The organism is Tepidanaerobacter sp. GT38, assembly GCF_021991635.1.
GTDB lineage: Bacteria > Bacillota > Thermosediminibacteria > Thermosediminibacterales > Tepidanaerobacteraceae > DTU063.
Map to the genome: position 1 here is coordinate 1 of NZ_JAFFJA010000011.1, position 40,819 is coordinate 40,819.

The window sequence follows — 40,819 nt, forward strand, 5'->3', positions numbered from 1 at the left end:
AACCAGCCGCCAAAAATGCCATACGCTTCTGCAAAAGCCCCCCATACTGACATTACGAAAATACCAGCAATAGCAAATCCAATAATTGACCCTATGTTTTTCACAAAATGTCACCTCCAAATTGTTTTGGTCCTAAAGTTATACTGATAATATTCTATTTTTTTATTTGCACCTCCTTTTTTGGGCAAATTAAAAATCCTTCCAAGGCAAATAAACACAATAATAGCTTATTTATTTACCCAGGAAGGACTTTCTCCAAATCTCCAAGTCCTCAAACGGTATATCCCATATATCTTCTTTTGAAACTGAAATGGCCCTAGCTCCTTCTTTAAGAGCTGATTCAACCTCACTTTTTTCCTCGATGAGCCCTCCTGCAATAACCGGGTGGGATACTCTTTGGCAAATCCTCCTTATTATTTTAGGTATAACCGCAGGTAAAATCTCTATTGCATCAGGGTTTACATTTTTTATTGCCTTGGCAGCTGTATCTATAGCAAGGCTGTCAAGCACGAAAATCCTCTGGATAGTGAAAAGGCCTTCATCTTTTGCACAGCTTATGAGATTTGCTCGGGTAGTAATAACTCCATCTGGTTTGATCTCCTGTGCAATATATTTTATGCCCATTCGGTTCTTACTTATGCCTTCCAATAAGTCAATATGTAGGAAAATTCGTTTGCCTGCGCGTTTTACGTAATTTACTATATCCCTAATGTTGAGTATATCACCAGCTAGAAGGAATATGCATCGTGGCTGCTTTGATAAGGCCATATCGATTTTGCTGACATCTCGTATGGCCGGTATTACCGGGAACATTAGCAAATCTTTCATTATTCCGTCCAAAAAATCACCTCTAGAATACTCGGTAATACCTGCAAAAACATTTACTGCTGTCTCTATTTTATATATATTGCAAAAAATATGCCAAGTTTATAAAAATTGATTATTGGGCATTGCAGGTTATTTGCCTGGTAAAAAGTATCAATATCTGCATGATCTTTTTAACTCTGTTGATACTTTTTGCCAGCTTCTTTATGAGAATTATTTATCTACGTACCTTTTGGCCTAATTTATTTTCTTTGCCAGCCAACAGTCTCTCTATATTGTCCCTGTGTCGACATACAGCTATTATACCTAAAATCAGGCCCACTATAATGTGCTTTGCAGGGTATTTAAATAATAACAGAAGAATAGGTAACGCTATTGCGGCACTTATTGAACCTAGTGAAACATACCGCCATATGTATATAACCGAAATGCCAATTATTAAAACTATAGGGGCCAATTTTGGAAAAAGGCCTATGATAACTCCAAAACTGGTAGCAATACCCTTGCCCCCTTTGAAGTTTAGAAAAATTGACCAATCATGTCCGACTACTACCGCTATACCAGAAAGCAGTGCTATATTTTCACCACCTAAAAGCCTGCCAAGGGTCACCATTATTAAGCCTTTTAACAAATCTGCCGTAAAGACTATAAGGGCAGGTTTTGTTCCAAGTACGCGAAGCACGTTAGTTGAACCTGGATTTCCACTACCGTATCGGCGAATATCAATAGAATAGAATTTGCGACAAATATAATATGCAAATGAAATAGAACCCACAAGATAACTTGCTAGGATAAATACGATAGATTTTACCAAGAGATTCTTCACCTTTCTAAAGAATGTTTTTACAATTTGTAATTCACTTAATATTATACACTCCATTTTTCTATATGTCAATGGTTAAAATTGACACTGATAAAGCAAAAGCCGCTTCTATGCGGCTCATACAATCTCTGCATTTTACAGTAGCTCTTTTATTTTTTCAATGGCATCTTTTATAGCTAAGAACAACGGCTTTTTTTCAATTCCTAAGAGGGTAATATCCTCGTTATCTATAATGGGTATGAGAATCTTCTTGGCATTACATGAAGCTATAGCTGTTGCAATACCTGGAGTTATCTCTCCCAGCATTGAGTTTGGAATAATAATCCCAAGGGAGCCTACTATTACATCCACTTTGTTCACAACAAAAGTAATTGCACTTTCTCCAGTAGCACCCTTGTTGGCTTTTTCCTTCATCATATTTGAGGTTGCAGCTGAATTTGTACCCAAGGCATAAATTTTGACATCACTGGGTAAATCCTGTCTCAAAAGTGATATGATCTGACTGCCAATACCTCCTCCCATGCCGTCTATCACTGCTATATTCATTTTGCTTTCTCTCTTTCTAAGATTATTTTATGCTCAAGCAGTTTCACTTCTTTAATTGCGGCATCTACAATCATTTGTTCACCCAAAAGGTCATACATAAATAATTTTCCATCTTGAGGTTCTATGTGGATAACATTGTCCATCAATATTTTTTCCTGTCCGTTTTCTAAAATATATACCTTAGACTCGCACATTTTATGCACCCCCGCTCTGCTAAATATGTTTTTTGGCTTCAAGCAGGTAATCGCTGGCGGCTTTGAGAGAGTCAGCAGCTTTGGATATGAATTCATATGCTTTAGCTTTTCCAAGTTTCTCTGCCTTTTCAGCCCATTCTCTAAAACCCTGTTCATGGGAGTTGTTGTGCTCGATCCAGTGGGCTAAAAGTATTCTCAAGGTCTCAACATCTTTTTCCTTACTTGCCCTGCTTCCGCAACCTCTGCAGCAATTGTGTTCGCTCATGATACGCCTCCTTTTTTTATGATATCGCATAAATACCATGTGTAAAGATACTTTTGTCTAGATGACGGCACCAATCATCCTTTAATTTTGTGATTCTTTATTACTATCGTTAGAATCGCACTTGGACACTTGTGGCTGTAAAACCTATAAATTCATCGCCTTTTTTAAGCTGGGGAATAGACTGGTATCCGTATGAGGCAGAAAACAGGCGCTAATAAATTCTTCCATGTAAGCCGGGTCTGCGCTCAGTTCGATGTAAGTCATACTGTCGGCAATCTCCTTTACCTTTTCCCGAGCATCGTCACTTACAAGACATGCATATGCCCCGGTGAGGGAGCTGTTGCCGATAAACTCAAATTTTTCATGGGGTAAATCGGGCAACAGGCCGATAGTAATTGAATTGTTTATATCAAGGTTTTGCCCTATGCCTCCAGCGATGATGACCCTGTCAATATCGGAAACATCCATTCCTATGTTGTTCAGAAGGGTTTTTGCGCCGGAATAGACGGCACCTTTGGCCCGGAGGAAATTGTCGATATCAATCTCATTTATTGTTATGTCTAGACCGTCCTTGGTTTCACTGCCAAAGGCTACTACGTATTCAAAACAGCCGAAATGCTGGTTATACCTTATTCTGTCAGATTTTATGTTTTGATTTATTTTCCCCTTCATATCTATTATACCCTTTAAAAACATTTCGGCAATAAGGTCAATTATTCCAGAGCCGCATATGCCTTTGGGTTTTGTGTCTCCGATGACCCTGATAATGGGTTTTAAATTTTGCCTATCAATTCTTACCTCATCAATGGCACCGCTGGCTGCCCTCATGCCGCAGCTGATTTCGCCACCCTCAAAGGCCGGTCCTGCCGAACAAGCACAGGTCAACATCCATTCCTTATTTCCCAGCACTATTTCTCCGTTGGTGCCCAAATCTATAAAGAGCACGGTCTCGTCACCGTTCCACAGGCCCGATGCCAAAACTCCCGCAACTATATCGCCGCCCACATAGCTTGCCACATTGGGGAGAATAAATACCGGGGCATTTTTATTTATACCAAGTGAAATATCGCCAGCCTTTAATGCAGGTGCGTTTCTAAATGCCGGTATATAAGGTTCCAGCCTGATATTTTCCGCATAAACCCCCAGCAGCAGATGGGCCATGGTTGTATTGCCTGCAAAGACCGAGAAAACTATTTCGTCTTGTGTAATTTCAAGCTCTTTTATCATTTCCCTGATCAGCTGATTTACGGTGCCTTCAACTATGGCATGGTTGAGTTTCTCCAGTCCATTTTCCTTCGTGGAATAGATAATGCGGTTAATTATGTCTCCACCGTACTGCATCTGAAGGTTACCGCTGTTGGCAGATGATTTTATTTCTCCGGTCTCAATATCCACCAAGCAGGCTGCCACAGTAGTGGTCCCCACATCAACACAAAGTCCATAAGAAGAGGTCTTGCTTTCGGCAGACACATTAATGACATCATATCCGCGCCCATTTTTCAAAAGTGTTAGGGTTATTCCGTAATCGGAATCCCTTAACAGCACAGGCAGCTTTCTCAGTGCATCTATGGTCCAATTTACCATTGTACATCCCAAAACGCTTTTCAGCTCTCGCTGTACCCTTTCCAGGTCGGGGATATTGTCATCTATTGTAGGCTCGGGGAGCTTGACGGGGACAATCTTAAAACTAGTTCCAACTTTAATACCTGAATCTTTTAGAATATCAATAGCCCTATTGACTAATTTTGTGCTTGCTCTAGACGTTATATTTTCCACCATTATGTCGTTGACAACATCCACTTCCATAAGCTTAACGGTCATGTCTTCTTGGACCCAGGTAAGACAGGCAAGCCTTGTCCCTTGCTGAATTTCTTCTTCAGTGAGAATGGGAGTGTATTCATGCTTGTGTTGGCCTGATTTGACCGTAACCCGACATTTGCCGCAATGGCCCTTGCCACCGCAAGGTGCATCTAAAAATACACCGGCTTTTCGTGCTGCTTCCATTAAATTTGTGCCCCTGGCAACCTCTACGGTCTTGCCTATGGGCAAGAAAGTAACTCTGCATTTATCCATATAAGCTATCACCCTATCTTTTGACTCCCTAATTTGAACAATTCAAGCCCTTTTTTATTAAAGGTACAAGCCACTTGTTAAAAGTGGCTTGTAGGGACGATTATTCAAGGGATTTTTCGTAGTCACTGCTAGAAAGGAGGTTTCCCTCTTCAGCAGGATCGCTTACTTTCACTTTAATTATCCAACCATCTTCATAAGGCGAATTATTGACCAGCTCAGGCTCATCATCCAGTGCTTCATTAACTTCGATGATTTCTCCGCTAACAGGCGCATAAAGGTCTGAGGACACTTTAGCAGATTCAATGCTGCCAAAGGGCTCGCCTTGAGTTATGGTATCGCCTACTTCCGGCAAATCCACAAACAAGACTTCACCCAGCTGATCTTGGGCATAGTCAGTTATGCCTATAATAGCAACCTCACCTTCAATTTTTGCCCATGTATGCTCTTTATGATATTTTAAATCAGATGGAAATTCCATATTAAAACCCCTCCCCACTTTTATTAAAACATGGGATCCATGGTAAGGGCAGGATGGCCTACCTTTGTCAAAAATTCCACCACTGTATCAGGATCCGTTCCAACGTCTTCATCTGCAATCATATCATAGAAATTATCAATTCCTATTTCCTTGCCTCTCTCAATTAATTTTTCCTTAAGGGCTTCCTTCAATTCTTTTGGCATCCAGACAACTCGCTGTAAACCGCCATCGCCGTATAAGAATTTTTTGCTGGTGATAAACTGTCTTCCATGGCCCATAAAACCAGGTGTCTGCACACCGCCACCGGTAGTTGAAGCCAACTCTCCAAATGTCATTCCCAGCGGTGTCATGCCGTGGTATTCGCGGTTGACTATGATGACTCCATTGGCTTCAGGCATAATTCCGCAGATACATTCGAAGCAGCCGCAGGAAGTCATGGGATTTTCCATAATTGTGTAAATATATACAGACGTCGTTGCTCCATTAGATTTTTCCGCAACTGCCTGGTCTACAGATGCCCAATGGCCTTTTACTTCATCAAGGCACTCGCCTTTAACGATAGGCTGGCAGGGACCTGTGGGATCCAGTTCTTTTGTAGCTTTTGCGTCAAGCCAGCTGACGGCACCGCAAAGACCTAACCGCTCCGGTGTAACTATGCACACGTGAGCAGGCGCGAAGGATTGACACAGCAAGCAGGAGTAGAAAGTATCCACACTTTCATCGGTAAGGCCCGCAAGTCTTGCATCTCTCGCATTATACCTTGGACGTGCAATTTCTTCAAGTAGCTGTTCCACTTTTGCCTTATCGGTGATAATAGTGACCTGCACTTTGTCTACTATACTGCCAAACTCATCTAGCATCTTGGCATACATTACTTCACCTATATGTTTGAGCCTAAAACCAGCTTCATATGAGGATTTACTGATTCTAACCCAGGCTATATCTCGCTGGCCAATATGCATAACGCCTTCAATGTAATTCATGAAGTAGTGGATTCGGCGCTCCATAACAGGTTCAAAGTCCTCTTGCATGTTCTTGCCTGCCACATCAATCAGCACTGCCAAAGGCAACTTGCCGCCTTCTGGCCCAAGGCTGTCTATATCAGGGCCGATGAGTTCAATTTTATGGTCTTCTACTTCTGAAAGTTCCCGTTTTCTGACTAATTCCCATGCAGTTGTGCGGCCGCCACCAAATTCTGCAAACATATCGTCCTTGCGCACTCTTTCACCTTCAAAAGCAGGGGCAAATCCAACCGGAATGGGAATTTCAGTTATTTTTATCTTAATGCCGCGAGCCTCAAGGGATGTTTGAACAAGCTTATCATAATCCTTTTGAACAATTAAGTTCATGGGCACTTCCTGTACATCCTGGTCTGTAAGCACCGGGAATCCTAAGGCTATAGCACCGGCTCCGGCAGATACTACAAGTTCACTGAGAGGCCCTAATGCATTGACGAATGCGGGTACCCTTTCTTTGGTATACTTTAACAGCTCCGGCAAATCTCCAGGCTTTACGTTGCCGAAAATAAGGGCAGCTCTTATAGCAAAGGATACGATGTGAATTACGGAAGTCACGTCATAGCCAAGGGGAACTACTCTGAAATCAAGCCCCATCTTGACTTTTGCCTCGACCGCCTGGTCGATGATTTTGCCAACCAGAGTTACCAGTATACCTTTAGACTGATAATCCTTAATGATCTTGGCTGCCACTTCTGCAGATGGCGCTTCACCGATTACAACAGCCACACCGGGAATATCACCGGTTACCAGAGGTACACCTAGGGATCGGATCACTGTATCAGGGATAAACCCAACACAGGGCTCCTCATAGGGATTCTTTCCTCCTACGTATTTACAAGCCTCGATGACTTCTGCTGCCACTGCTGTTGCAAGACCTGCATTTAAGGCCTTTTCAAGATTTTGTTCTTTTACAATGAGGCTCTCAATGACTCCCAGGGCACCTTTTAAATCCGCCAATGTCCCGATTTTTTGTCCTGTAGCTGCGTATATTACCGGAAGGCTGTAAGCGGTATTCGGAAAAACTACCTTTTCGTCTTCGCCGTATTCCTTAATTGTCTGCTCTACTAATGCCTTGCAAGCCTCAAGTGCCTGTTCAGAGCCTGTGAAAATAATGTCAAATAATGTCATACATATCCCTCCAAGGACATTTATTTTAGCCTTCAAGCTAATTAAAGATCTAAATAAGAATCAGCATACAGGTATCTCTCTTTTATCAAATCGGCGGTTTTTATAACATCCATTACCAGCTTATCCAATGGGTTTATTATAGCAGAGGTTAGACCGCACTGGATAGCCATGGCACAGAATGTAGCTTCAATTAAACCTCTAAGTTCTCTTGGGCATCCGTTGGAAACATTGCTAAGGCCGCCGGTTGTATAAAGGCCCATCTCTGAAATTTGTCTTACAGCTTCCAGCACTTCCTGCTGTTTGTCCTGCATGCCTTTTATCACGACAAATAGAGGATCAAAGAGAATGTTTTCCTGGCTGAGGCCGGCTTCCATGGCCCGTTCCAGAATTTCCGTACAGTACATGATTCTCTCGTCATTATCTCTGGGAATCCCGTCTTTGGCACAAAGGCCTATAACCATGGCATCGTATTCAGCTGCTAAGTTTATCATATCGATCCTCGCACCCGCATCAGCTGAGTTGATGATGGGTTTGCCCGGTTTCCGATCATATACTTTAATGCCGGCTTCTAAGGCTTTCATGTTGGCTGTGTCAAGGCACAGGGGTGTATCGGGAAACTCTTCCTGCAAAACTTTAACCACCCAGGGCATCAGTTCTTCGCCGTCCCTGTCAGCAGGCCCAATGTTCACATCCAGGTAGTGGGCTCCTGCTTCGACCTGTTCCCTGGCCCGCTTTATTATGGGCTCCGGATTTCTTTCTTCAAGTGCTTTCCTAATAGTTGGTGAAATAACGTGAATTCTTTCACCAATAGTTAAAAACCTCGCCATTTGCTCTCCTCCTAGCTAATTTTGATTCACTTAAAAGCTTTTGATTAGGAAGCTGCCTGTTTATAGTTCCTCAAGAAGTTTGTCAAGGTAGCAGCCTCTTCTGTGCCTACAACAACTTTCCATCCGGGCAGCTCATCTTCAATATCGGCTTTCAGTACCGCTACTTTGCCGGGGATAATGAGTTCCCTCGTCTTTAACTTGTTTTCCACCTCAAATTCTTTTACGGCTTTAGCTATTGATTTGCCATTGAACTTGCCTGCAGCCCAGGCAGTAAGGACTGAGTATCCTCCCGCATCGGGTATTAAAATCCACGCTGGCACTTTCGACCTTTCAACTTCGCCGGAGACAATGAAATAGGTCAGTGCAAAGTCAACTGTTACTAAAAGGGGCGACTCCTCATCGGCGGCACCGATCTTATATATGCCCTGTTCTATGCGCATGGGCCTTTGAGGGTCTGTGAAGATATTTTGTCTCAGGGCAAACAAAGGCAGTGCTATGGAGTAATCGATATCACTCAGAACGATAATTGAGGCGTATTTTTCAACAAAAAGGGTTGCACATGCAAGCTGCATCATCTTGTCCTGAGCCATGTCGCAGACAAAGGCCACTGTGGGATATCCAAAGGTTCTGTCACCGGACAGTAACGCCGTCCTTCTTATGTTTATCATATCATCAAAGGTACCTTTTAAATTGCGGCTGCCAGCATCCAGCAACAGTTCCTTATAGCCGGCCTTTTGAATCTTTTCCACCAGTTCGTATAGTTTTTCCTTGCCTGCGGCAGTGACTCCAAGCAGCAGTTTGTGGTCTTTTGCAAGGTTTACCATTGCTTCATAGTTTTGATCATTGGCTCCAAAAAGTATGGGACCCTTATCTCCAAACTGGCGCACGGCTTCTTCAGCAATCTCAGTATTTTCAGTCATGATCATGGGGACTACTTTAGGACAGCTGTCAGTTACCTTCTTAATGAGGCTTATGAAAGCGTCCTTGTCTTCTCTTTCACACTTGAAAGCAGCTATTTCTACGTGCATTTCTTCACTAATTCGGGTATAATTTACCTCGTTTACATTCTTTATCTTTCTATCAACTTCGTCAGAGCTCATGGCATCTGAGAACATTACTGCAAATCTTGGACGATTTACAAAGGTTTTTTCATGTCTAAACAAGACCGTCTCTCCACCTAAGGCATATTCAAAATCCCCTGCACCAAATTTAACAGTTCTCATAGGAGGTGCTGTTGCTTCAGACAGCTTTGCCTTAGCATCATCTGACATGTAAGGGCATTTTTCTGCTTCCACATTACCTTGGGCCAGCTTCATGGCAAAGGCAAGACACGTAGGAAATCCGCACTCCTTGCAGTTTTTTTGCGGCAGTAATTTATATATTTGCATACCATTGAGGGCCATAATACATCTCTCCTTTTACTTATTCGGTCATCTGGTTGATAAAATTGCGAACCACTTCAACTGAACGGGGATGCCTTAATATCACAGCATTGGCTCCAGCACCGAGCACCCCTACCGCAGTGGATATTTCCATACCGACAGCCCTTTCTTCCTGACTGCCCCACTCAGGCGCATCATCTTCTGTAGCAACAGATTCTTTAACTTTCCATGTTTCGAAGGATACGGGCAGAATCATCGGCACCTGAAGGGTGGTGTCATTCTGCTGCAATGCTGCGAGCCTTATCCTGTCCATAGTTGTAACTACATACTCAAATCCGTATCCCACCGCAGAACATCCGGGATCCATGACCATTCTGTCCGGCTTAATGCCCAGCTGAGTGATTAGTATGTTTAGCTGTTTAGCCAGGTTGAGGTCAACAGAAGACTCAGCAGCTACAATGTTGCCATATGCCATGCCAACTGCTGCTCCCACTTCTTTATAATTGGATTCTACAGCCGATAGAAATACAAAGTTTTTGTCGGCTAAAGCTTCTGCAACCTTTGTAAATACCTTGGCGTTTTTTTCGTTACTTTGGCACCCGGCTATAACCAGGGGCACGCTGACACTTTCGGCTACTTTTTTTGCAATTTCAGCACATTCTTCCGGTGACCTGTCAAGCCCATCCGGACTTGCACCTTCAAACTTTAAACATATAAAATCTGGACTATAGTTGTATATACAGAAATTTGCCCATTTTGCAGGGTCATCGGCTACATCTTTAAAAATCTCCTGGAGGCATTTGGGCCAGGATTCAGGATATATATCCCATATTTCCATACCGATGGCCGGTTTGTTGCCAATGTCGCCGTCAAAGCTGTAAAAGGGCAAAACCGATTCCCCGCCTAATTTTAAACCGTTTCCAATTGTAACTTCATTGATTTTGCCAGAATACTTTTGTACAGGCATTTTATAAGCCATAGTATCTCCTCCATTAATATTTTGCCATGTAGGTATTAAGCCTTTATCTGAGAGAGCAATATCTTATCAAAAATTTCCCTTATGGATTTGACTGCCTTACAGTCCTTCGGGAGCTTGACAAGAGGTATGCCTTTGTTGTCATATTCGAAGACCATCTCATCCAGAGGAACTGTTCCAGCCAGTTTCAGACCTGAGCTTTCAATAGCTGCTTTTATGTCTTCGGACAGCCCTTCCTCAGGAACTCGATTTACTATGAGATAAAGCTCTTTAACATCAAGATTTAATTCTTCTATGAGCTGCTTAACTCTAGCCGCCGCCTGGATTCCACGCTTTGAACATTCGCTTACGGCAAACATCATGTCCACATTTTTGGTGGTTCGCCGGCTAAGATGCTCAAGGCCTGCTTCATTATCTATGACCAGAACTTTGTAGTTGTCAGAAAGTCTATCGGTGGCTTCTCTCAGAATGCCGTTAGCAAAGCAGTAACACCCCGGTCCTTCCGGCCTGCCCATTACCAATAGGTCAAAGCCTTTGCCTTCTATGATGGCCTGTTGAAGCTTATAGTTGATGTAGTCAGTTTTGGTCATGCCACTGGGCAAATTGCCGTCACGATTTTTTATGCTCACATCTTCCCTTATGTCGCTTAAAGTTATTTCAACGTCTTCACCTAATACCTCATTTAGATTGGCATTGGGATCGGCATCTACCGCCAAGACCGGCGACAATCTTTTTTCTGCCAAATAATCGATTAAAAAACCTGCCAGTGTGGTCTTGCCGGTTCCGCCTTTTCCGGCTACGGCTACAGTGTAAGCCATGTCATCATCTCCTTATACTTTGTGGGCTGATAATCCGTTTACATCTTGAAGGGCTTCCATTACCGCTTCACTTAATGTAGGATGTGAATGAATAACTCTGCCAAGCTGCTCTGCAGTAAGCCCGTATCTTACGCCTACCGCAAGCTCATGAATAAGATCCGTTGCATGAGGACCTATGATTGATGCTCCAAGTAATTTGTCCGTTTTTTCATCCACTATGACTTTAACTTTACCGACAAATTGTCCCATAGCCTGAGCTTTTCCAAGGCCCTTAAAGGCAAAGTCTCCTTTTTTGACAGTATAGCCCCTGGCTATTGCTTCTTCTTCTGTAAGACCTACGCCTGATACCTCAGGGTCAGTGAACACTCCTCGAGGCACAGCCTGATAATTCATTTCGCATTTATGGCCCATGATGTTTTCTACAGCACATTCGGCCTCAGCAGAAGCCAGGTGGGCAAGTTGGGCTCCGGGCACCACATCTCCAATCGCATATATGTTTTCTACATTTGTCTGCATGTAATCATCGACCAGTATTCTGCCTCTTTCTACGGCCACTCCCAATTCTTCAAGACCTAAACCAGCGATATTTGCCTGCCGGCCGATAGCCACCAGCATCATATCTGCTTCAATCTCTTTTCCATCTCCAAAAATCGCCTTCACTCCGGAATCTGTCTTTTCTACCCTTTCAATTTTTGCCTTTAACATCAGCTTTATCTTTTTGCGCTTCATTACTTTCTCCATTTCCTGGCCGATCTCTCTATCTTCCAGAGGCAGCACATGGTCCATCATTTCAACCATGGTAATGGAAGTGCCAAGGGTGTTGAAGAACATCGCAAACTCACATCCTATGACACCGGCTCCTACAATTATCATGCTCTTTGGAATTTGCCTCAAATTCAGCGCCTCATCGCTGGTTATAACTTTTTCCCCATCATACGGGAAAATGGGAATTCTTGCCGGCAGTGAGCCAGTGGCAATAATTATGGCATCTGCCTCTATGTCCTCTGTAGTGCCATCATCTTTTGTCACAGTAACTTTATTCTTATCTGTAATTTTGCCCGTGCCTTTCACAAGTCTTACATTATTTTTGTTGAGCAAAAACTCTATACCGCTGACCAGTCGCTCTACGATTTTATCTTTCCGATCGACAATAAAATTGATATCCGGTTTTACGTCACCTACCACTATAATTCCGAAATCCTTAGCTTGCCTAATATTTGTCAAAACATCGCTTGAGGCAAGGAGCGCCTTTGTTGGAATGCAGCCCCTATTAAGACAGGTCCCTCCTACCGTGTCTTTTTCTACAAGTGTTACCTCAGCTCCCATTTTTGCCGCTTTGATAGCCCCAACGTATCCACCGGGACCGGCACCTAAAACTACTATTCTTTTTGTCATCACCAACCCTCCAGTTCTTTAGAATCCACACATGTCAAGCAGTGTGGCTACATTTTCTTCGGCCCCAATAGCCATGACATGGACTCCGTCACATATTTTTTCTTCTCGTATCTGTTGAATAAATTCAGCCGCAATAGTTAAACCTTCTTTTGTCTTGTCCTGAGCCTTTTGCATTCTGTCGATTATCTCATCTGGAACGCAAATACCGGGAACATTATTGTTCATATATTTAGCCATACCGGCAGATTTTAAAGGTATGACTCCAACTAGTACTTTAATATTTAAATTCTCCACTCTTTTCATAAAATCCTTTATTATTTTTATATCAAAGACCGCTTGTGTCTGAAAAAATTTCGCACCAGCTTGTATTTTTTTCTTTATTTTTATAATCTGCAGTTCTAAGGGATCATAAAGAGGTGTGACACTTGCTCCCAAAAAAAACTGAGGTGCTCCTGAAAGTTCATGTCCGTTCATATCATACCCGTTCATGAGCTTTGTAGCCGCCTGGAGAATATTTACCGAATCCATATCAAAGACTCCGCGGGCTTCGGGATGATCGCCTATGCTGGGATGGTCTCCGGTCAGTGCCAACACATTTTGAATGCCCAGAGCTGCCGCTGACAGCAATTCGCCTTGGATAGCGATGCGGTTTCTATCTCTTCCGGTTATCTGCATTATTGGCTCAAGACCTTCATCCAGCAATATCTTGGCTCCTCCAAGAGAAGATGCCCTAACTACTGCACTCTGAAAATCAGTGACATTAACTGCATCAACCCTGCCTTTTAGTGCTCTGGCACACTCTTTTATATGATTAAAATCGATCCCTTTGGGTGGGGCCATTTCTGCAGTGATGACAAAGTCTCCTCTTTCCAGCTTCTCCTTAAAATTCATTCTGACTTCCTCCTATCTGCCAACGACGAGCTTTCTGGGATTTGCCGCTTTGCTGTAATCCTTTGGATCTTTTATCTCCAGCAATGTATCCAGCAAGTCTTGCTCCTTTAGCTTGTTGTAAATTAATATCCAGGCACAGTCATTTTCTACATTTACCTCACATTTGCCGTTCTTAGCTCCACCGCAGGGGCCGTTCAGCAGGCTCTTTGCACATTTTGTTATGGGACACACACCGGCAGTCCAGCCAAGCTCGCACTGGCCGCAGGCTTTGCATGCTTCATAAAATTGGCCTATTCTTTCTATTTCGCCTATAAACAAAGTATCATTGGCAGGATAAACGGGAATTTTTACGACACTTGCCACCGTCTGTGCGCCATCACCGCAGGCCATACACAAGACCGCATCGGCATCTTCAAGTTCTGCCTTGCATTTTTTAAGTGATGCCCTTACCTGCAGTTTGTGACAGGATGGGTCTAATACTGTAGAACCGGTCACCGTCTTGCCTGATTGTTCAAGCCTTTCCTTCATTTCATCAATCTGCTGCTTGCCACCTGTCATACACGATGTGGCACACAAACTACAGCCTGTTATGAATATATTTTGTTTATCCTCTAAAAAATTCAGGATTTCTTCAAAAGGTTTTTGCTTGGATATGATCATGAAAAAATTCCCCCTATAGCCCCTGTTGATGCTTAAAAGCCTCGATTACGTGCTTGGCAAGTACCGTTGATGTCACCGAACCGACTCCGCCAGGAACAGGGGTAATTTGCCCGGCAATTTCGCTCACACTATCAAAGTCCACATCGCCGCACATCTTTCCGTTTTCATCAAAGTTAATTCCAACGTCAATAACTACTGCACCATCATTTACCATATCTTTTGTAACCATACGAGCTTTGCCTGCTGCTGCAATGAGGATTTCGGCTCTCTTTGCTTCCCCGGCCAGGTCCTTTGTCCTGGTATGACAGATGGTAACCGTAGCATTTCGCTTGAGGAGCATCATTGCCAAAGGCCTGCCTACTACCATGCTCCTTCCGATAACTACTGTCCTTTTGCCGCTGATTTCAATGCCGTAATGGTCTAAAATCTCAATTACTGCCTGAGGCGTGCATGGAGCAAATCCATCACCGTCACCGCTCATTACCTTGCTTACATTGATGGGATTAAAACAGTCAACATCCTTTTCAGGTGCAATTTTATATTTGACTACATCTTCCGATATTTGCTCTGGAAGGGGCCTCATGATAAGAATGCCGTTTACATTTGTATCCCCGTTCAATCTTTCAATGACTTTCAAAAATTCATCCTGGCTTATTTCTTCCGGCAATTTTTCCACCAGGCAATCGATGCCTATATCGGTGCACCGCTTCACAGCACCTTTGATATAAGCGGCAGAATCGGGCCTGTCTCCAGCCATAACTATACAAAGCACCGGTGTCTTTCCCTTTTGCTTGAATTGTTCTACCTCTGCTGCAAGCTTTTCTTTTAATGCTGCTGCAACTTCCTTGCCGCTGAGTATTTTAGTCATTTACTAAACCCCCTTGTTCATAAGCCTTTGTTCCACTTTAACATATGTTTCATCGGCAATTCTGATGCCTTCTTCAACTAATGCATCCATTTCTTCACTGATTTTAGACACAAAGCTTTCATCTTTGATGCCGTTTAAGTTGATAATTACATTCAGCTTTCCGCTAATTAAAGCAGCCTTTAAGCACAATACTCCTACGCCCACATCGCTTAAAGCCAGTATTGATCCTATCTCTCCAAGCCTGGCCTGAAGCTTTATCGCTTCCACGGCAGTTCTGATAATGTCCATAGGCACGCTGCATGCGTGTTTTAATGCCTTTTCCATGGCTTCTTCTCTAGCTGCTTTTTCTTCAGGCGTATCCTTCGGCATGCTGTAGACCTTTGCCACTTCTCCAAAAACTTCAGCATCTCCGTCTACCATCGCCAGCAAGGCCTGCTGAAGCTCAGTTGCCTTCTCCATAATCTCATATACTTCCTGTTCTACATCCTTGTATTTCTTTTTGCCTACAGTCAGATTGCCAACCATGTTCCCCAAGGCCATACCTATGGCCCCCACCAAAGCTGCCGCTCCGCCTCCTCCGGGAACCGGTTCCTTTGAAGCCAGCACCTCTACAAAATCCTTACAACTCTTTTCAATTAACATCATCTGTCCTCCTCAGAGTTTTTTTGAGCATCCTTTGCCGCATATAGGTTGATATAAGCTGCCAAGTGCATGGGTGAATCATTTATATCAGGATCCATGTGACTGCTTGAAAGGCAAGGATAGGTATGCCACAATTTGTTGGCAGTATCAACTACATTTTCCCTATTAACACCTATTAGCCCTGCGGCTACATGGTATGTAGCACCACAGGGCGAAGAATATTTGACATTAACGTCTATTACATTGCCTTTTTCATCAACTACAAGGCTGTACTTGGGCTTTCCGATTTTAAATTGGTCAATAAAGTCGTTTATATATTTAAAGTTGCCTTTTGAAAGGGAACAAAAAGGCCTTGGAAAGGCCCATTCAAGGCCTTTGTCTTCACACAGGCCCTTTATTTTATTTACGAGGGATGTAGTAAGCCAATCCGGGTCTTCCCGAGGAACTATAATCGCTTTGCAGCCAGCATCGGCAACCTGCTTAATCAGCTCTATCAATATATCCGGATGAACTCCTACTGCTATGCAAATATCATGAACGGGAATCGGCTCTTTTATATACAAATTGGCATCATCGATAAGTTCAGGCAATACCGAGGGAAAAAGCATGATGCCGACAATGTCCTCTGAAAAATCTAAATCTAGCTTATGTCTGAAATCGTAGCAGGACTTCGTGCACAGATTGGGACTGTGCTTAAAATTAGTAAGATGTGGCAGAAACTTTCGCGCAGCAAATTCTCCGCCGTATTTTATCTGAAAAAAACCCGGCGTGTCTGATGTGTCTTTACTTGCTGCTATGAAAAGTTTTAGGCGTTTCATGGGAAGACCACCTTTGGCAAGATTGTTGTTCTTTAAAGAGCTTAATGAGATATAAAGTAGCTCTATGGCGTCATGTAATACCAGCGAGCTATTATATATAGCAATGGTTCTTGCCGGCGGTATTACATGACGACCATATATTGATACAGTATTATCTTTATGGCCAAATTGTCCAGTTTTGATTTTTAACTAAAACTTTAGAATAACCCTGTTATCCTTCCGTTTGCATCTACATCGATGTTTTCTGCGGCAGGCCGTTTGGGCAGACCAGGCATTGTCATAATATCACCGGTAAGTACTACTGCAAAGCCTGCACCGGCAGAAACCTTCACGTTTCTCACATTTATCTTAAATCCGGTTGGGCGGCCCAAGAGTTTGGGGTTATCAGATAAGGAATACTGAGTCTTTGCTATACAGACAGGCACATTCCTGAAGCCCAGCTCTTCCAGTGTGCTTATTTCCTTTAAGGCTGCAGGTGCAAACTCTACTCCGTCGGCACCGTAGATTTCCCGGGCAATAGTCGTGATTTTATCGGCAAGACCCATATCCAGGTCGTAGATGGGTTTGAAGTTATTTTCACCTTCTTCAATAATTCTCACCACTTCTTTTGCAAGCTCAACGCCGCCTTCTCCGCCCTTTGCCCAGACTTCTGAAAGAACGGCATTTACACCTAAGCGCTTGCACTCTTCCTGAACCAGGGCAAGTTCTCTCTCGGTATCGGTCGGGAATTTGTTAATGGCCACAACCGATGGAATGCCGTATTTTACCGTAATGTTTTCTACATGTTTTAGGAGGTTTGGCAGGCCTTTCTTTAAAGCATCCAGATTTTCCTGATTCAGGTCCTCTTTTTTGACTCCTCCATTGTATTTTAACGCGCGAATGGTGGCAACAATTACAACTGCATCAGGCTTAATTCCTGCGACGCGACATTTTATATCCAAAAATTTCTCCGCACCTAAATCTGCACCGAATCCTGCTTCAGTTACTACATAATCGGCGAACTTCATTGCCATTTTTGTTGCGATAACACTGTTGCAGCCGTGGGCTATATTGGCAAAAGGCCCTCCGTGAACGAAAGCTGGTGTGCCCTCTAAGGTTTGTACCAGGTTGGGCTTGAACGCATCCTTTAACAGTGCCGTCATGGCGCCATGAGCTTTAAGCTGGCCTGCTGTAACGGGTTTGCCGTCATATGTGTAACCAACAATTATTCGAGCAAGGCGATTTTTCAAGTCTTCCAAATCTCTTGCCAGGCAGAATATAGCCATAATTTCCGAAGCTACAGTTATGTCATAACCATCTTCTCTGGGAACTCCGTTGGCCTTTCCGCCAAGGCCGTCCACTACAAACCTGAGCTGCCGGTCATTCATATCTACGCATCTTCTCCATGTGATGCGGCGTGGGTCTATGTTAAGTTCATTCCCTTGATAAATATGGTTGTCAATCATGGCAGCTAAAAGATTGTTGGCTGCACCTATAGCATGAAAATCGCCAGTGAAGTGAAGGTTTATATCTTCCATAGGAACTACCTGAGCGTATCCGCCGCCTGCAGCACCGCCTTTCACTCCAAAGACAGGGCCAAGAGAGGGTTCTCTAAGGGCAATCATGGCATTTTTCCCAATCTTTCTCAGTGCATCCCCTAATCCAACGGTAGTGGTGGTTTTACCTTCGCCGGCAGGTGTGGGATTTATGGCCGTTGTGAGTATTAGTTTGGCGTCTTTTTTGTCTTTATATCTTTCTAAGAGATTGTAATCAATTTTTGCCTTGTACTTACCATAATATTCTAAATCGTCTTCGGTAAGACCAATTTTTGCGGCTACGTCTTTAATGTGCTCCAGCTTTGCCTCTTGTGCAATTTCAATATCGCTTTTGTAAGTCATGCTTATTTCCCCCTTATATTTGTTAGCTTTAGATTTGGTTGTGTAATTTAGATAAAGGCGCCTTTATCAAAGGATCCCTTTTATTAATATCAGTTGTCAATCAACCTTAATAAATGATTTTTAATAGCCTCCACCTGGCGAGTATAAAGTATACACTTGTTAAAAGGTGTCTCCCCACATCTGTCTGCTTCTATTAAATCGGGATCATAAGAGAGAAAACCCAATACAGGCACATCGCCACACGCATTTTGTATAAATTCCTCTTCCTCTCGGGTTCTAACTTTATTCCCTACGGCAAAGATTTTTTTTACACCTATGTCTTCCGCCAATTTTTTTATAGTCTTCAGAGTCTGAATACTCCTTTGCCCTGGCTCAACTACTACTATGAAAGCATCAACACAGTCCGCCGTAGCTCTTCCCATGTGTTCTATTCCAGCTTCCATATCCAGTATCAGGGCTTCTTGAGAATCTAATAGCAGATGCTGCATAAGTGCGCGCAAAAAAGCATGCTCGGGACAAATACAACCTGAACCTCCTGCTTTTACTGTACCCATGACCAAAAGCTTTACTCCATCATGCTCAATGCAATACTTTTCCGGAATATCATCTACTTTGGGGTTCAGCTTAAACATTTGGCCAATTACTCCAGGTCTTGCTTCAGTTCTTTGCGCAATTATGTCTTTTATTTCAGAAAGAGGTGTTATAGATGATGCCTTTTCTTCGGGAAACCCTAAAGCCATTGCCAGATTTGCGTCAGGATCCGCATCAACAGCAAGCACCTTGTATCCTTCTGCTGCTAATACTTTTGAAAGAACTCCTGCAAAGGTGGTCTTGCCAACACCACCTTTGCCGGTAATCGCAATTTTCATGGTAAACACTTCCTTAATATCGGGGTTAAATTCCCAAGGCTTTGCGTTTTGCTTCAATATGTTCTAGTATCTTTTGGGCTGCTTTCTTGGGATCTGATTCAATATGGAATTTGCCGCCGTAAATATTCTCTACGTCTTCAGTGAGAAATCTTGTCAGGTTTTCGGAACCAGTAATCTGGGGCGCAACTCCCAACATGGTATATACACCGGATGCCACCACATAAGTTCCTATAGCAAGTGCCTTCTCTGACATCCATTCAGGGGCTGCTCCTGCCACTGGTAAATCCTTTATATCGACATTCATATACTTGGCCACTTCCGAAAGTAGAAGCAGTATTCTGCTGATATCCACACAAGAGCCCATGTGCAAGACCGGTGGGATTTTCACCAGTTCGCAAACAGTAGACAGGCCTTTTCCGCATAAATTGGCAGCTTCTTTTGTCATTAAACCTTCTTTTATGCACGCATAGGCACCGCAACCGGTTGTAACTACCAACACGTCATTTTTGATAAGTTCCTTTGCCAGTTCTACATGGCCTTTGTCTTGAGGCACTTTGTGGTTGTTACAGCCTACTATGGCAACCGCTCCCCGAAGGACACCGGATTTTATGGCATCCACCAAAGGTTTTACGGTTCCCTGTGGATGGGCAAAACTATTTGTAACGCCATCTAATGCACTAATAATAGATTCGTTGCTAAAGCCTACAAATCCTTTCGACTTTATTTCAGGTATGAAAATATTTCCAGTTCTGTTCTTGAAATTTAAAACCGCTTCCTGAACAATCCTTTTAGCTGACTCTACGGCTCGCGCTTCGTCAAATTGCATGTGGATGGCTCCTGGAATTATGGCTTTTGGGGAGGTTGTTATTAGTTTTGTGTGGTAGCATTTGGCCACTTGGGACAGTGCCGGCATTATGCACTGAACATCTACTACCATGGCATCAACCGCACCGGTTACTATAGCCAGTTCCTGCTGAAAGAAGTTGCCTGCCATAGGCACATTATGGCGCATGGCAATTTCATTGCCAGTACAGCACATTCCTACCAGATTTATGCCTTTTGCACCTTGCTTTTGTGCTAGTTCAATTAATTCTGGATCGTTTACCGCAACCAGTATGGCTTCGGATAAAGTAGGTTCATGACCGTGAATTACAATGTTTACCTCATCTTCCTTCAGCACGCCCAGATTTGCTTCGATTTCGTGGGGCTGTGGAATGCCAAATAGAATATCAGAAAGTTCCGTTCCTATCATGGAACCGCCCCAACCATCACAGAGGGCTGCTCTTGTAGCTTTCATCATGATGTTTCTGTAATCTGCGTCACACCCTATGTGAGTTGAGTGCAATACTTCTACGATATCCCTGTCTATGGCTCTGGGGGTTACATTCATCTTGTTCCAAATGTCAAGTCTGTCTTTTGGTGCTCTTTCTGTAAATCTCAGATGACCAAAAGGTTTTCCGAATTCCTGAAGTGCAAGCTCCGCAACCTTGGCCGCAATTTCTTTTTCATCCAGATTTTCTGTTTCAATGCCCCACTCCCGTGCAAGAGATATGAGCTTTTGGGAATCTTTTACCTTATATCCTGACTCAGGATTTTTCGCAGCATAATACAGAGCATGAGCAATGTCGCGACCGTGGTCAGAATGAGCTGCAGAACCTGCTGCAACTGCTCGGGCAAGATTTCTGGCTGCAATTGTATCTTCATCCGCACCGCATATGCCCTTTTTGGGACCATCTTCGCTTACCTTAACAATTCGGCAGGGCCCCATGCCACAGTTGGTGCAGCACAGCCCCATCTCTCCAAAGCCGCATTGAGGCTGCATAGCTTCAGCTCGGTCCCAAACTGTCTCTATCTTTTCTTTTTTTGCCTTTTCAAGCAAACTGCAAGTTGCTGCATCACAGCTTAAGCACTTTAAGTCCTCAGACATAATAATCACCTCATGTTTTTATACTATCTTAACCTTTAACGCTCTCGTCGGACACGACAGGACGCATAGCGGTTCTTCTGACTGTGCACATCTGTCGCATATTGTCGGAAAAGTCTGTAACTCTATAGCATCAAAAGGGCATGCTTTTTGGCATAGACCACATCCGGTGCATGACATCTCGTTTACATGAATAATTCCGCTCTCTTCGTCTTTTGATAAAGCGCCTGTGGGACATGCAGCTATACAACGGGGGTTTTTGCAGAGCATGCATTGTTCTAACTTCATCTTGCCGCGCTTTGTCTTTATTCTGAGTCGCGAAATCTCGCGCTCTTTTATAGCGCCGGCAATGCTCTTGGTTTTAGAATGAGCCGCTGCACACGCTAATTCACAGGACTTACACCCGAGGCAAAGGTCTGTTTCAAACAAAATCTTTACCATCTAACCTTCCCCTTTTCATTTTATGCTAAAGTTTGTTACTATTTTCACAATCCTAGACCCATGATACTACATTGACAAATCTTTGTCAATACTAAAAAATACTAAAAATCATGAATGTTTTTCTAGATTTTTCATGTGGACAAGGCGCTCGCAACATCACATAAAGAAAGGTTGGTCAATTTATCGGGTAAAAAAAGAAAGGTCCATGATTAATGACATGGCCTTTCCACTTTAGTTTTCTGCAAGTTGTTTTAGCATTTTTATTTCCTTTTTGTAATTTTCCATACCTCCGGGTGTTTCCAACAAAAAGGGCTTATCCTTTAATTCGGGATGGTTGATGATATTTTTTATTGTTTCCAGGCCCAGCTTTCCTTCTCCAAGATTAGCATGGCGGTCTTTGCGACTTCCAAGAAGGAATTTACTGTCATTTAAATGAATTACTTTTAATTTGGACAGACCCAAAATCTTATCAAATTCAAGAAGCACTTTATCTAAACTGTCAATTACATCATATCCTGCGCCAAGAGCGTGGCATGTGTCAAAACACACCCCAAAGGCATCAGGATTTCCTGTCCTGTCCATGATTTCATACAGCTGCTCAAAAGTATAACCAACTTCGGTGCCGGAACCTGCCATGAGTTCAAGGAGCACCATTACTTTTTCATTTCCAGTTACAACATCTTTTAAAGCGGAAGATATTTTTTCTATCCCTTTTTCCAAGCCAAGCCCTGCGTGGCTGCCGGGATGCAGCACCATGTATGAAGCGCCTACAATCGACATACGCTCCAGGTCTTCTCTCAATACCCTGATACTAAACTCTCGAGCCTCCGGTTTGCTTGAGGCAAGATTTAAAGTGTAGGGAGCATGTGCTACTAAAGGCCCAAAACCAGTTTGCTTTATAAGCTCTCGCATTTTATTTATATCAACAGGATTTAAAGCCTTGGCCGCGCTGCCGCGGGGGTTTCGGGTAAAAAATTGCAGGGTATTTGCTTCTATAGACAGAGCTTCTTTCACAGCATGTTCATATCCTTTTGAAATTGATATATGAGCTCCAAGTAACATCGCAACAGCTTCCACCTTTTAAAATAATTAGTAAGCTTTTTATTATAGGTTTACCCAAACTTGTATTTATTACACGGGTCTTTACATTTATATTGATAGAGTTTAACGGCAGTACCCAAAGTGTCCTCTTGCCGGTCCTAGATTTCAATTTCCAAAGCTACTGGACAATGATCGCTTCCTAATATTTCAGAATGTATTTGTGCGTCTATGATTTTGGTCTTTATTCTGTCAGAGACGATAAAGTAATCAATTCTCCAACCTGCATTCCTCTCTCTTGCTCGGGTTATATACGACCACCAGGTATATGCATCTTTCCTGTCTGGATAGAGATATCGAAAAGTATCAACAAAACCGGCTTCAAGGAGCTCAGTCATCTTCTGCCTCTCTTCCTCGGTAAAGCCAGCATTTTTAGTATTTGCCTGAGGATTCTTCAAGTCTATTTCTTTATGGGCCACATTCAAATCGCCACAGATAATCGTTGGTTTTTTTGCATCCAGCTGCAAAAGATAATTTCGGAAGCAATCTTCCCAAGTCATGCGATAGTCAAGTCTTGCAAGACCTCTTTGAGAATTTGGAGTATAGACATTGACCAGGTAAAAATTTTCATATTCCAGGGTTATGACCCTTCCTTCCTGATCATGTTCCTCAACTCCAATTCCATAGGTAACTGATAAGGGACTCTTTTTTGTAAAAACTGCAGTGCCAGAATAACCCTTTTTTACAGCATAGTTCCAATACAGCTCGTAGCCATCTAAGTCCAATTCTATTTGCCCATGTTGCAATTTTGTTTCCTGAATAGAAAAAATATCAGCATTCACTTTCCAAAAATATTCCAAAAAACCGCTCTTTAAACAAGCTCTAAGGCCGTTAACGTTCCAAGAGACCATTTTCATCTGTAAGACCCCCATCTTATCCTCAAAAACTGCTTTAGTGATTCCTATTTGTAAGAAAATACTTTGGATATTATACTATAAATTAACAAAAGAGTCCATCACGCCTGTGAAATACCCCTTTTAGACAAGACATTCATAATCAAAATCTAAAACATCAGAGAAGACTTTGTAAAACTGGCCCTCTGCGTAAAAAAGTTCTTCATTTGTCACATACTTGGTGTTGCCTTTTTTAATTGCAGCTCATAAGTGGTATGATTATAATAGATTTAGTATAAAGACTTTTTGGAAATAATTTGCCTCATTGATTTAATAGAGGTGAATAAAATGATTGAATTAAAGGTTAAAAAGATAACTGTTGACTTTAGCGGAAATTTTACGGTACTTTTGGTAGATAAGGAACAAGAAAAGATGGTGCTTCCAATAGCTATAGGAGCACTAGAAGCTCAGAACATAGTTATGCCCATCAACGGAGTTGTGCCACCACGGCCTATGACTCCCGATCTTTTAAAGACAGCCATCGAGAAACTCGGCGGAGTTGTAGAAAAAGTAATTATCACCAGCATAAAAAATAATACCTATTACGCTGAAATACATATAAACCAGAATAACAATCCTATTGTACTGGATGCTAGACCTAGCGATGCAATAGCCCTGGCAGTAAGATGTCATGTACCTATTTTTATGAATAGATGGCTTGTAGAGTTCACCTATGACGTGTCTGATATGAAGTTATAAGAAGCAAGACCTCTCGCAAAAGAGAGGTCTTGAATTTCAACGGGATAGTTTTTAGTGTTGATGTGCCCTTTCTTTCAAGTGAGATATATAGATGTCACCGGTTTTATTTCCCTTTAGCGTCTCTGTGTGATGTTGCTGTAATTTAAGCTCTTTTATTACACGAAGACCAATTGGCAATGCAATTAAAAAAGAACAAATATCGGCTACAGGCTGGCTAATTTGCACGCCCAAAAGTCCCAGCTTGTGCGGTAAAACAGTAATTGCAGGCAAAAAGAATAAACCCTGACGCGATACAGCCACAATGGAAGCTCCAAGAGCTTTACCTATTGTTTGAAGGAGCATATTAGTCATGATAATCCATGCGGAAAAAGGAAATGCTATACAATAGAACCTAAAGGCTCGAGCTCCTATTGCTATCACTTCTAAATCTTCTTTTCTAAAAATAGATATGATTTTGGGTGAAAACACAAATCCGATTGCGGCGAGAACTGCTAAAAATATGGCTGAAACTTTAACGCAAAACCAGAATGCGCGCAGCACCCTATCATATCGTTTGGCACCATAGTTAAATCCGCATACCGGCTGAAATCCCTGCCCAAATCCAATCATCACAGATATGCCAAACTGAAATACTCTCGTTACTATAGCCATGGCAGCAACAGCCGCATCGCCATAAACGCCTGCGCTAAAATTCATGCAAATCATGGCTGCACTGCCCAATATCTGGCGATAAAAGGATGGCATGCCACCTTTAAGAATCTGTTTGTAAATTTCCCATTTTGGAGTAAAATTACTAAATTTGATTTTTATATTTCCACCCTTGGCAGAGTTGTGATAAAGAATATTAAAGCTGATAAACTGGCTTATAATTGTGGCTATAGCCGCACCAGCGGTACCCATATTAAAACTGAATATGAAGATAGGATCCAATATAATGTTAAGAATCCCACCAATTCCGATTCCTATCATCGAAAAGAAAGCACTACCCTGATAGCGAAGAATATTGTTTAACACAAAAGAAGCAATCATAAAAGGCGCCCCAAGCAAAATGTATTTTATATAATCTTTTGCATACGGAGCAATAGTGGGAGTAGCACCCAAAGAATATACAAGGGAATCTAAAAAAGTGAAGCCAACTGTAGCCAAGGCAGCGCCCAAAAAGAGAGCCGTAAAAAATCCTGTAGCCGCAACTTTGCCAGCATACTCTCGATCTCTTTGCCCAAGCAATCTTGAAATGAAATTCCCCGAACCCATGCCAATAGTAAAACCAATTGCTTGAATAATTGACATAAGGGAAAAAGCCACGCCTACAGCACCTGATGCACTGGTGCTGATTTTGCTCACAAAAAATGTATCTGCCATATTGTATACCGAAGTAATCAGCATACTTGCAATGGTGGGAGCCGCTAGTGTGCAAATCAACTTCTCAACTGGAGTATTTGTCATCATTTGGAATTTCTCATCAGCACTCATTATGTATTTCATACATAACACTCTTTCTAATAATTTATATAACTGAGTTTAATATAGCTAATGACCTTTTTAAATATTTCTTTTCAATAGCTCAAGTATATCCTTTGCTGTAGGAGGGCATCCCGGTACGTTTTGCTCAAAGCCTCTTGTGCAAACTCCTACACCCATGCCTGTACCTTTTACCCGCTTAAATCCCTGGCCAATACAAATCTTGCCTTTAAGCCTTCTAAGCAGGCCCTGCTCATCCAACCTTGCCAGCGCATGAACAAGGCTGCCGTAACATGCCGAGCATGCATCCTTTTCCTCTATATACTTTGACAATCTCTCAACCTGGCGAGAGCGGGTTATTTTCTTTGTGTTAAAATCTTCATTTAGCTCATGTACCTGGTCTTTTGAAGCAAGGCAGCTGCCGACACCTAAATTCTCTGCTATTTTTATATATGGAATTTCAGCAACATCATAACCCATGAGACTTGCTACATATGAATCAATTAAAACCGGATCAAATCCCACGATAATTCTGTTCATCTGAACAGGGTTTCCACCTTCTTCAAAGCTCAAATCCCCCATTATCCCGTCTACTATTATTAAATGGCTTTTTATAGCTTTATTAAGATATGCAATGGGCTTATGTAATCCCATGGTATGAAATCTTCGTTTTTCACTGTCGGGGATACAGCCTTTTAAATTTTTTAATGCACATGTCATCTTAGTCTGGCAGTGCCCTTTAAGAACCGGCATGTTTATTAAATAATCCATTTTAAATACTTGCTCACATACTTTTAGCTTCATTCCTTCAACATCGCATGTTATATAGGAATCTCTTTGCAAATCGATAAGCGGAACATCAAATTTCCTTGCAATATCAGTGTATCCACTTACTTCAAAGGCTCTTGATGTCCTATCGCCTACCCATGAGCCCTCCATAATAACTATATTATTAAAACCTTTTGATTTTAAGTATTCAATCGTCCCTTCCAAAAGTTCCGGGGACGTTGTGGCTCCCGACGTAGATGGTTTTGCAACTACCAGATTCGGCTTTAAACCTATGCGTGCATTTTTGTCTATATTATTTTCTATCCTTAAGTGAGACAATAAATCATGTATCATCTTTTTAGGTTCATTGCCATATATTACATAAACTTTCTCTTTGTCCATGCTTTCACCACCCCGAAACTTTTTTAATGCTCATAAATTTAATTATAGCACTTGATACAGTTTAATTAAAGTAACAAAAAAGCAAGACCTTCAAACAAGAAGACCTTGCTTTTAATCAAATTTGATATGTCAGATTATACACTATCTAATAAACGCAAAGTAAAGTATGAACAGTATTGTCAGTATATACATAACCCAGTGTACTTCTTTGCCTTTTCCTGTCAATAACTTAAGTACTGAATAAGCAATAAAACCAAGAGCCAGACCGTAGGAAATACTGTAGGTTAAAGGCATAGCCACTGCTGTTATAAAAGCAGGAAAAGCTTCAGAGAAATCACTAAAATTGATTTCATTCAAACTGCTTGCCATAAATACTCCAACCATTATAAGTGCAGGTGCTACAGCTGCTCCCGGCACTGCCAGTGCAATTGGCGATAAAATAACACTTGCCACAAACATCAATGCTACGACAACGGATGTCAGGCCCGTCCTACCACCTACGCTGACACCGGCGGCACTTTCAACATAAGTGGTTGTATTGCTTGTCCCAAGGAGCGAACCTATAACGGTTCCTAGGGAGTCGGCAAATAGCGCTTTGTTACCTCTTTTTAAGTTACCTTGTTCGTCAATCATTCCCGTACGGCTTGCAACACCTACGAAGGTACCAATGGTATCAAAAAGATCCGCAAAGAAGAGCGAAAAAATTACTGGGAACATAGAAAATTTCAAGGCACCTGCCAAGTCAAGTTTGAGAAAGCCCGGCGCAATGCTAGGTGGTGTTGAAATAATGTTTGCAGGAAGTTGGGTAACCTCCATGGGTATTCCGATGATAGACGTTATTAAAATACTAATTAAAATTCCGCCTTTTACTCCTTTAGCTACAAAGACCGCCATGATAATAAGACCGATGGTTGCAAGCAGTGTGCTCGGCTGAGTAAAATCGCCAAGGTCTACTAAAGTGGCTTCACTAGCCACTACCATACCTGAATTAACTAACCCTATAAAAGCAATAAAAAGTCCAATACCCGCTCCTACGGCATGTTTTAGGGAAACTGGAATTGCCTTAATTAAAAGCTCTCTAAGACCTGTTAAAGTCACTATAACTGCAATGATACCGGATAAAAATACTGCTCCCAGTGCTGTTTGCCAAGGAAGACCCATACTGCCAACCATAACGTAAGCAAAAAATGCGTTGAGGCCCATTCCAGGAGCTAATGCAAAGGGATAATTTGCAAAAACACCCATAAAGAGTGTAGCTGCCGCTGATGCCAAAGCAGTAGCCATAAATACTGCTCCCTTGTCCATACCTGCAGCTTCAAGTATGTTTGGATTTACAAAGAGGATATAAGCCATCGTTACAAAAGTAGTTAGACCTGCGAGGACTTCAGTTTTTACATCTGTCCCATTTTCGGTTAAAGCAAAAAACCTGTCAAGCCCATTTCCAGATGCGTTTGAAATTGCACTCTCCTCCTTCATTTTAAAACCTCCTCCTTTTTAATACACCATAAATTTTTAGCAATTCCCCTTAGGCAGAAAAACAAAAAACCCCGCCAAAACAGGGAATACATACGTTCCCCTGTAGCCTATGGTGTTTTACGGACACCTGGTAGAAACTTTCGGGCCATATTCCCGAAATTATACAGGGCTAACACAATATTGGCTTTTCTACTAATATTTTAACAAAGGGTTAGGGGCTTGTCAATATAAAAAGCGAACTTTTTGATAAATACCGATCTTAAAGTTCGATATATTCCAATTTTATACATTATGACTAACGTAATGTATATTTTTTTATACACATAGCAAACTATTTTACAATCGATTATTATTTTACACAGATTTTTGTTTTCCAGGAGGAATTTTTGTTTTTTTGTTTAATAATATATACATAGGTATAATTAACACTTTCACAAAAGGAGGAAGGAAACAAAATGAGAAAGTTGCCTATAGTTGTGCTAGTAGCACTGTTGATTATTACGCTAGTTGCTGGTTGCGGCGGGAAAAAACAGCAGGAGCAAACCCCACCTGACCAATCAAGTCAACAGCAGCCTGCTGAGGAGCAGGTTTCTTATGACGACGGCGTATATTTTGCCCAAAAAGCAGATTTTGATGATCACGGCTGGAAAGCAATGGCTACTGTTATTGTAAAAGATGGTAAAATTACCGAAGTTTTCTACGACGAAATCAACGAAGAAGATACGCTTAAGAGCTTCGATCCGGAATATGCAGCTAATATGAAGAATAAATCCGGCACTACACCACTTGATGCCTATAATAAATTAGAACAAGACTTGATTGCAAAACAAAATCCCGAACAGGTAGATGCAGTAACCGGTGCCACACACAGTTCAGATACCTTTAAAGAACTTGTAAAAGAAGCCTTGTCAGGTTCACCAGTAGAAGCAAAAGGAACCTACAAGGAAGGTGTGTATAAAGCTGCCGAAAAAGATTTTGACGAGCGTGGCTGGAAAGCTATGGCTGCAGTATTAATCAGAGACGGCAAAGTAGCCGTTGCTGCCTACGATGAAGTAAATAAAGACGGAAACTATAAGAGTGCAGATGAAGAATATGCGAAAAATATGAAAGAAAAATCCGGCACAACCCCAGCCGAAGCCGCTCAAGTCTTGTCCAAATCGGTAATAGACAAACAAGATGCCGACGTCGATTCAGTAACTGGTGCTACTGGAACAGCAGAAAGATTTAAGACACTTATGAAAGAAGTTCTTGACCTTGCAAAATAAATAGATCATAGATTTCATCTTTAAAACTTCGGGCTTTTGCTCGAAGTTTTTTATATGGTATAATCAAAAAAACATAGCCTTTGGTGTTTTTTGGGAGGTAAATCCATGAAAATTCATTTAACACAAGCCTCCAATATAAACAAAGCCATCACATCTCAAGATGTAGTAAGCGCTTATGTAACACAAAAGCAAGAACATGGTTATTTTGTAAATATAGGTGGCACAGAGGTCTTTGCTCACTGTTTACTGGATCTTGACATCGGTGACTTTCTAAAGCTAAAGGTAGTAGAATTATCTCCATCGCAAATTGTTTTTAAAGTGATTGAGCATGAAACAAAATTGCATAATACAGACCATTTAGCCACCCTTGATATATCCTCTTCACAAAAAACGGCTCTTGATGTATGCCAAACCCAAGAAGCCCATGTCGCATTTAATCTCCTATCAAAGCTGAATTTGCCTATAATAAAAGAGCGAGTAACCTTTATTATGGAGCTATTCAACCACCTGATAAATGAAGAAAAACCCGAGCCCTTTTTGCATTTATGGGATAAGATGCCCTTTGAAACTATAGTGGCATCTTTTCATGAAACTATAGCCGAATGCATTAAAAATGGTTTTATTCTCCCAGAAAATCAGCTCCTTGTGCTTTTCCAAAACTTTACTAAAGTTTACAAAGATAATGCCCTTTCTTTCAATAAAGCTCAGCCAAGTAGCAAAAAGAAAGCCACGGTCTTAAAAGAGCAATTGGCTTTAAAAGCAATTAATATCCTGCACCATAAAAATTCTACAAATAACATTATCTTTGTTGCATTGCCAATACCTGTATATCACAATATTTACCTAAAGATTGCTGATTCCCGAACCACCAGTGATATACAGCCATCTTTGCGCATAAATTTTATTATTAACACAAAAAACCTGGGGGCAATCCTTGTGGATCTCATCTATGCCGATGGAAAGGTAACTGCATCATCGGTCTTTGAAAATAAAAAAGCTATGAACGCAGTCAAAAAGTTTTTAAGTGAAAATGAGGACCTCCCCAGTATTATAAAAACCATGGAACTCAAGGTCGGTAAAGTATCAATGAAAGACTTCTTTTTTGAAGATATAAAAAAACAGCCGATAACTATGGGAATAAATATTAAAGTTTGATGTTTAATGCCGGTGATATAATGAGTAAAGAATTAACAAGCACAAAAAATAAAAAGGCCGTAGCCTTAAAATACGATATGAAAAAAGATACTGCTCCGAAAATCGTAGCTTCCGGAAAGGGTCTATTGGCAGAAAAAATCCTGGAGCTTGCTCGCAAGGAAAATATACCTATATACAAAGACCCGCATCTGGTAGAAACATTGATTCAACTTGACCTTAACGTAGAAATACCTCCTGAGCTTTATAAGGCTGTAGCTGAAATTTTGGCATTTATTTACACTGTAGATGCCGTAAACGATTCAGGTAACGATTCAAATTAATAGCTATGCCACAGTTTCTTGAGATTGTATGTTTAGCTAGCTTCAGTTGTTATATCATATATTCCATCGATTTGCAGGAATTTTTGCTTCATCTCTTCAAACTCTAAGCTGTTTATCTTTCGTATCATCAATGTTATCAGCAGCTTGCCCTCTTCTATGTTTTCAATTTTAACATCTCTGATACTGATATTCATCTCGCCTAAACATAAACCTATCTTGCCCAGTTGTCCAGGCTGATCTTCTACAATTAATTTCAAGGGCTGTAAATATTGTTTTTTTAATAAAACAGCCTCTAATCTGTTAAATGTAATAAGAGTCAGCAGGATTAAAAAAGTTGCAAGTATAGCACCATAGTAAAATCCCACACCCACGGCCAAGCCAATAGCCGCCACTGTCCATAGGCTGGCAGCTGTGGTTAAGCCCTTAACGTTAGCCCCTTCTATGATAATGGTGCCTGCTCCAAGAAATCCTATGCCACTTATAACCTGTGCAGGTATTCTTCCAGGATCTACATTGGTTAGACCTTTAAACTCTGTAAAAATAAATAGAGATACCAACATTACAATTGTAGAACCTAGGCAAACCAGTATGTGTGTTCTAAAACCCGCAGGTTTATTTATGGTTTCCCTTTCTAAACCTATAACTCCACCAAGAAGAATCGAAAGCGCCAATCGTATGGTCAGCTCTAAATAGCTTAGAGGCACGTTTTTCACCTCCAAGATAAATTTTGTCATGTATTCATATCCCATAAGCTTTTTCGAGTTGTGGATATGGCCACGGCACCTGATGCCAAAGCCTGTTTTACCTCTTCCGGGGTTTCGATAAGTCCTCCTGCAACTACCGGAGTACGCACTTTTTGTACAATTCTCTTTAGACTTTTTGTAAGCACACCGGGCAATACTTCCACTGCATCAGGTTCTACGTGACTGATGGTTTTTACAGCAGTATCTACAGCAAGGCTATCTAATATAAATACGCGCTGTATTGTAAACATACCCATACTGCGTGCGCTAAGGGCAAGATTGCTTCTTGTAGTTATAATACCGTCGGGTCTTACTTCTTCTACTATATATTTGGTTCCTTCACCGTCTTTACTTATTCCCTCTAAAAGATCCAGGTGCACGAAGGCCCTTTTATGGGCCTTTTTTATACAATGAACCACATACTTAATATTTAATATGCTTCCAGTTAACAAAAAAACACACTTTATATTGCGAGACAATGCAGCATCTACTTTATCCACATCTCTTATAGCTGCAATAACAGGATACATTTTTATATCAGCTAAGATTTCGTTAGTCAAATATATCACCCCATTTAATTCTATTAGAAATATTAAAAAACGAACAATCTAACACAACTTTCAAAATAAATTATATACTTAATTATATACATGGTCAATTTTTCACAAATCATGAAAATCCAGGAACCTTTTTATGAAAACATCGTCTAAGATTATAGAAAATGACATAGGGGAGGCTACAAAAATGAAAAAAGTTTTAGCTTTGATTTTAGTGTTAACCTTTGTTCTTTCTTGCAGTATTCAGGCTTTAGCCTTGAATGCAGGCATTTCCCAGGAAGAAGCCATACAAAAGATTAAAGATATTTTTGATACAACAACCTATGACCGTTTTAATGTAAGCTACAACGAAAATCACGATAACAAAAAGATTTGGGAGCTTAGCTGGTCTAAAACACAAGCACCTTATGGAAGTTTATATGCAAGCATAGATGCTAAAACAGGTAACATTCTCAGCATCAGCTTGTATAAAGGCTACGATCCGAACAGGAAGACTTCACCCATTCCAAAATACAGTGAAGAAGAGGCAAGGAAAATAGCTGAAAGCTTTGCTAAAAAATTACAGCCTGAAGAATTTGCAAAAACAAAACTTTTATCTCGGGATATGCCGGTATATCCTATAGACAGGGACGCTTATAGCGACAGCTATTCTTTCAATTTTACCCGTATGGAAAATGATATACCTGTAGAGGGAAATGGGATTAAAATCACGGTAGATGCTCATACCGGGGAAATTGAAAATTATTCTTTTACTTGGTCTTGGGAACCATTGCCTTCCTCGAAAAACATTATCTCAATACAAGATGCTGAACAAATATTTAAAGATGAAACAGGTTTAAAACTGATTTATCGCCGTTACTATGACTACCCCACTCAAAAAGATGATATTAAACTGGTTTATACGCTTGAAAGGCCCGGCAGTGTTTTAATCGATGCGGTTACAGGAAAGATGCTTGATAATGAATACTTTGATCTTTACACCAGAGCTGCGGCAGAAACCGCCCAGAAGGCGGATGCAGACTTTACTCCTGTTGAAAATAAACAGGTTGAAATCACAAAAAATTGTATTTCTAAAGAGGCTGCGATAAATATTGTAAAAAAATATATATCAATCCCTGATGGTTTTAAACAGCGCTCAGCATACCTTTATGAAGGCTATGATAACCCCGAACACAAGATCTGGAACATCGAATGGCAAAAATCTAGTGCCGATGGTGAGGACGGCTTTATATCTGCCCGAGTTAATGCCATAACTTCTGAACTTTTAAGCTTTGATATCTATGATTATAGTAAACATTCGAAAGAATTTAAGCAAAACTATGATAGAAGCGCAGCTTTGAAAAAAGCTGAGGAGTTTTTAAAAAAGCATCAGCCAGAACGGTTTGCAAATGTAATGCTTGAAGAAATAAAAGAACGGATAGAATCCCCTGAAAAGGTTCAAAAGCATAGTTTTAACTATATCAGACTTGTGAACGGTATTCCTTATACTGCCAACGGGTTTAATATAACAGTTGATGCAGAAACAGGCAAAATTACCAATTATCATATGAATTGGCATGAAAAGAACTTCCCCAGCGCTGACGGCGTTTTAGAAAAAGCCGATGCGGAAGCTCGCTTCTTAAGTGATATAGGACTAGAGTTAGTTTATGCATCTTTGTATAACTCAAAAGAAGAGACTTACGATTATAAACTGGTTTACAAAGTCAAACCCGCAAAATCCTATACCTTTGATGCTTTTGATTTTCAGCCTTTAGACTATAACGGCAAACCCATCAAAGAAGAGACTAAAACTGACTTTACGGACATAAAGGGACATTGGGCTGAAAAGGACATACAGCTTTTGGTGGATTTAGGCATAATAAAATCTGAAGAAAGCCTGTTCAGACCCGATGTGGCCATAACAGAAGGTGAATTCATAAAACTATTAATGGTCGCAAAAGGCCATAGAATCTCGGATGATAGACCCATTGTGCCAATAATAAGAGCAGAATCTCATGTTAAAAGCGATGATGACATATCAAAATATATCGAAGAAGCTATAAAACTTGGTTGGGTAAAAGACAATGAAGTTTCGGCAAAAAGTAGCCTTTCTAGGGAAAAAGCAGCTGCTTTCGTAATAAGAGCAATGGGATATGAAAAAGTTGCAAGCATTCCTGAAATTTACAAAGACACTGTAAAAGATAGTGCTTCCGTAAAACTTGAATACAAGGGTCATACGGCAATAGCCATGGGACTTAAAATTTTATCGGCAACAAACGGCAATTTTTACCCGAAAAATTCTGTAAGCCGTGCTCAAGCTGCAACCATTCTGGTCCGGATGCTTAAAGCAAGTTCTTAATCAAATTGCGATTTTGCAAAAACTTAAATTTATAAACTTAATTGCTAGTAACTTAATCACATTATGGCAGAATAATTAAAATAATAAAGGGCAAAATAATACCGAAGGGTTCGCAGTGGCCGAGCCAAGACTATCGGAGGATCTTATAAAGGGTTCTTCGATAGTCGGCCAAAGGTAGATGTCGGGTCTTCGGGCTCGGCATCTGCCGGCGGGCAGAGGGCTATGCGTCTTGTAAGGCTCTATGATAGCCCAACTGTTATCATAGGGTCGAAAAAGATGCATAGTCTTCGAGCTAAGATCATCATGGGTTCCGCAGGTTAATACAATATGGAGTATTGTACAAGATACTTTGTTGCATTAATTGGAGGTTTGTAGTAGCCGAGAGGTTGCTGCAGGCTTCTAAGGTACTCATGATGGTCGAGCATAGGTTGTTATGGGCTTTGTAATGGTCTATTGCAGTCGAAAGATTGTAGTAGGCTATGTAAAGGTCCGTAGCAGCTGTAGCGAAGGTCACTGCGAGCTCTTTTATTTTTAAGCACCCTGCAGGGAATTTACCTGCAGGGTTTATGGTTCTTATTGTCTTAGCCTTCACCTTGTGTTAACATATATTTGATTTAAATTATGTACATACCTAATGGTGATAAATAATGGCTATATTAAATGTATCAGGTTTGTGCAAGAGTTTTGGCACAGACGTTATATTAGAAGATATAAATTTTTTAATTGAAGCAAACGACAAAATAGGATTGGTGGGTTTAAATGGTGCAGGAAAATCCACCCTGCTTAAAATACTGGCAGGAAAAATACCCTATGACAGCGGAAACATTTTCATGGATAAAGGTTTAAAGATAGGATATTTATCACAGGGTGCAACCTTTGAAAGTAATACTACTATAAAGGAAGCCCTGTCATCTATTTTTATAGAGCTACAAAGTCAGGAAAAAAAGCTCCGAGAGCTCGAAATTTCGATGTCTACTCCTAAAGTTTATCAGGATGAAAAGCGGCTCAACGATTTAATGCAGCAGTACGCTATCCTTTTTGAAGATTTTAAATCAAAGGGCGGTTTTGAGATTCAAAGCCGCATACGAGGGGTGATTCGCGGTTTAGGGTTTGATGATGAGAATATTCCCATCTCAACACTAAGCGGCGGCCAAAAAACCCGCTTAGCTCTAGGCAGAGTGCTTTTACAGTCACCTGACCTTTTGCTTTTAGATGAGCCTACCAACTATTTGGATTTAGAATCTATTCAATGGTTAGAAGCATTTTTAAAGGATTACAATAAAGCCTTTTTAATAGTATCTCACGACCGATATTTTCTTGATAATGTAACTACTAAAATCTTCGAACTAGAACATGGCCGTATTGCAGTATACACCGGCAATTATTCCAAATACATCGAGAAAAAACAGGTCGTAATTAAAGCCCTAAAAAAACAGGAGGAAATTAGACAAAAAGAAATTGAACGGCTTCAAAAGAACATTCAGACTTTCATTTCCCACAGAAAATATTCACAGGCTGAAAGCCGTCGAAAAAGGCTGCAAGAACTTCTTCCCAGCCCTATATTTAAAGAACGCAAGCCTGACATTAAGATGAAATTCGATATACAAGAAACCAGCGGCAAAGAAGTACTTAAAATAGAGAACTTGAGCTTTTCTTATGGAGAAAAGAAAATATTAAACTCCGTAAATTTACAGGTTTACCGTGGCGAACGCATAGGCATAATCGGCCCTAACGGCATAGGCAAATCTACGCTTTTAAAGCTTCTGGCAGGTGAACTTGAGCCGCAGGAAGGATATGTTGAGTTGGGCCACAATGTTTTTCCTGTGTATTTTGACCAGGAACAAAAAGACCTTTCCCCAGATGCCACAATCCTTGAAGAGGTGTACAATTCTGTGCCGGGCCTTACCTTGACGGAAATAAGGACTTTTTTAGGAAGTCTGCTCTTTTCTGGTGATGAGGTTGAAAAGCAGATAAGTGTTTTAAGTGGCGGCGAAAAAAGCAGAGTGGCTTTAGCCAAGGCAATCCTGCAAGGGGCAAATCTTCTCCTGCTGGACGAGCCCACAAACCATTTGGATATACTATCTAAGGAAAAATTGGAAGATGCCTTGATGTCCTTTAATGGAACCCTCATCGCAGTTTCTCACGACCGATATTTTTTATCGAAAATTACCACACGGATTTGGGAATTTGACGGAGACGGCATAGCAGATTTTGATGGAAGCTATAATTATTACCTGGAAAAAAAGAACGAAAGCAAAAAGAAAGACATTCCGGAGAATAATGTAAATAAGACAAAGCTTAAAAAAGCTAGGCTTTTGGAAAGAAAAGAACGAGAAAAGCAACGTCAGGCTCAAAAGCGATTAAAGGAGATAGAGGAATCTATCCTAAAAAAAGAAGAAGAGCTGGAGGAGCTTGAACTTATGTTGTGTCAGCCGGAGGTTTACAGCAACCCTGAAAAGGCACAGGAAGTAAACGGCGCATATAACAAAGTGCTTGCCGAATTAGAACAGCTGTATGAAATGCTAGATGAGCAGGAGGATTAGAAAAAATGTCCTTGAAAAAAGAAAATTTTATAACCCTCGGTATAGAAACATCCTGTGATGAAACATCTGTATCTGTAGTAAAAGACGGCAGAAAAATACTGTCAAACACCATTTTTTCACAGATAAAGCAGCACGCCAAATTTGGAGGTGTGGTACCCGAGATTGCCTCAAGGCAACATCTTGAAGCAATTTCTCATGTGACGCAACAGGCACTGGAAGAGGCTTCAATTGACTTTGATGATGTAGATCTGATAGCGGTAACCAACGGCCCCGGTTTGATAGGAGCATTATTGGTAGGTGTATCATATGCCAAAGGGTTAGCATATGCTCTCAATAAACCCTTAATAGGTGTTAATCACATTGAAGGCCATATATTTGCAAATTTCCTTGAAAGTGACTTTGCCCCACCTTTTTTATGTCTTGTGGTGTCTGGAGGTCATTCCCATTTGGTATATGTAAAAGACTTTGGCAAATACGAAGTAATGGGTCAAACGGTAGATGATGCTGCCGGCGAGGCTTTTGACAAGGTGGCTCGGGCTTTGGGCCTTGGGTATCCAGGAGGCCCGCTAATCGATAAAGCTGCAAGGCATGGAAATGATTCGGCCATATCCTTTCCTGTAGCTCATTTAAAAGGCGGGGAACTCAATTTCAGCTTTAGCGGCATAAAAACGGCAGTTTTAAATTATCTAAATCGCCAAAGACAAAAAGGAGAGCCAATAGTAGTTGAGGATGTGGCAGCGAGTTTTCAAAAAGCAGTAGTTGATGCTCTGGTGGAAAACACTTTAAAAGCAGCCAAAATGAAAAACGTAAAAACAATTGCACTGGCAGGGGGAGTTGCTGCAAATAGCCGTCTTCGGCAGGAACTTGCCAATCGGGCCGGCAGAGACTTTCATGTTAAATTCCCACCTTTAATACTTTGCACTGACAATGCGGCTATGATTGCCTGTGCAGGTTATTACCGCTATCTTATGGGAAATAAATCAGATATGACCCTAACTCCTTATGCAAATTTAAAGCTGTTTTAAGGAAATAGGTTTTAAATTAATAATAATACTCGGAGGCCAAAATGCGCAGAGTTCAAAGGCATCAAGTTCAAGATGTGAATTCCCTTTGGTTTTGGTATAAAACCGTCAACCCCTTTAAAGTCGTCATCAACTTTATAGTGATTTATTTCGCCCGGTTTATACCCCATCTTCCATTAAAAAATTTCCTATACAGGCTTATAGGAATGAAAATCGGCAAAAATGTATCTGTAGGCTTAATGGCTATGTTTGACATATTTTTCCCTGAACTGATTGAAATAGGGGATAATTCAATAATTGGATATAACTCCACAATATTGGCCCATGAGTACATGGTAAAAGAGTGGGGCACAGGAAAGGTTATCATAGGAAAGGATGTAACGATTGGTGCAAATGTTACCATTCTGCCTGGAGTTGTCATCGGCAACGGGGCGACCGTGTCGGCCTGCTCACTGGTTAACAAGGACGTGGCGGAAAATTCATTTGTAGGCGGAATACCTATAAAACCTTTAAATGTAACATAGCTAAATAACTTAGGTGCCTGGCACCACTTAAAGTGAATCTTTCCACATAATTACGGCATCTTCTCTGTTGTCAAGATAATACCCCCGGCGGATGCCTACCGGTTCAAAACCAAGTTTGGAATATAAGTTTTGGGCTACATAATTGCTCTTTCTAACTTCCAGGGTCATCTTTTTTGCACCGTGCTCTTTTGCCGCAATAATAAGGGAGCGCATGAGCAGTTCTCCCACTCCTCCTCCGCGATATTCAGGAAGTACGCCCACATTTGTCACATGAGCTTCATCAAGGATTATCCACATACCAGCATAGCCTATGATTTTACCCATATATTTTGCTACGATGTAATGGGAAAATTGGTTATCTTTAAGCTCACAGACAAAAGAATATCGCGACCAAGGAGTCGTAAAACATTGTCGTTCAACTTCCATTACCTCATCTAAATCCTTCATCGTCATTTTCTCAACACTCAACACAGCGTCAGCTCTTTGCTCCATGATCCCCGTCCCTCTTCTCCTCAGCATTTGATTTGCGAATGTAAAAGGGTTTAATTGAAAAGCAGTCCTGAGCATTGCCTTTAGCATATTCCTCTAAAGCCACTGCGGCAATTGACGAAGCCCTAGGCATAGCGAAAACAGAACTTGCAATAACAATATTTTCTGCCGGCACTTCTGCCAACGCCTTTTTTACAATTGGCACACCATCGCCCAAAATTAATATCTTATGATTTAGGTTTAAAAGCTCCCGGACAAGCGCATCTACTTTAATCAATTTATAATCCCACATGCGCTCAAGTGCAGCATCATTAGAACAGTACAGCGAAGTATAAAGTTCCTGCCTCTGGGCATTTATCACCGGGCATATCAAATCATTGTTGCCCATAAGATTATATGCTAAACCATCGAGGGTATTGACTCCTATCATAGGCTTATTTAAAGCATGAGCCAGACCTTGTGCACAGGCCATGCCTATTCTAATTCCTGTAAAAGACCCGGGCCCTTTGGCAACTGCTATTACATCTAAATCCTGTACCGTAAGTTCTAAGTCTTCCAACATTTGCTTGATGATAACCATCATTTTTTCCGAATGGCTTTGTTTGTTGTTCTCTATATATTCTGCCAGAAGCTTTTCCTCATTTAGTACTGCTACTGTCGTAACAATAGAGGATGAATCAAGAGCTAAAACATTTGTCATATACTCAACTCCCGCAGCTTGCTGTCGTAATAAGGACTGTCAGATAAAAACCGTATTTCCCGATGAAAGTCATCCAAAACCATAAAATCTATCCATAGCACATCATCGGGCAACAGCTCTTTTACTTTATCCGCCCATTCCATAACAACAACATAACCATCTAAATAATCGTCAAAGCCTATGTTTTCAAGTTCCTGCAGGCTGTCCAGCCTGTAAACGTCCATATGGGCTAAAGGCACAGGTCCTGTATATTCATTGATTATTGTAAATGTTGGACTTGTTACATCATCCTCTATGCCAAGTCCTTTGGCTATACCTTTTGTAAAGGCGGTCTTGCCTGCTCCCAGATCACCTGTAAGGGCTATAAAATCGCCTTTTACCAGGGTTTTGCCTAAAGATTTTCCCAGTTTTTCCGTTTGCTCTAAATTCTGCGTCTTAAATACAACTTCCATCATGCTCATCCTATTTTTTAAATCATTAGTAATTATTATACCACATATTGTAACAGAGTAAATATTAGTGGAACCACCATGTGAAGTTTGGAAAAGGAAAACACCGGGGCCTTTATTGCCACAAAATCAGGTTTCGGCACAAGTCCCCCTTTATACCCTAATTGGTATAAAGTTG

At 41.2% G+C, this 40,819-nt stretch carries 40 protein-coding genes and 1 riboswitch; of the genes, 8 read left to right on the forward strand and 32 right to left on the reverse strand.

The features are described 5' to 3' along the window. Positions 1-231: 231 nt before the first annotated feature. From JT739_RS02195 to JT739_RS02310, 24 genes are all read right to left on the reverse strand, one after another. Positions 232-840: a glycerol-3-phosphate responsive antiterminator gene (locus JT739_RS02195; RefSeq protein WP_237659454.1), complete on the reverse strand. Its 609-nt coding sequence runs from the start codon at positions 838-840 to the stop codon at positions 232-234. A 202-nt stretch (positions 841-1,042) separates the two neighbouring features. Beyond that, positions 1,043-1,639 (reverse strand): glycerol-3-phosphate 1-O-acyltransferase PlsY, encoded by a 597-nt coding sequence (gene plsY, locus JT739_RS02200; protein WP_237659455.1) that lies wholly within the window; start codon positions 1,637-1,639, stop codon positions 1,043-1,045. A 144-nt stretch (positions 1,640-1,783) separates the two neighbouring features. Continuing rightward, complete coding sequence (locus JT739_RS02205) at positions 1,784-2,194, reverse strand: DUF3842 family protein (RefSeq protein WP_237659456.1); 411 nt, start codon at positions 2,192-2,194, stop codon at positions 1,784-1,786. Next, a complete protein-coding gene (locus tag JT739_RS02210) occupies positions 2,191-2,388 on the reverse strand; it encodes a CooT family nickel-binding protein (RefSeq protein WP_237659457.1) in 198 nt (65 codons plus the stop codon). The genes JT739_RS02205 and JT739_RS02210 overlap by 4 nt, the downstream gene beginning before the upstream one ends. Positions 2,389-2,407: 19 nt before the next feature. Continuing rightward, positions 2,408-2,653: a hypothetical protein gene (locus JT739_RS02215; RefSeq protein WP_237659458.1), complete on the reverse strand. Its 246-nt coding sequence runs from the start codon at positions 2,651-2,653 to the stop codon at positions 2,408-2,410. 144 nt (positions 2,654-2,797) lie between these two features. Continuing rightward, on the reverse strand, positions 2,798-4,726 hold the full coding sequence (gene acsV, locus JT739_RS02220; RefSeq protein ID WP_237659459.1) for a corrinoid activation/regeneration protein AcsV: 1,929 nt from the start codon (positions 4,724-4,726) through the stop codon (positions 2,798-2,800). Positions 4,727-4,826: 100 nt separating this feature from the next. After that, a complete protein-coding gene (gene gcvH, locus JT739_RS02225) occupies positions 4,827-5,204 on the reverse strand; it encodes a glycine cleavage system protein GcvH (RefSeq protein ID WP_237659460.1) in 378 nt (125 codons plus the stop codon). A gap of 23 nt (positions 5,205-5,227) precedes the next feature. Continuing rightward, positions 5,228-7,351, reverse strand: a complete 2,124-nt coding sequence (acsB, locus tag JT739_RS02230) for an acetyl-CoA decarbonylase/synthase complex subunit alpha/beta (protein WP_237659461.1) — start codon at positions 7,349-7,351, stop codon at positions 5,228-5,230. Positions 7,352-7,392: 41 nt separating this feature from the next. After that, the gene (gene acsE / locus JT739_RS02235) at positions 7,393-8,178 is read right to left on the reverse strand and encodes a carbon monoxide dehydrogenase/acetyl-CoA synthase methytransferase subunit (RefSeq protein ID WP_237659462.1); all 786 of its coding nucleotides are present in this window, start codon (positions 8,176-8,178) and stop codon (positions 7,393-7,395) included. Positions 8,179-8,222: 44 nt separating this feature from the next. Beyond that, positions 8,223-9,581, reverse strand: coding sequence for an acetyl-CoA decarbonylase/synthase complex subunit gamma (gene acsC / locus JT739_RS02240; RefSeq protein ID WP_237659463.1), 1,359 nt, complete (start codon positions 9,579-9,581; stop codon positions 8,223-8,225). 19 nt (positions 9,582-9,600) lie between these two features. Continuing rightward, positions 9,601-10,539 carry an acetyl-CoA decarbonylase/synthase complex subunit delta gene (gene acsD / locus JT739_RS02245; protein WP_237659464.1) on the reverse strand — a complete coding sequence of 313 codons (939 nt, stop codon included), beginning with the start codon at positions 10,537-10,539 and terminating at the stop codon, positions 9,601-9,603. A 35-nt stretch (positions 10,540-10,574) separates the two neighbouring features. Beyond that, a complete protein-coding gene (locus JT739_RS02250; RefSeq protein ID WP_237659465.1) occupies positions 10,575-11,354 on the reverse strand; it encodes an AAA family ATPase in 780 nt (259 codons plus the stop codon). Between the two features lie 12 nt (positions 11,355-11,366). Next, entirely contained in the window at positions 11,367-12,749 is a 1,383-nt protein-coding gene (gene lpdA / locus JT739_RS02255) for a dihydrolipoyl dehydrogenase (RefSeq protein ID WP_237659466.1), read from the reverse strand. 18 nt (positions 12,750-12,767) lie between these two features. Next, positions 12,768-13,640 carry a methylenetetrahydrofolate reductase gene (locus JT739_RS02260; protein WP_237659467.1) on the reverse strand — a complete coding sequence of 291 codons (873 nt, stop codon included), beginning with the start codon at positions 13,638-13,640 and terminating at the stop codon, positions 12,768-12,770. 12 nt (positions 13,641-13,652) lie between these two features. Beyond that, a complete protein-coding gene (locus JT739_RS02265; protein WP_237659468.1) occupies positions 13,653-14,300 on the reverse strand; it encodes a methylenetetrahydrofolate reductase C-terminal domain-containing protein in 648 nt (215 codons plus the stop codon). 13 nt (positions 14,301-14,313) lie between these two features. Further along, a complete protein-coding gene (locus tag JT739_RS02270) occupies positions 14,314-15,168 on the reverse strand; it encodes a bifunctional 5,10-methylenetetrahydrofolate dehydrogenase/5,10-methenyltetrahydrofolate cyclohydrolase (RefSeq protein WP_237659469.1) in 855 nt (284 codons plus the stop codon). Positions 15,169-15,171: 3 nt separating this feature from the next. Further along, positions 15,172-15,813 (reverse strand): cyclodeaminase/cyclohydrolase family protein, encoded by a 642-nt coding sequence (locus JT739_RS02275; RefSeq protein ID WP_237659470.1) that lies wholly within the window; start codon positions 15,811-15,813, stop codon positions 15,172-15,174. Continuing rightward, the gene (locus tag JT739_RS02280; RefSeq protein WP_237659471.1) at positions 15,810-16,628 is read right to left on the reverse strand and encodes a DUF166 domain-containing protein; all 819 of its coding nucleotides are present in this window, start codon (positions 16,626-16,628) and stop codon (positions 15,810-15,812) included. Before JT739_RS02280 ends, JT739_RS02275 begins: the two co-directional genes overlap by 4 nt. A 197-nt stretch (positions 16,629-16,825) precedes the next feature. Continuing rightward, a complete protein-coding gene (locus tag JT739_RS02285) occupies positions 16,826-18,505 on the reverse strand; it encodes a formate--tetrahydrofolate ligase (protein WP_237659472.1) in 1,680 nt (559 codons plus the stop codon). Positions 18,506-18,594: 89 nt separating this feature from the next. Beyond that, positions 18,595-19,392 carry an AAA family ATPase gene (locus JT739_RS02290; protein WP_370642556.1) on the reverse strand — a complete coding sequence of 266 codons (798 nt, stop codon included), beginning with the start codon at positions 19,390-19,392 and terminating at the stop codon, positions 18,595-18,597. A 7-nt stretch (positions 19,393-19,399) separates the two neighbouring features. Further along, complete coding sequence (gene cooS, locus JT739_RS02295; protein ID WP_237659474.1) at positions 19,400-21,301, reverse strand: anaerobic carbon-monoxide dehydrogenase catalytic subunit; 1,902 nt, start codon at positions 21,299-21,301, stop codon at positions 19,400-19,402. Between the two features lie 18 nt (positions 21,302-21,319). Continuing rightward, complete coding sequence (locus JT739_RS02300) at positions 21,320-21,739, reverse strand: 4Fe-4S binding protein (protein WP_237659475.1); 420 nt, start codon at positions 21,737-21,739, stop codon at positions 21,320-21,322. A gap of 231 nt (positions 21,740-21,970) precedes the next feature. Further along, the gene (locus tag JT739_RS02305; protein WP_237659476.1) at positions 21,971-22,801 is read right to left on the reverse strand and encodes a deoxyribonuclease IV; all 831 of its coding nucleotides are present in this window, start codon (positions 22,799-22,801) and stop codon (positions 21,971-21,973) included. A gap of 137 nt (positions 22,802-22,938) precedes the next feature. Beyond that, positions 22,939-23,694 (reverse strand): exodeoxyribonuclease III, encoded by a 756-nt coding sequence (locus JT739_RS02310; protein ID WP_237659477.1) that lies wholly within the window; start codon positions 23,692-23,694, stop codon positions 22,939-22,941. A gap of 324 nt (positions 23,695-24,018) precedes the next feature. On the opposite strand from JT739_RS02310, the gene JT739_RS02315 reads away from it, so the two are divergent. Further along, the gene (locus JT739_RS02315; protein WP_237659478.1) at positions 24,019-24,429 is read left to right on the forward strand and encodes a bifunctional nuclease family protein; all 411 of its coding nucleotides are present in this window, start codon (positions 24,019-24,021) and stop codon (positions 24,427-24,429) included. Between the two features lie 51 nt (positions 24,430-24,480). On the opposite strand, the gene JT739_RS02320 is transcribed toward JT739_RS02315, so the two are convergent. From JT739_RS02320 to JT739_RS02330, 3 genes are all read right to left on the reverse strand, one after another. After that, on the reverse strand, positions 24,481-25,914 hold the full coding sequence (locus JT739_RS02320; RefSeq protein ID WP_237659479.1) for an MATE family efflux transporter: 1,434 nt from the start codon (positions 25,912-25,914) through the stop codon (positions 24,481-24,483). A gap of 57 nt (positions 25,915-25,971) precedes the next feature. Further along, a complete protein-coding gene (locus tag JT739_RS02325) occupies positions 25,972-27,060 on the reverse strand; it encodes a DUF362 domain-containing protein (RefSeq protein ID WP_237659480.1) in 1,089 nt (362 codons plus the stop codon). Positions 27,061-27,201: 141 nt separating this feature from the next. Beyond that, entirely contained in the window at positions 27,202-28,536 is a 1,335-nt protein-coding gene (locus tag JT739_RS02330) for an NCS2 family permease (protein WP_237659481.1), read from the reverse strand. Positions 28,537-28,619: 83 nt separating this feature from the next. Beyond that, positions 28,620-28,723, reverse strand: a riboswitch (purine riboswitch). A gap of 268 nt (positions 28,724-28,991) precedes the next feature. Between JT739_RS02330 and JT739_RS02335 the strand changes: the two genes are divergently transcribed. From JT739_RS02335 to JT739_RS02345, 3 genes are all read left to right on the forward strand, one after another. After that, entirely contained in the window at positions 28,992-29,801 is an 810-nt protein-coding gene (locus JT739_RS02335) for an FMN-binding protein (protein ID WP_237659482.1), read from the forward strand. 105 nt (positions 29,802-29,906) lie between these two features. After that, on the forward strand, positions 29,907-30,956 hold the full coding sequence (locus tag JT739_RS02340) for a hypothetical protein (protein ID WP_237659483.1): 1,050 nt from the start codon (positions 29,907-29,909) through the stop codon (positions 30,954-30,956). A 20-nt stretch (positions 30,957-30,976) separates the two neighbouring features. Beyond that, the gene (locus JT739_RS02345) at positions 30,977-31,276 is read left to right on the forward strand and encodes an EscU/YscU/HrcU family type III secretion system export apparatus switch protein (protein ID WP_237659484.1); all 300 of its coding nucleotides are present in this window, start codon (positions 30,977-30,979) and stop codon (positions 31,274-31,276) included. 32 nt (positions 31,277-31,308) lie between these two features. On the opposite strand, the gene JT739_RS02350 is transcribed toward JT739_RS02345, so the two are convergent. After that, positions 31,309-31,980, reverse strand: coding sequence for an MgtC/SapB family protein (locus JT739_RS02350; RefSeq protein WP_237659485.1), 672 nt, complete (start codon positions 31,978-31,980; stop codon positions 31,309-31,311). A 26-nt stretch (positions 31,981-32,006) separates the two neighbouring features. Then, entirely contained in the window at positions 32,007-32,579 is a 573-nt protein-coding gene (locus JT739_RS02355; RefSeq protein ID WP_237659486.1) for a glycerol-3-phosphate responsive antiterminator, read from the reverse strand. 184 nt (positions 32,580-32,763) lie between these two features. Between JT739_RS02355 and JT739_RS02360 the strand changes: the two genes are divergently transcribed. From JT739_RS02360 to JT739_RS02375, 4 genes are all read left to right on the forward strand, one after another. Continuing rightward, positions 32,764-34,914, forward strand: a complete 2,151-nt coding sequence (locus tag JT739_RS02360) for a YcdB/YcdC domain-containing protein (RefSeq protein WP_237659487.1) — start codon at positions 32,764-32,766, stop codon at positions 34,912-34,914. A 647-nt stretch (positions 34,915-35,561) separates the two neighbouring features. Next, entirely contained in the window at positions 35,562-37,457 is a 1,896-nt protein-coding gene (locus tag JT739_RS02365) for an ABC-F family ATP-binding cassette domain-containing protein (RefSeq protein WP_237659488.1), read from the forward strand. 5 nt (positions 37,458-37,462) lie between these two features. Then, a complete protein-coding gene (tsaD, locus tag JT739_RS02370; protein WP_237659489.1) occupies positions 37,463-38,482 on the forward strand; it encodes a tRNA (adenosine(37)-N6)-threonylcarbamoyltransferase complex transferase subunit TsaD in 1,020 nt (339 codons plus the stop codon). 41 nt (positions 38,483-38,523) lie between these two features. Next, on the forward strand, positions 38,524-39,003 hold the full coding sequence (locus JT739_RS02375) for a DapH/DapD/GlmU-related protein (RefSeq protein WP_237659490.1): 480 nt from the start codon (positions 38,524-38,526) through the stop codon (positions 39,001-39,003). A 27-nt stretch (positions 39,004-39,030) separates the two neighbouring features. Here the strand turns inward: JT739_RS02375 and rimI are convergent, their stop codons facing one another. The 3 genes from rimI to tsaE are packed head-to-tail and all read right to left on the reverse strand — an operon-like array spanning position 39,031 to position 40,644. Then, entirely contained in the window at positions 39,031-39,495 is a 465-nt protein-coding gene (rimI, locus tag JT739_RS02380) for a ribosomal protein S18-alanine N-acetyltransferase (RefSeq protein WP_237659491.1), read from the reverse strand. After that, positions 39,479-40,192, reverse strand: coding sequence for a tRNA (adenosine(37)-N6)-threonylcarbamoyltransferase complex dimerization subunit type 1 TsaB (tsaB, locus tag JT739_RS02385; RefSeq protein ID WP_237659492.1), 714 nt, complete (start codon positions 40,190-40,192; stop codon positions 39,479-39,481). The genes rimI and tsaB overlap by 17 nt, the downstream gene beginning before the upstream one ends. Then, positions 40,189-40,644 carry a tRNA (adenosine(37)-N6)-threonylcarbamoyltransferase complex ATPase subunit type 1 TsaE gene (tsaE, locus tag JT739_RS02390; RefSeq protein WP_237659493.1) on the reverse strand — a complete coding sequence of 152 codons (456 nt, stop codon included), beginning with the start codon at positions 40,642-40,644 and terminating at the stop codon, positions 40,189-40,191. Before tsaE ends, tsaB begins: the two co-directional genes overlap by 4 nt. Between the last annotated feature and the right edge of the window lie 175 nt (positions 40,645-40,819).

Excerpts from the sequence above, each read along its gene's own strand:
- acsE (WP_237659462.1), bottom strand. The coding sequence starts at position 8,178 with ATGGCGAGGTTTTTAACTATTGGTGAAAGAATTCACGTTATTTCACCA.
- JT739_RS02210 (WP_237659457.1), bottom strand. The coding sequence starts at position 2,388 with ATGTGCGAGTCTAAGGTATATATTTTAGAAAACGGACAGGAAAAAATA.
- JT739_RS02310 (WP_237659477.1), bottom strand. The coding sequence starts at position 23,694 with ATGAAAATGGTCTCTTGGAACGTTAACGGCCTTAGAGCTTGTTTAAAG.
- JT739_RS02270 (WP_237659469.1), bottom strand. The coding sequence starts at position 15,168 with ATGACTAAAATACTCAGCGGCAAGGAAGTTGCAGCAGCATTAAAAGAA.
- JT739_RS02265 (WP_237659468.1), bottom strand. The coding sequence starts at position 14,300 with ATGATCATATCCAAGCAAAAACCTTTTGAAGAAATCCTGAATTTTTTA.
- JT739_RS02285 (WP_237659472.1), bottom strand. The coding sequence starts at position 18,505 with ATGACTTACAAAAGCGATATTGAAATTGCACAAGAGGCAAAGCTGGAG.
- gcvH (WP_237659460.1), bottom strand. The coding sequence starts at position 5,204 with ATGGAATTTCCATCTGATTTAAAATATCATAAAGAGCATACATGGGCA.
- JT739_RS02375 (WP_237659490.1), top strand. The coding sequence starts at position 38,524 with ATGCGCAGAGTTCAAAGGCATCAAGTTCAAGATGTGAATTCCCTTTGG.
- rimI (WP_237659491.1), bottom strand. The coding sequence starts at position 39,495 with ATGGAGCAAAGAGCTGACGCTGTGTTGAGTGTTGAGAAAATGACGATG.
- acsV (WP_237659459.1), bottom strand. The coding sequence starts at position 4,726 with ATGGATAAATGCAGAGTTACTTTCTTGCCCATAGGCAAGACCGTAGAG.
- JT739_RS02280 (WP_237659471.1), bottom strand. The coding sequence starts at position 16,628 with ATGAAACGCCTAAAACTTTTCATAGCAGCAAGTAAAGACACATCAGAC.
- JT739_RS02315 (WP_237659478.1), top strand. The coding sequence starts at position 24,019 with ATGATTGAATTAAAGGTTAAAAAGATAACTGTTGACTTTAGCGGAAAT.
- JT739_RS02320 (WP_237659479.1), bottom strand. The coding sequence starts at position 25,914 with ATGAAATACATAATGAGTGCTGATGAGAAATTCCAAATGATGACAAAT.
- JT739_RS02215 (WP_237659458.1), bottom strand. The coding sequence starts at position 2,653 with ATGAGCGAACACAATTGCTGCAGAGGTTGCGGAAGCAGGGCAAGTAAG.
- tsaB (WP_237659492.1), bottom strand. The coding sequence starts at position 40,192 with ATGACAAATGTTTTAGCTCTTGATTCATCCTCTATTGTTACGACAGTA.
- acsD (WP_237659464.1), bottom strand. The coding sequence starts at position 10,539 with ATGGCTTATAAAATGCCTGTACAAAAGTATTCTGGCAAAATCAATGAA.
- tsaD (WP_237659489.1), top strand. The coding sequence starts at position 37,463 with ATGTCCTTGAAAAAAGAAAATTTTATAACCCTCGGTATAGAAACATCC.
- acsC (WP_237659463.1), bottom strand. The coding sequence starts at position 9,581 with ATGGCCCTCAATGGTATGCAAATATATAAATTACTGCCGCAAAAAAAC.
- JT739_RS02360 (WP_237659487.1), top strand. The coding sequence starts at position 32,764 with ATGAAAAAAGTTTTAGCTTTGATTTTAGTGTTAACCTTTGTTCTTTCT.
- JT739_RS02300 (WP_237659475.1), bottom strand. The coding sequence starts at position 21,739 with ATGGTAAAGATTTTGTTTGAAACAGACCTTTGCCTCGGGTGTAAGTCC.
- JT739_RS02330 (WP_237659481.1), bottom strand. The coding sequence starts at position 28,536 with ATGAAGGAGGAGAGTGCAATTTCAAACGCATCTGGAAATGGGCTTGAC.
- cooS (WP_237659474.1), bottom strand. The coding sequence starts at position 21,301 with ATGTCTGAGGACTTAAAGTGCTTAAGCTGTGATGCAGCAACTTGCAGT.
- JT739_RS02345 (WP_237659484.1), top strand. The coding sequence starts at position 30,977 with ATGAGTAAAGAATTAACAAGCACAAAAAATAAAAAGGCCGTAGCCTTA.
- JT739_RS02205 (WP_237659456.1), bottom strand. The coding sequence starts at position 2,194 with ATGAATATAGCAGTGATAGACGGCATGGGAGGAGGTATTGGCAGTCAG.
- JT739_RS02365 (WP_237659488.1), top strand. The coding sequence starts at position 35,562 with ATGGCTATATTAAATGTATCAGGTTTGTGCAAGAGTTTTGGCACAGAC.
- acsB (WP_237659461.1), bottom strand. The coding sequence starts at position 7,351 with ATGACATTATTTGACATTATTTTCACAGGCTCTGAACAGGCACTTGAG.
- JT739_RS02305 (WP_237659476.1), bottom strand. The coding sequence starts at position 22,801 with ATGTTACTTGGAGCTCATATATCAATTTCAAAAGGATATGAACATGCT.
- JT739_RS02250 (WP_237659465.1), bottom strand. The coding sequence starts at position 11,354 with ATGGCTTACACTGTAGCCGTAGCCGGAAAAGGCGGAACCGGCAAGACC.
- tsaE (WP_237659493.1), bottom strand. The coding sequence starts at position 40,644 with ATGGAAGTTGTATTTAAGACGCAGAATTTAGAGCAAACGGAAAAACTG.
- JT739_RS02260 (WP_237659467.1), bottom strand. The coding sequence starts at position 13,640 with ATGAATTTTAAGGAGAAGCTGGAAAGAGGAGACTTTGTCATCACTGCA.
- JT739_RS02275 (WP_237659470.1), bottom strand. The coding sequence starts at position 15,813 with ATGATGTTAATTGAAAAGAGTTGTAAGGATTTTGTAGAGGTGCTGGCT.
- JT739_RS02340 (WP_237659483.1), top strand. The coding sequence starts at position 29,907 with ATGAAAATTCATTTAACACAAGCCTCCAATATAAACAAAGCCATCACA.
- lpdA (WP_237659466.1), bottom strand. The coding sequence starts at position 12,749 with ATGACAAAAAGAATAGTAGTTTTAGGTGCCGGTCCCGGTGGATACGTT.
- JT739_RS02325 (WP_237659480.1), bottom strand. The coding sequence starts at position 27,060 with ATGGACAAAGAGAAAGTTTATGTAATATATGGCAATGAACCTAAAAAG.
- JT739_RS02335 (WP_237659482.1), top strand. The coding sequence starts at position 28,992 with ATGAGAAAGTTGCCTATAGTTGTGCTAGTAGCACTGTTGATTATTACG.